At 62.5% G+C, this 54,302-nt stretch carries 56 protein-coding genes, 3 tRNA genes and 1 pseudogene (2 of these 60 only partly in view); 22 read left to right on the forward strand and 38 right to left on the reverse strand.

The features are described 5' to 3' along the window. Positions 1-931: the 5' portion of a Glu/Leu/Phe/Val dehydrogenase dimerization domain-containing protein gene (locus JKL48_RS02285; RefSeq protein WP_201977978.1), read on the reverse strand. The gene continues 299 nt to the left of window position 1, outside the view; 931 of the gene's 1,230 nt are visible here — the first part of the coding sequence; its start codon is at positions 929-931; its stop codon lies off the left edge, out of view. A 268-nt stretch (positions 932-1,199) separates the two neighbouring features. On the opposite strand from JKL48_RS02285, the gene JKL48_RS02290 reads away from it, so the two are divergent. Next, positions 1,200-1,520, forward strand: coding sequence for an ArsR/SmtB family transcription factor (locus JKL48_RS02290; protein ID WP_046244304.1), 321 nt, complete (start codon positions 1,200-1,202; stop codon positions 1,518-1,520). A 52-nt stretch (positions 1,521-1,572) separates the two neighbouring features. Here JKL48_RS02290 and coaE read toward each other — a convergent pair whose 3' ends face one another. The 8 genes from coaE to JKL48_RS02330 form a co-directional block, all read right to left on the reverse strand. Continuing rightward, positions 1,573-2,178 carry a dephospho-CoA kinase gene (coaE, locus tag JKL48_RS02295; RefSeq protein ID WP_201977981.1) on the reverse strand — a complete coding sequence of 202 codons (606 nt, stop codon included), beginning with the start codon at positions 2,176-2,178 and terminating at the stop codon, positions 1,573-1,575. 29 nt (positions 2,179-2,207) lie between these two features. Next, positions 2,208-2,894, reverse strand: a complete 687-nt coding sequence (locus JKL48_RS02300; RefSeq protein ID WP_201977982.1) for a YbbR-like domain-containing protein — start codon at positions 2,892-2,894, stop codon at positions 2,208-2,210. A 3-nt stretch (positions 2,895-2,897) separates the two neighbouring features. Further along, positions 2,898-3,227: a preprotein translocase subunit YajC gene (gene yajC, locus JKL48_RS02305; RefSeq protein ID WP_201977985.1), complete on the reverse strand. Its 330-nt coding sequence runs from the start codon at positions 3,225-3,227 to the stop codon at positions 2,898-2,900. 11 nt (positions 3,228-3,238) lie between these two features. Beyond that, a complete protein-coding gene (locus JKL48_RS02310; RefSeq protein ID WP_201977987.1) occupies positions 3,239-3,751 on the reverse strand; it encodes a DUF1573 domain-containing protein in 513 nt (170 codons plus the stop codon). A 64-nt stretch (positions 3,752-3,815) separates the two neighbouring features. Next, positions 3,816-4,814 (reverse strand): isocitrate/isopropylmalate dehydrogenase family protein, encoded by a 999-nt coding sequence (locus JKL48_RS02315; RefSeq protein ID WP_201977988.1) that lies wholly within the window; start codon positions 4,812-4,814, stop codon positions 3,816-3,818. A gap of 129 nt (positions 4,815-4,943) precedes the next feature. Next, positions 4,944-5,255 (reverse strand): YtxH domain-containing protein, encoded by a 312-nt coding sequence (locus tag JKL48_RS02320; protein WP_201977990.1) that lies wholly within the window; start codon positions 5,253-5,255, stop codon positions 4,944-4,946. A gap of 224 nt (positions 5,256-5,479) precedes the next feature. After that, complete coding sequence (gene nusB / locus JKL48_RS02325; RefSeq protein ID WP_201977992.1) at positions 5,480-6,676, reverse strand: transcription antitermination factor NusB; 1,197 nt, start codon at positions 6,674-6,676, stop codon at positions 5,480-5,482. A 90-nt stretch (positions 6,677-6,766) separates the two neighbouring features. Next, positions 6,767-7,858, reverse strand: coding sequence for a Glu/Leu/Phe/Val dehydrogenase (locus JKL48_RS02330; protein ID WP_201977995.1), 1,092 nt, complete (start codon positions 7,856-7,858; stop codon positions 6,767-6,769). Between the two features lie 269 nt (positions 7,859-8,127). On the opposite strand from JKL48_RS02330, the gene JKL48_RS02335 reads away from it, so the two are divergent. Together JKL48_RS02335 and JKL48_RS02340 are read left to right on the forward strand one after the other, a co-directional pair. After that, positions 8,128-9,912, forward strand: a complete 1,785-nt coding sequence (locus tag JKL48_RS02335) for an ABC transporter ATP-binding protein (protein WP_201977997.1) — start codon at positions 8,128-8,130, stop codon at positions 9,910-9,912. A gap of 93 nt (positions 9,913-10,005) precedes the next feature. Next, entirely contained in the window at positions 10,006-10,398 is a 393-nt protein-coding gene (locus tag JKL48_RS02340; RefSeq protein WP_201977999.1) for a VOC family protein, read from the forward strand. A gap of 85 nt (positions 10,399-10,483) precedes the next feature. Here JKL48_RS02340 and JKL48_RS02345 read toward each other — a convergent pair whose 3' ends face one another. Continuing rightward, the gene (locus JKL48_RS02345) at positions 10,484-10,837 is read right to left on the reverse strand and encodes a T9SS type A sorting domain-containing protein (protein ID WP_201978000.1); all 354 of its coding nucleotides are present in this window, start codon (positions 10,835-10,837) and stop codon (positions 10,484-10,486) included. Positions 10,838-11,087: 250 nt separating this feature from the next. On the opposite strand from JKL48_RS02345, the gene JKL48_RS02350 reads away from it, so the two are divergent. Together JKL48_RS02350 and JKL48_RS02355 are read left to right on the forward strand one after the other, a co-directional pair. Continuing rightward, positions 11,088-11,161, forward strand: a tRNA-Pro gene (locus JKL48_RS02350). Positions 11,162-11,266: 105 nt separating this feature from the next. Beyond that, positions 11,267-11,340, forward strand: a tRNA-Pro gene (locus JKL48_RS02355). Positions 11,341-11,416: 76 nt separating this feature from the next. Here the strand turns inward: JKL48_RS02355 and JKL48_RS02360 are convergent. Both JKL48_RS02360 and JKL48_RS02365 read right to left on the reverse strand, forming a co-directional pair. Then, complete coding sequence (locus tag JKL48_RS02360; RefSeq protein WP_201978001.1) at positions 11,417-11,950, reverse strand: hypothetical protein; 534 nt, start codon at positions 11,948-11,950, stop codon at positions 11,417-11,419. Positions 11,951-11,961: 11 nt separating this feature from the next. Continuing rightward, positions 11,962-13,011, reverse strand: a complete 1,050-nt coding sequence (locus tag JKL48_RS02365) for an alcohol dehydrogenase catalytic domain-containing protein (RefSeq protein WP_317191884.1) — start codon at positions 13,009-13,011, stop codon at positions 11,962-11,964. A 398-nt stretch (positions 13,012-13,409) separates the two neighbouring features. Here JKL48_RS02365 and JKL48_RS02370 point away from each other — a divergent pair, with 398 nt between their 5' ends. Continuing rightward, positions 13,410-14,114 carry a hypothetical protein gene (locus JKL48_RS02370; RefSeq protein ID WP_201978002.1) on the forward strand — a complete coding sequence of 235 codons (705 nt, stop codon included), beginning with the start codon at positions 13,410-13,412 and terminating at the stop codon, positions 14,112-14,114. A 111-nt stretch (positions 14,115-14,225) separates the two neighbouring features. On the opposite strand, the gene JKL48_RS02375 is transcribed toward JKL48_RS02370, so the two are convergent. Beyond that, positions 14,226-14,744, reverse strand: a complete 519-nt coding sequence (locus tag JKL48_RS02375; protein ID WP_201978003.1) for a hypothetical protein — start codon at positions 14,742-14,744, stop codon at positions 14,226-14,228. Between the two features lie 96 nt (positions 14,745-14,840). On the opposite strand from JKL48_RS02375, the gene JKL48_RS02380 reads away from it, so the two are divergent. Beyond that, the gene (locus tag JKL48_RS02380; RefSeq protein ID WP_201978004.1) at positions 14,841-15,548 is read left to right on the forward strand and encodes a hypothetical protein; all 708 of its coding nucleotides are present in this window, start codon (positions 14,841-14,843) and stop codon (positions 15,546-15,548) included. 17 nt (positions 15,549-15,565) lie between these two features. On the opposite strand, the gene JKL48_RS02385 is transcribed toward JKL48_RS02380, so the two are convergent. The 4 genes from JKL48_RS02385 to JKL48_RS02400 all read right to left on the reverse strand — a co-directional run bounded on the left by JKL48_RS02385 (position 15,566) and on the right by JKL48_RS02400 (position 24,437). Beyond that, positions 15,566-17,356 carry an ABC transporter ATP-binding protein gene (locus tag JKL48_RS02385; protein ID WP_201978005.1) on the reverse strand — a complete coding sequence of 597 codons (1,791 nt, stop codon included), beginning with the start codon at positions 17,354-17,356 and terminating at the stop codon, positions 15,566-15,568. 72 nt (positions 17,357-17,428) lie between these two features. Further along, positions 17,429-21,868 carry a DUF7948 domain-containing protein gene (locus tag JKL48_RS02390; RefSeq protein ID WP_201978006.1) on the reverse strand — a complete coding sequence of 1,480 codons (4,440 nt, stop codon included), beginning with the start codon at positions 21,866-21,868 and terminating at the stop codon, positions 17,429-17,431. A gap of 96 nt (positions 21,869-21,964) precedes the next feature. After that, positions 21,965-22,717, reverse strand: coding sequence for a tRNA pseudouridine(38-40) synthase TruA (gene truA / locus JKL48_RS02395; RefSeq protein ID WP_201978008.1), 753 nt, complete (start codon positions 22,715-22,717; stop codon positions 21,965-21,967). 40 nt (positions 22,718-22,757) lie between these two features. Continuing rightward, the gene (locus JKL48_RS02400; protein WP_201978010.1) at positions 22,758-24,437 is read right to left on the reverse strand and encodes an IPT/TIG domain-containing protein; all 1,680 of its coding nucleotides are present in this window, start codon (positions 24,435-24,437) and stop codon (positions 22,758-22,760) included. Between the two features lie 396 nt (positions 24,438-24,833). On the opposite strand from JKL48_RS02400, the gene JKL48_RS02405 reads away from it, so the two are divergent. Further along, positions 24,834-25,007 carry a hypothetical protein gene (locus JKL48_RS02405; RefSeq protein ID WP_201978012.1) on the forward strand — a complete coding sequence of 58 codons (174 nt, stop codon included), beginning with the start codon at positions 24,834-24,836 and terminating at the stop codon, positions 25,005-25,007. A gap of 236 nt (positions 25,008-25,243) precedes the next feature. Here JKL48_RS02405 and JKL48_RS02410 read toward each other — a convergent pair whose 3' ends face one another. After that, a complete protein-coding gene (locus tag JKL48_RS02410; protein ID WP_201978014.1) occupies positions 25,244-26,449 on the reverse strand; it encodes a thiolase family protein in 1,206 nt (401 codons plus the stop codon). 91 nt (positions 26,450-26,540) lie between these two features. Between JKL48_RS02410 and JKL48_RS02415 the strand changes: the two genes are divergently transcribed. After that, positions 26,541-27,011: a DUF4293 family protein gene (locus JKL48_RS02415; RefSeq protein WP_201978016.1), complete on the forward strand. Its 471-nt coding sequence runs from the start codon at positions 26,541-26,543 to the stop codon at positions 27,009-27,011. Between the two features lie 215 nt (positions 27,012-27,226). On the opposite strand, the gene JKL48_RS02420 is transcribed toward JKL48_RS02415, so the two are convergent. From JKL48_RS02420 to JKL48_RS02440, 5 genes are all read right to left on the reverse strand, one after another. After that, positions 27,227-28,243, reverse strand: coding sequence for a DUF4476 domain-containing protein (locus JKL48_RS02420; RefSeq protein ID WP_201978018.1), 1,017 nt, complete (start codon positions 28,241-28,243; stop codon positions 27,227-27,229). A 172-nt stretch (positions 28,244-28,415) separates the two neighbouring features. Beyond that, positions 28,416-30,338 carry an OmpA family protein gene (locus JKL48_RS02425; RefSeq protein ID WP_201978020.1) on the reverse strand — a complete coding sequence of 641 codons (1,923 nt, stop codon included), beginning with the start codon at positions 30,336-30,338 and terminating at the stop codon, positions 28,416-28,418. Positions 30,339-30,434: 96 nt separating this feature from the next. Continuing rightward, the gene (locus tag JKL48_RS02430) at positions 30,435-30,947 is read right to left on the reverse strand and encodes a hypothetical protein (protein ID WP_201978022.1); all 513 of its coding nucleotides are present in this window, start codon (positions 30,945-30,947) and stop codon (positions 30,435-30,437) included. 225 nt (positions 30,948-31,172) lie between these two features. Beyond that, complete coding sequence (locus JKL48_RS02435) at positions 31,173-32,024, reverse strand: (Fe-S)-binding protein (RefSeq protein ID WP_201978136.1); 852 nt, start codon at positions 32,022-32,024, stop codon at positions 31,173-31,175. 185 nt (positions 32,025-32,209) lie between these two features. Then, the gene (locus JKL48_RS02440; protein ID WP_201978024.1) at positions 32,210-33,610 is read right to left on the reverse strand and encodes a (Fe-S)-binding protein; all 1,401 of its coding nucleotides are present in this window, start codon (positions 33,608-33,610) and stop codon (positions 32,210-32,212) included. Positions 33,611-33,780: 170 nt separating this feature from the next. Here JKL48_RS02440 and JKL48_RS02445 point away from each other — a divergent pair. Further along, positions 33,781-33,853, forward strand: a tRNA-Phe gene (locus tag JKL48_RS02445). 307 nt (positions 33,854-34,160) lie between these two features. On the opposite strand, the gene JKL48_RS02450 is transcribed toward JKL48_RS02445, so the two are convergent. Next, positions 34,161-34,364 carry a hypothetical protein gene (locus JKL48_RS02450; RefSeq protein WP_201978026.1) on the reverse strand — a complete coding sequence of 68 codons (204 nt, stop codon included), beginning with the start codon at positions 34,362-34,364 and terminating at the stop codon, positions 34,161-34,163. Between the two features lie 70 nt (positions 34,365-34,434). On the opposite strand from JKL48_RS02450, the gene JKL48_RS02455 reads away from it, so the two are divergent. From JKL48_RS02455 to JKL48_RS02465, 3 genes are all read left to right on the forward strand, one after another. After that, complete coding sequence (locus tag JKL48_RS02455; RefSeq protein WP_236668562.1) at positions 34,435-35,040, forward strand: thermonuclease family protein; 606 nt, start codon at positions 34,435-34,437, stop codon at positions 35,038-35,040. 60 nt (positions 35,041-35,100) lie between these two features. After that, entirely contained in the window at positions 35,101-35,847 is a 747-nt protein-coding gene (locus JKL48_RS02460) for a hypothetical protein (RefSeq protein WP_201978029.1), read from the forward strand. An 82-nt stretch (positions 35,848-35,929) separates the two neighbouring features. Continuing rightward, positions 35,930-36,331: a hypothetical protein gene (locus tag JKL48_RS02465; RefSeq protein WP_201978030.1), complete on the forward strand. Its 402-nt coding sequence runs from the start codon at positions 35,930-35,932 to the stop codon at positions 36,329-36,331. 88 nt (positions 36,332-36,419) lie between these two features. Here JKL48_RS02465 and JKL48_RS02470 read toward each other — a convergent pair whose 3' ends face one another. From JKL48_RS02470 to JKL48_RS02505, 8 genes are all read right to left on the reverse strand, one after another. Next, positions 36,420-37,169: a DUF3223 domain-containing protein gene (locus JKL48_RS02470; protein WP_201978032.1), complete on the reverse strand. Its 750-nt coding sequence runs from the start codon at positions 37,167-37,169 to the stop codon at positions 36,420-36,422. A 158-nt stretch (positions 37,170-37,327) separates the two neighbouring features. Next, positions 37,328-37,996, reverse strand: a complete 669-nt coding sequence (locus tag JKL48_RS02475) for a PD-(D/E)XK nuclease-like domain-containing protein (RefSeq protein ID WP_201978033.1) — start codon at positions 37,994-37,996, stop codon at positions 37,328-37,330. Between the two features lie 15 nt (positions 37,997-38,011). Next, positions 38,012-38,260 (reverse strand): hypothetical protein, encoded by a 249-nt coding sequence (locus JKL48_RS02480; protein WP_201978035.1) that lies wholly within the window; start codon positions 38,258-38,260, stop codon positions 38,012-38,014. A 63-nt stretch (positions 38,261-38,323) separates the two neighbouring features. Beyond that, a complete protein-coding gene (locus tag JKL48_RS02485) occupies positions 38,324-39,034 on the reverse strand; it encodes a hypothetical protein (protein WP_201978038.1) in 711 nt (236 codons plus the stop codon). Between the two features lie 71 nt (positions 39,035-39,105). Then, complete coding sequence (locus JKL48_RS02490) at positions 39,106-39,423, reverse strand: DUF3846 domain-containing protein (RefSeq protein WP_201978040.1); 318 nt, start codon at positions 39,421-39,423, stop codon at positions 39,106-39,108. A 17-nt stretch (positions 39,424-39,440) separates the two neighbouring features. Beyond that, a complete protein-coding gene (locus tag JKL48_RS02495) occupies positions 39,441-39,686 on the reverse strand; it encodes a hypothetical protein (RefSeq protein ID WP_201978042.1) in 246 nt (81 codons plus the stop codon). A 16-nt stretch (positions 39,687-39,702) separates the two neighbouring features. Further along, positions 39,703-40,026, reverse strand: a complete 324-nt coding sequence (locus JKL48_RS02500) for a hypothetical protein (RefSeq protein ID WP_201978044.1) — start codon at positions 40,024-40,026, stop codon at positions 39,703-39,705. Continuing rightward, on the reverse strand, positions 40,016-40,474 hold the full coding sequence (locus tag JKL48_RS02505) for a hypothetical protein (RefSeq protein WP_201978045.1): 459 nt from the start codon (positions 40,472-40,474) through the stop codon (positions 40,016-40,018). The genes JKL48_RS02500 and JKL48_RS02505 overlap by 11 nt, the downstream gene beginning before the upstream one ends. A 152-nt stretch (positions 40,475-40,626) precedes the next feature. Here JKL48_RS02505 and JKL48_RS02510 point away from each other — a divergent pair, with 152 nt between their 5' ends. From JKL48_RS02510 to JKL48_RS02520, 3 genes are all read left to right on the forward strand, one after another. After that, positions 40,627-41,019 (forward strand): SLOG family protein, encoded by a 393-nt coding sequence (locus JKL48_RS02510; protein ID WP_201978048.1) that lies wholly within the window; start codon positions 40,627-40,629, stop codon positions 41,017-41,019. 1,063 nt (positions 41,020-42,082) lie between these two features. Next, entirely contained in the window at positions 42,083-42,256 is a 174-nt protein-coding gene (locus JKL48_RS02515; RefSeq protein ID WP_201978050.1) for a hypothetical protein, read from the forward strand. Further along, entirely contained in the window at positions 42,243-42,707 is a 465-nt protein-coding gene (locus JKL48_RS02520; RefSeq protein ID WP_201978052.1) for a M15 family metallopeptidase, read from the forward strand. The genes JKL48_RS02515 and JKL48_RS02520 overlap by 14 nt, the downstream gene beginning before the upstream one ends. A gap of 113 nt (positions 42,708-42,820) precedes the next feature. Here JKL48_RS02520 and JKL48_RS02525 read toward each other — a convergent pair whose 3' ends face one another. Beyond that, entirely contained in the window at positions 42,821-43,207 is a 387-nt protein-coding gene (locus JKL48_RS02525) for a DUF6799 domain-containing protein (protein ID WP_201978053.1), read from the reverse strand. A gap of 305 nt (positions 43,208-43,512) precedes the next feature. On the opposite strand from JKL48_RS02525, the gene JKL48_RS02530 reads away from it, so the two are divergent. From JKL48_RS02530 to JKL48_RS02550, 5 genes are all read left to right on the forward strand, one after another. Beyond that, on the forward strand, positions 43,513-44,070 hold the full coding sequence (locus JKL48_RS02530; RefSeq protein ID WP_201978055.1) for an RNA polymerase sigma factor: 558 nt from the start codon (positions 43,513-43,515) through the stop codon (positions 44,068-44,070). A gap of 128 nt (positions 44,071-44,198) precedes the next feature. Next, positions 44,199-44,585, forward strand: a complete 387-nt coding sequence (locus JKL48_RS02535; protein WP_201978057.1) for a hypothetical protein — start codon at positions 44,199-44,201, stop codon at positions 44,583-44,585. Between the two features lie 132 nt (positions 44,586-44,717). Next, a complete protein-coding gene (locus tag JKL48_RS02540; RefSeq protein WP_201978059.1) occupies positions 44,718-44,957 on the forward strand; it encodes a hypothetical protein in 240 nt (79 codons plus the stop codon). 129 nt (positions 44,958-45,086) lie between these two features. After that, positions 45,087-47,213 (forward strand): TonB-dependent receptor, encoded by a 2,127-nt coding sequence (locus JKL48_RS02545; protein ID WP_201978061.1) that lies wholly within the window; start codon positions 45,087-45,089, stop codon positions 47,211-47,213. A 104-nt stretch (positions 47,214-47,317) separates the two neighbouring features. Continuing rightward, the gene (locus JKL48_RS02550; RefSeq protein WP_201978062.1) at positions 47,318-48,028 is read left to right on the forward strand and encodes a DUF4198 domain-containing protein; all 711 of its coding nucleotides are present in this window, start codon (positions 47,318-47,320) and stop codon (positions 48,026-48,028) included. A gap of 56 nt (positions 48,029-48,084) precedes the next feature. Here JKL48_RS02550 and JKL48_RS22985 read toward each other — a convergent pair whose 3' ends face one another. The 5 genes and pseudogenes from JKL48_RS22985 to JKL48_RS02575 form a co-directional block, all read right to left on the reverse strand. Then, entirely contained in the window at positions 48,085-49,809 is a 1,725-nt protein-coding gene (locus JKL48_RS22985) for a class I SAM-dependent DNA methyltransferase (protein ID WP_394368842.1), read from the reverse strand. 284 nt (positions 49,810-50,093) lie between these two features. Beyond that, a pseudogene (locus tag JKL48_RS23690) lies at positions 50,094-50,855 on the reverse strand (type IIL restriction-modification enzyme MmeI); the annotation flags it as partial. Positions 50,856-51,002: 147 nt separating this feature from the next. Next, positions 51,003-51,311 carry a PKD domain-containing protein gene (locus tag JKL48_RS02565; protein ID WP_201978064.1) on the reverse strand — a complete coding sequence of 103 codons (309 nt, stop codon included), beginning with the start codon at positions 51,309-51,311 and terminating at the stop codon, positions 51,003-51,005. A gap of 230 nt (positions 51,312-51,541) precedes the next feature. Then, on the reverse strand, positions 51,542-51,766 hold the full coding sequence (locus JKL48_RS02570) for a hypothetical protein (RefSeq protein WP_201978066.1): 225 nt from the start codon (positions 51,764-51,766) through the stop codon (positions 51,542-51,544). Continuing rightward, complete coding sequence (locus tag JKL48_RS02575) at positions 51,763-52,113, reverse strand: hypothetical protein (RefSeq protein ID WP_201978068.1); 351 nt, start codon at positions 52,111-52,113, stop codon at positions 51,763-51,765. The genes JKL48_RS02570 and JKL48_RS02575 overlap by 4 nt, the downstream gene beginning before the upstream one ends. Before the next feature lie 834 nt (positions 52,114-52,947). Here JKL48_RS02575 and JKL48_RS02580 point away from each other — a divergent pair. Beyond that, positions 52,948-54,302, forward strand: the 5' portion of a protein-coding gene (locus tag JKL48_RS02580; RefSeq protein ID WP_201978070.1) for a TonB-dependent receptor family protein. Its footprint extends 856 nt past the window's final position; the window shows 1,355 of its 2,211 coding nt (coding positions 1-1,355); its start codon is at positions 52,948-52,950; the stop codon falls past the right edge of the window.

A 54,302-nucleotide genomic window follows, 5' to 3' on the forward strand; every position in this document is an offset into this window, starting at 1 on the left:
GGCCGCCGGCCAACAACTGTTCCACCTGCCCCCGCGCCACCAGACGCGACGAGGCGGCCGGAATAAAAATATCGGCCCCGATGGACCAGATTTTTTCGTTCACTTCCTCAAACGATAGCAGTTTATCGGCTGTCAGGGCGTTGCCCTTGCGGGCCAGCAGCAGCGCCCGAATTTCCTCCAAACCAAAGCCCTCGGTGCTCAGCAAGCCTCCGGCCCGGTCGATGATGCCCACGATGCGCACCCCCTGGCCGGCCAGGTAGTAGGCGGCCGCCGCGCCCACGTTGCCCCAGCCCTGCACAACGGCGCGCTGTCCGCGCAGGTCGGTGCCGGGCCACAGGCGGTAGTAGTGGCGCACGGCCTCGGCCACGCCGTAGCCGGTGATGAGGTCGGCCACGGTGTATTTGCGGGCCAGGTTGGGCGAGAATGCCGCGTCTTCCACCACCTTGATGACGCCCTGCCGGAGCTGCCCCAGTTTCTGGATTTTTTGGGGTTCGGTGGCCCGGTAGTGGCCGTTTACCACGCCTTCCTGCGGGTGCCAAAGTCCGTATTCTTCAGTAATAGGGATAACCTCATGTATCTCGTCTACGTTAAGGTCCCCACCGGTGCCGTAGTAATTTTTCAGAAGCGGGATAACGGCCCGGTACCAGCGTTCCAATACCCCGCGCTTGCGCGGGTCCTGCGGGTCGAAGTTGATGCCCGACTTTGCTCCACCAATGGCCGGCCCCGACACCGTAAACTTGACCTCCATCGTTTTTGCCAAGCTCTCGACCTCCCGCTTATCCAGCCCCTTGCGCATGCGGGTGCCGCCCCCGGCTGCTCCGCCCCGCAACGAATTGATGACTACCCACCCTTCGGCTTCGGTTTCGGAGTCTTTCCACTCGAAAACTATTTCGGGGCGTTTGTTTTCAAATTTCGTCAGTAGCTCAAGCATCGGGCGGGTTTACGGTAAGGATTGCTGCCAAAACAGGCTGCTCCGCAAAGGTAGGCCCCAACCCGAAGCAGTACAGAAAATTCGGCTCGTGTTGATTTGAAAAGTAAAATGATTGAATATTATTGTATTTTAAATAATGATTACCTTTGCTATCTATTTTGCATTCTTGCATAGGAACTAACGGGAGTAGTAACAACGTATTGCATTTATTCTACTCTTTCACACACCAATTCATATTCCATTTCCCCCCTCACTTTTTATTCACTTCATGAAACCATTGCATTCGCGTGTAGAAGCGCAACAGTTGGACCGTGCTGCGGCTATGCTCAAGGTTCTCTCTCATCCCAAGCGTCTGGCCATTGTTGATTTACTTGGTAAAACCAAAGGCAAAGACAGCCAAATGTCCGTAACCGACATCTACCAGGCCCTCGACCTGCCCCAGGCCATCGCCTCGCAGCACCTCATCACCCTGAAAGACCGGGGCGTATTGAAGTCCAGCAAAATCGGCACGAAGATTTATTACTCCCTGGCGGTGCCCCAATTGCTGAAAGTGATTGATACCCTGGAAGATTACTCCGGCAAGCTGTAAGTAGCCGGTTTTGCCCATCAGAAGGAGGCTGTTTCGGAAGAGGCAGCCTTTTTTATGTGCCCTGCGGTGCGCTAAATGCCGTGTGCAAGGCCAGCACCTGGGGCAGCAATGGCTGCACGTCGTCGTTGGTGAGCACGTAGGTGGCCCGCTGCATTTTTTCCTCTTCGCTGAGCTGTTTGCCCATAATGGCCAGCACATCGGCCGGGGAGCGGTGTGGGTCGCGCCGCAGCACGCGGGCCTGGCGCACCGGCAGCGGCGCAAACACCGTGATGATGCGGTCGAGCTGCTTGTACGAGCCGGCTTCGAAAAGCAGCGCGGCCTCTTTGAGCACGTAGGGATGGCCGGCCTGCTGCTGCGCGCTGGCCCAATGCTCAAAATCGAGCCCCACCCGCGGATGCACCAAGGCGTTGAGCTGCGCCAGCAAGGCCGGGTTGTTGAATACGGTGCCGGCCAGGAGCGGGCGGTTCAGCTTCCCCGCCGCGTCGTACGTGTCGGGACCAAATGCATCAACAAGCTGCTGGCGTAGCACCAGGTCGTTTTCCATCACCCAGCGGGCGCGGGTGTCGGCATCGTAAATCGGCACGCCCAGCGCGTGAAACAAGCGGCTGGCAATGCTTTTGCCCGAGCCAATGCCGCCGGTGATGCCAATGCGTAGCATGAGAAGAGGGGAAAATGAAAACAGTTGTTTCAGCGGCGCGTTTGGAGCAGGTGCACCGTAGATACCGACGCGTGAATGCGCGACGCCGTGCTGACCGGCACATCGGCTTCTTCGGTTTTGCTGTGGGCCGAAGTGGTCAACGGCGTCACGGGGTAGGGGTTGGGCAGGGCATTGACCAAGCTGGCCGGACCGCGAAACGTAACCTGAGCGGGCGTGAAGCGGGCAGTATAGTGCCGGGCCGAATCAGGGGGCAAAGCCAGCGGCAGCCGGCGGCTGGCATAGCGGTCAAACGTGAGGCGGAGCGTGTCGCCGGCCCATTCGGTTACCTGCACGCCTTCCAGGGCGTTTTGCAGGCCGCGCCGCCAGGCATCGGCGGGCAGGTAGCGGGTGCCGGGCAGGGGCACGGGGCGCAGGTCGGCTGGCCGGGTGCCCCAGCCTAGGTTGGCCCGCAACAGGCGCCAGCCCTGGCCCGTGACCGTAACCGGCAGGGCCGTGGGCAGCGGGCGCAGCGGCACGTAATGCACCGAGTCGTAGTGCCAGGCCAGCGGGAAGTTGATTCGGGTGGTGTACGTTTTGTTCAGAGCATTCATTTGCCAGAACAAGCCTGCTGCCAGCAGGCAGGCCGTGATGGCCCGGTAGAAGCTGGTTTCCTGCCCGGCAAAGGGCCGCACGAACCAGCGCACCAGCCGGCCCGCCCGAGTCAGCGGCCCCGTCATGGCTTAGGCCGAAGCCACCGTATCGGTGCCGGTGCTGGCCTTGGCGCCCACCTCGCGGGCAATGGCGGAGCGGTCGAAGCGCAACTTGGTGCCCCGGTCTACTTCCACCACCACAGTGTCCTCGGTGAGGTCCACCACCAGCCCGTGCAGCCCGCCGATGGTCACCACCCGCGTGCCTTTCGCCAATGATTGCCGGAAGGCTTTCGCATCGGCCGTGCGCTTCTGCTGGGGCCGAATGAAAAAGAAATACACGACCAGGCCCATGCCAATGGGCAGGATAAGTTGTGTATAATCGGTGCCGCCGGTGGCTTGCAGGAGTAAAATCGAAAGCATGGGCCTGAAAATTAAAGCGGCTTTTTGGCGCCGTCGTTTGTCAACACGTTGCCTTTGATGAGAACGGTGGTAATGCTGGGCTGCGTGTTGGACCGCACGGCCACCTGCTTGCTGATAATGCCCTGCTTGCCGTGGCTGTCGAACTGCACTTCCATTTTTCCTTCCGCACCGGGCGCAACCGGCTCCTTGGTCCAGCTAGGCGTGGTGCAGCCGCAGGAGGCCGTTGCGTCTTCAATCAGCAAGGGCGTTTTGCCAGTGTTGGTGAAGGTGAAGGTATGGTGGACTTTGCTATCGGGTTGAATATCACCAAAATCAAACTCCGCTTCGGCAAATTTCATCACCGGCGCGTTGGGGTTTGAGGTTTCGTTTTCACTCACCACGTTGGGGTTGTCCACCGTAGGGTTGGCGGCATCAGACGCTTCGGTGGCCGCGGCGTTCATGCCTTCGGTGCCCACTTCTGCCTTTTTATCGTTGTTGCAGGCAGCCAGCAGGAGCGTGGCCGCCAGAAGAATCTGGTATTTCATAAGATAAAGAGGAATTTAGCTGTCATCCTGAGCGCAGCGAAGGATGATAGCTAAATTCTAAAAATTACAATTTAGCAATAATGCTTTGAGCGAACTGGCTGGTGCTGGCTTTGCCACCGAGGTCGCCGGTGCATTCTTCTTGGCTCATCAGCGTAGCTTCCAGGGCCTTGTCGATTTGCTCTGCCTTGGCGTGCTCGCCGAGGTGGTGCAGCATCATGATGGCCGAGCGGAGCAGCGCGGTGGGGTTGGCTTTGCCCTGGCCAGCAATGTCCGGGGCCGAACCGTGCACGGCTTCAAAAATGGCCATGTTGTCGCCGATGTTGGCCCCAGCCACCACGCCCAGACCGCCCACAAGGCCGGCGCAGAGGTCAGACAGCAGGTCGCCAAACAGGTTGGTGGTCACAATCACGTCGAACTGCTCGGGCTTGCCCACCAGCTGCATGCACATGTTATCGATGATTTTATCCTCGAACACAATCTGCGGATACTCCAGGCTGGCCTCTTTGCAGGCGTTGAGCATCAGCGTGCCGGCCATTTTAATGATGTTGGCTTTGTGGGCCAGCGTCACCTTTTTGCGGCCGTGCTTGGCGGCGTAGGCGAAAGCGGCGCGGCAGATTTTGCGCGAGCCCTCCACCGTGACGCGGGCAATGGCATCGGCAATGCCGAGGCGCTCGTCCCACATTTCGAGGCCAGAGTACAGCCCCTCGGTGTTTTCGCGAAACAGCACCAAATCAATGCCTTCGTAGCGGGTGTGGATGCCCGGCGTGGTCTTGCTAGGGCGCACATTCTGGTAGAGGTCGTACTTCTGACGCAGCGTCACGTTGATGCTGCGGAAGCCTTTGCCAACCGGCGTCGTAATCGGACCTTTGAGGGCCACCTTATTCTTCTCCAGCGACTTGAGCAGAGCATTCGGAATCAACTCGCCCGATTGGTCGAACGTGGTTTGCCCCGCATTCTGCTCTTCCCACTGCACCGGAACCTGCGCGGCGGCAAAAATATCAGTTACCGCTTTCGTGATTTCGGGGCCTATGCCATCGCCGGGAATAAGGGTTACTACGTGCATCGTACTGGGTAATGAATGACTGAATGAGAAAGCAAAGAACGGAATGAGTGAATGAGCGAGGACTGAATTTTCATCGGTCACTCACCCATTCTCCCATTCCGTCAACTACTTAGGCACCCGTAAAAAAAATTAAGCGCCCTTGCGGGAATTGATTTGATTGATAAGCTGGTCGACATCGCCGAGCAGCTGTTCGGCTTTGGACTTGGCATCGGAAATCACGCGCTGGCCTTCGCTTTTGGCCGAGGACTGCCCCACGCCTTCGCGGCTGGTTACGAGGCTGTCGGTGAGGTCGGCCAGTACGGAGCGGTATTTTTCCAGCTGGTAGCTGAGCCAGGAGCGGGTTTCGGTGCCGGGTTCGGGGGCATAGAGCAAGCCAAGGGCCGCGCCGGTGAGGGCGCCGCCCGCGAAGCACAGGATGCCGGTGGTGGTTTTGCTGGCCATGGTCGTCGAATGAATTGAGGGAAGAGAAGGTGAGAATGTTTTCAGGGCTGCCTACGCAGAAACGCGGCGGTAGATGCAAAGGTGGCTGATGGAACGTCAGGTTAGCACGTCATGCAGCGCAGCGTCTGGCGTGCAATAGTAATAATTACTTCTGGCAACGAAGCGAGCAAGATGCTGCGCGGCGCGCTGCATGACGTTCCACTCAGCCTTAACCGGCAAGCCGATTACTGGTTATCCAGCAGGCCGCGGCCCGATTTGCGAATGTCGCCGCTGGCGGCCAAATCCGTCGCCAGCTTGTCCAGAATACCGTTTACAAACTGCTTGCTCTTGGGCGTGCTGTAGAGCTTGCTGATTTCAATGTACTCGTTGATGGTGACTTTCACCGGGATACCGCGGAACAGCTGCATCTCGGTGAGGGCCATTTTCAGGATGATTTTATCGAGCAGCGCCACGCGCTCCACGTCCCAGTTCTGCACCGAGCCGGCGATGAGCTTCTCCATCTTGTCGTCCTCAATAAGCGTTTGCTTGTAGAGCGTCTCGGCAAATTCGCGGTCGTCGGTCCAGTTGGCCGAGAGGTTCATGAGCTCTTGCTTCTCGTCGGCGCCGAAGGGCAGCATTTTCAGCGTCTTCAGCACCAGGTTGCGCACGATGGGCCGGTTTTCCTCCCAGTTCAAATCCGCCGATTCGAGCTGGCGCGGCAGCGCATCCCCTTTGAACACGAAGTCCTTGTAGATGTGGCGCAGGATTTCCAGGTCGGTGTCGTAGTCCATCTCGGCCACGTCGGTCGGCTTGCCGGCCAGGTAGGCGAGGATGGTTTCGTCGGCCTTCATTTCCTGCCAGGCGGCGGTGAGGGCTTCGGTTTCGTCGGTGCCTTCCCAGGCCAGCTTGCGGCGGATGGTGGCGCTTTGCAGCTGCTCGTTGGCCATCAGCTTGGCAATGGCTTTGTTCTGGTGCAGGCGGCTGGCGTCCAGCGCGTTTTCGCTCGGGCCCAGGCGGCGGCGCTCCTCGCGGCTTTGCTCTTCCTCCAGCACCCCCAGCAGGGCCGCGGGCAGGTTGAGCAAATGCAGGTACTGGTCGTGAATGCTTTCGGCGCCCACCAGCAGCTGCCCGGCGTAGAGGTCAGCGTCCTTCTTCACCTGGTTCTGAAAGGAGTTGATGGCGTCGGCCACGGCCTTGTCCACGGCTTTGTCGTCCGTTTTTTCGGGGGGCGTGCCGGTGCGGTACCAGTCGCGCAGCTGGGCTTCGCCCAGCTTGCGCTGGCCTTCCAGCTTGCGGCGGTCGGGGGCCTCTTTGGCCGTCAGGTCGGGCTCGAAAGCAGCCGCGATGCGGTCCTGCGCCAGCAGAAAATCGGCTCCCACCGCCTGGTGGTAGGAGTAGAGCGACTGCATGACTTTGATACGGAGGAGGCGGCGGTTTAGCATGGGTTAGTTGTTGGTTGCTGGTTGTCAATTGTTGGTTGCTGGTTGTCAATTGATAGGCTGGGCTAACAACTGACAACCAGCAACCAACAACTAGTAGGTCGACTTCACCTTGCCCACGCTGGCGATGCGCTCCTTTGCTTGCTTGAGCGCGGCGGCCTGCGGGTGTGTGCCCTCTTCTTCGGCCTTGGCCAATACCTGAAGGGTGAAGTCGTAAATCTTTTCGGTTTGGGTGAGGGCGCCCTGGCGGCTGGAGCCCACAATTTCAGAATACACGTTGATGAGGCCGCCGGCGTTGATGAGGAAGTCGGGGGCGTAAACGATGCCGCGCCGCACCAGCTCGGGGCCGTGCACGGTTTCATTTTTGAGCTGATTGTTGGCCGAGCCCGCCACCACCTGGCACTTCAGGCGCGCAATGGTGTCGTCGTTGAGGGTAGCACCCAGGGCACAAGGCGAGTAAATGTCCATTTCCTGGTCATAGATTTCGTCCAGACCCACGGCAGTTGCGCCGAAGCGTGCGGCGGCTTCCAGCGCCCGGTCCTGGTAGTAGTCGGTGACGATGAGCTTGGCGCCTTCCTTTTGCAACAGCTCCAGCAGGTAAGTGCCCACGTGGCCCACGCCCTGCACGCCAATGCGCTTGCCGGCCAGGTTCTCCGAGCCGTAGGCTTTTTTAGCGGCGGCTTTCATGCCCATATACACGCCATAGGCCGTCACGGGCGACGGGTCGCCGGAGCCGCCCATGCTCTCGGGCAGGCCGGCTACATGCTTGGTTTCCATGCGGATGTACTCCATGTCCTTGGTGGTCATGTTTACATCCTCGGCCGTGATGTACTTGCCGTTCAGGTTGTTCACGAAGCGGCCAAACTTGCGGAGCAAGGCCTCGGTCTTCATCGTTTTAAAATCGCCGATGATGACGGCCTTGCCGCCGCCCAGGTTCAGGCCCGAGATGGCCGCCTTGTAGGTCATTCCGCGCGAGAGGCGCAGCACATCGTTCAGCGCTTCCTGCTCGCTGGCGTAGTGCCACATGCGGGTGCCGCCCAAAGCCGGCCCCAGCACAGTGTTGTGAATGCCGATAATGGCCTTGAGGCCCGTCTCGTGGTCGTGGCAAAACACGACTTGCTCGTGCTGGTGTTCGGCAATCTGACCAAAAATGGTTTCAGGCGCCAGGATTTGGGTTTCAATCATTGTGAAATGGATTGAGGTTGGTGGGAATTGTTGGAATGGATGGTTGGGAACAGTGCGGCGTAACTTTGTTGGGTCTTTGGGCTTGTACGAAAATCCAGAACGTCATGCTGAGCCTGCCGAAGCATCTCTACTGCTTAAGTAAATAATTACTACTGCGATAGAGATGCTTCGGCAGGCTCAGCATGACGTTCCGATTAACCATTGGCTCAGCGTTTCAAGCCGCAAAAGTACCGCTATTTTCCCGAACCGGCCCTTCTTCCCCCTTGCCCGTGCGCGCCCTCTCCGCCGTTAACCCCTTCATCTTCCGCTACAAGTGGCATTTCCTCGCCGGGGTGCTGTTCGTGGCGCTGAGCACGTTGCTGGCCATTTTTCCGGCCCAGCTGGTGCGCTACGCCTTCGATTTGGTGAACGAGGGCATCGACCTCTACCACCTCTACGCCGGCACGCAGGCCCAGAGCGGGGTGTACCAGCTGTTTGGGCGCAACGTGCTGTTCTACGGCGTGCTCATCATTGGGCTGGCGCTGCTGCGCGGCATCTTCCTGTTTTTCATGCGCCAGACGCTCATCGTGATGTCGCGCGACATCGAAAACGACCAGAAAAACCAGATTTACCAGCACTACCAGTCGCTGCCGCTCAGCTTCTACCGCCGCCACAGCACCGGCGACCTCATGTCGCGCATTTCGGAAGACGTGAGCCGGGTCCGGATGTACCTCGGGCCGGCCATTATGTACTTCCTGCAGTTGGTGCTGCTGTTCCTGCTCATCGTGCCGCTCATGCTCCTGGTGAACGTGAAACTGACCATTTATACGCTGCTGCCGCTGCCCATTCTGTCGGTCAGTATCTTCTACGTCAACAACTTGATTGAGCGGAAGTCCGATGAAATCCAGCGGGCGCTGTCGGGTATGACCACCTTTGTACAGGAGGCTTTTTCGGGTATCCGGGTGCTGAAATCCTTCGTGCGCGAAGCCGACTCGCACGCCCAGTTCTCGGCCGCCAGCAACGAGTACAAAGAGAAGTCGCTGAGTCTGAACTTCGTGAATTCCCTGTTCTTTCCGCTCATTCTATTCCTCATTGGCCTCAGTACGCTCATTACGGTGTGGGTTGGCGGCCAGGAAGTTATCCGCGGCACCATCACCACGGGCACCATTGCCGAGTTTTTGATTTACGTGAACCTGCTCACCTGGCCCGTTACGGCGCTGGGCTGGACGTCCTCGCTGGTGCAGCGGGCCGAGGCTTCGCAGGCCCGCATCAACGAGTTTCTGGACCAGAAAACCGATATCGTCTCCCGCCAGAATGTGCAGCGCGAGCTGGTCGGCGACATTGTGTTCGAGAACGTCTCCTTCACCTACCCCGACACCGGCATTCAGGCCCTGAAAAACGTGAGCTTCCGCGTGCGGCCGGGGCAGACGCTGGCCGTCATCGGCAACACCGGCTCGGGAAAAAGCACGGTGGCTGCCCTGCTCTGCCGCCTCTACGACGTGACGGCCGGCGACATCAAAGTAGATGACGTGGACGTGCGCGACTACTCCCTGCGGGCCCTGCGCGGCCAGATTGGCTACGTGCCGCAGGACGTGTTCCTGTTCTCCGATACCATCCGCAACAACATCAACTTCGGACTCGATGAACCCGACGAGGCCCGGATGCTGCAGGCTGCCAAAGATGCTGACGTGTACGAAAACATTCTGGCCTTCCCCGATGGCTTTGATACCAAAGTAGGCGAGCGCGGCATCACCCTCTCCGGCGGCCAGAAGCAGCGCGTGAGCATGGCCCGCGCCTTGGTGAAAGAGCCCAAAATTCTGATTCTGGACGACTCGCTTTCCGCCGTCGATACCAAGACGGAAAATGCCATCCTCGGCAGCCTTCAGCGCATCATGGCCGCCCGCACCAGCCTCATTATCTCGCACCGGGTAAGCTCGGTGAAACTGGCCGATGAAATCCTGGTGCTGGACGATGGGGTGATTGTGCAGCACGGCACCCACGACGCGCTGATGGCGGAAACGAATGGGTTGTACCGGGCACTGTATGAGCGGCAACTGCAAACCGAAGAGGCGTGATGTAGCGCGGACTCTGCGAGTCCGCGTCCGCCCGCGCCGGATGAAATCCACTCATTCATACCCGGACTCACAGAGTCCAGGCTACAGTTTCCTATGACCCAACGCCTCGCCCACGTCACGCTGCTCGTTCGCAATTACGACGCCGCCGTTGCCTTCTACACCAACGTGCTGGGCTTCCGTCTGGATTCTGACCTGGACATGGGCGACGGCAAGCGGTGGGTAGTTGTTACGCCGCCCGGCCCGGCCGGCTGTGGCCTGCTGCTGGCCGAGGCCAAAACCGAACAGGAAAAGCGCGGCATTGGCCAGCAGGGAGCCGGCCGGGTCTGGCTGTTCCTGCACACCGACGATTTCTGGCGCGACTATCCGGTGCTAAAAGAACGAGGACTGCGCTTTCTGGAGGAGCCGCGCAGCGAAGTGTACGGCCACGTGGCCGTATTTGAGGACTTGTATGGCAACAAATGGGACTTGCTGCAGCCGGTTGAGTAGGTGTAGAATTCTCGAGGAGAGAAAAAAGCAACGGCCGCTATGCTCAGCATAGCGGCCGTCGCCTGTAAAAAAACTGCCGGTTGAGCTATTGCCCAATCATGACGCGGCGCATGCCCGTTTTCTCGTAGGCCGTGCAGCGCACGATGTAAGCCCCGGCCGGAAACTGGCTCACGTTGAGCGTGGCCGGTATCTGGCCGTTCAGCATGGTGTAGGTGAGCACCGGACGGCCGCCTACGTCGGAGACTTCAACGCGGGTGGGGCCCGGGTTATCCGTCTTCACCGTGAGGCGCCCTGCTACCGATTCGGCCTTCACCTTGATGGCGTTGGGGTTGGCTGCCGGGGTTTCCGGAGCCGGGGCAATGAGGGGAGCGTTTTCCGGTGTGCCGGTGGTGGCGGGAGCAACGGCCGTGGTAGGCGGCGCGGTGGTCCCGGTTGGCAAAATGGTACTTTGAGCGAAAGAAAATGCCGGCGAAAGGCCGCAGGTCAACAATAGTAATAGCTTTTTCATAGTTGGCATCCGAATTAGATTCAAGTTAAATCGCACAGATTAAAGTTACGCAAATTCGGGGCCGTTATTGTTGTGGGGTTGGGCCAGAGACAAAAAATCAGGCCGCGCGGCAAAACTTTATTCGACGCCGGCTTGCACTAGCCGCAGAAAAAGCCTTACCTTTGTCGCTCCAATTACCAATCGGGGTGTAGCGTAGCCTGGTATCGCGCCAGCATGGGGTGCTGGAGGTCGTAGGTTCGAATCCTGCCACTCCGACGGAAGAGCAGCCGCGCTCAGAAAGCCTCCGAACTTCCGGGTTCGGAGGCTTTTTTCGGCCGCTCAATTGGAATTAGAAAACGGGTCGCCCCATCGGCCTGATTTCGGGGTGTAGCGCAGCCCGGTAGCGCGCGTCGTTCGGGACGACGAGGCCGTAGGTTCGAATCCTGCCACCCCGACTCGAAAACAAACTGAAAAGGCCCGCTGAACGAGAGTTCGGCGGGCCTTTTTCGTTATAGGCAGAGCTTACCGATGCTACCGGCTAGCCGAAGCGTAGCGCTTGCCCAACTCGCGCCGTTGCGGCTTATCGCCTTTGCGGGTGAGCAGGAAGATGCCCCCGCCTACCACGGCGGCGAAGGTGGCCATTTTGACCAGCATGCCACTACGGTCGTGCTTCCACTGGGCATTGTAACCCTTTTCGGCCCAGATGTTGGGCACCGTGCCGTGGGCAATGTCGTCGATGATGCCTTCCACCACGTTCACCTTGTCGGCCATGAGCAGGGGCAGCCAGTGCAGGTACTCGTTTTCGCTGTGCTTGAAGGCAAAGCGCCGAATCATGCCGCTCAGGCCGGAGGGCGGCACCGAGTTGCCGACCACGGCCGTGTAGTCGGGCCGCTCAATGGAGTGCAGCACCTCCCGGTCGAGCACCTGCTGGGTGGGGCGCACCCAGGAGCGGCCATCGTGCTCCTCGCCGGTGCGGTGGCGGTTGGGGTAGGTGGGTTCGTTTTCGGGGTCGGCGTCGATGCCCCAGCCGGGGATGTGGGCGAAGTCTTCTGCGGTCTTTTTCATGATGGGCGGCATTAGGCGTTAGCAGTGGGGGGGATGAGGACCGGCTTGATGCAGTTGTCGAGCTTGGCCGAGGAAATGCGGTAGCCGTCGGCCACGTCTTCCAGCAGAATGCGGTGCGTAATCAGCTCGCTGGGCTTGAGGATGCCGTTCATGACGTGGTCAATCAGGCGGGGCAGGTGGCGCTTCACCGAGGCCTGGTTGGCCCGGATGGTGAGGCCTTTGTTCAGCACGTTGCCGATGGGCACCATGTTGTCGGTGGGACTGTACACGCCCACGATGGACACCACGCCGCCTTTGCGCACCGAGTTGATGGCCCAGTGCAGCGCCGTGGCCGAGCCGGCCTGTAGCAGCAATTTGCGCCCCGTGATGGTTTGCATGGCGTTGCCGGCGGCTTCGGCCCCTACGGCGTCGATGCAGGCGTCGGCCCCAATCCAGTCGGTTTGCTTTTTGATGAACATCACCGGGTCGTCCATGTCGCTTTCGAAGTTGTAGGCTTCGCACTTGGCGAAATTCTGGGCGAATTCCAGCCGGTAATCTTCTTTGTCGATGATGATGACGCGGCCCGCGCCAAACAGCCAGCAGCAACGCGCCGCCATGATGCCCACCGGGCCCGCGCCAAACACCACCACCGTGTCGCCGGGCTGAATGCCGGCCATTTCGGCGGCCTGATAGCCGGTTGGGGTGATGTCGGTAAGTAGCACAGCGTCGTCGAGGCTCATGCCTGCCGGAATGACCGTGGGGCCGAAGTTGGCGTAGGGCACCCGCGCGTACTCGGCCTGGCCGCCGTTGTGGCCGCCCCCGGTGTGTGCATAGCCCAGGAAGCCGCCCACGGCGGTTGCTTCGGAGTTGGATTCGTGGCAGTTGCCGAACATGCCCTGCTTGCAGAAAATGCAGCGCCCGCAGGCAATGTTGAAGGGCACCAGCACCCGGTCGCCCACTTGCACATTGGTTACTTCAGAACCAATGTCCACAATTTCTCCCACGAATTCGTGCCCAAACGTCATGCCGACGCGGGTATCGGGGACGTTCCCGTTGTAGAGGTGCAGGTCGGACCCGCAGATTCACGTGCGCAGCACCTTCACAATGGCATCCTCGGGATGCAAGATGGTGGGCATGGGCTTTTGGACGGCGCGGACCCTCTTGGGGCCCCTGAAATCCATTGCTAACATAGCAGGAAAGATTAAGTGTGGAAAGGATGTGGATGGCTGGCTTTGCCTGAAGACCAATCCCTCATTCAAAGCGTGGCAGAACCGGTTGGCTGTACTGCCTGGGGCAGGCAGGGTTTCTGTTTGGTGGCACAAGGCCATGGATTTGAGTACTGGTTCGGGCGATACGTACGGACGCCTCCGTCTTAATACCGACGGTGTAAAACGGTCTGGCTACTGAGAAAAAGCGCTGCTGCCTTTGCGGCTTCACCCGTTTTCTGCCTTTTTCACATGAAAAAATTGAACTTCTGGCGTTGGGGCTCGCCAGCGTGCAAGCAGCACAGGGACAAACCATTGCGGCCGATACCGTGTCATTGGGCGGCAACATTGGCTACAGCCGCACCGCCAACAAGCCGAGCAGCACCTATAACCGGCCGGGCAGTGGCGGCAGCTACAGCTACTCCAGCGAAAGCACGACCAGCCGGTTCAATCTGGCGCTTTCGGGCGGCTACTTCGTGGCCGATAACCTGGCTCTGGGGCTGAGCGTGGCCTACACCGCGGGCAGCCCCGTCTACAAAAACACGTCGTCGTCATCGCCGCCGCCCATCAACTTGCCCGACTTGTGGCCGAAAGCCCCCACGCGCGTGGGGCCTTTCGGGCAATACTACAAGATGTTTGGTGAGCAGTTTGGCTTGGTGGGCACACTGGGGGCTGGCTACCAGCATACCAAAAACAACAGCTACGACAATGGTGTCGGCGGCACTCCGGTGGCCGTCAGCTACACGGGCAACGGCTATTATGCCGACCTGACCCCCGGCGTGGTATTCTTTCCTATTCCGAAGCTGGGCATCAGCGCATCCGTTGGTTCGCTGGGCTTCTCGCACCTCAGCTTCGACCCGCCTGAATACGCCAACAACCCCACGCGGCCGTCGAGCTACGAAAACACCGTCAGCACGTTCGGCGCCAACTTCGGCTTCAGCCAACTGCAGTTTGGCGGCACATACTACTTTGGCCGCTAAGGCCGGTGTAGCAGTAACACGGCTCCTGCACACAAAAGCCCCTGGCCAGGTCGGCCAGGGGCTTTTGTGTGCGCCTGAAAATTTGGCGGTGCGGGCCGCTGGCTGGTGCGGTTACTTTACACCCACCCACACTTCAGAGGCATCATCGGCCCCAAAGCGTTCCAGATAAAAATTGCCGCGCTGCGTGAGTCTTTGGGTTTTCACGGCCTCAAGGGCGGCGGGGTATAGCTTGTTGGGGGCCAGCAGGTAGCTCACATGGTTGAGGCGAGCCACTACGATGCGCTGCCCGGCCGGTACGGCGCGGTAGCGGAAGCCGGCCGGGAGCGGCCGGGTGGTGTCGGCCACAGCCAGGCCGATGAAGGCCCGCACGGTGTCGTGGGCCGTTTCGGGGTCGTTGAGAAAAAGGTTGGCTAGGTCGCCGTGCAGGCGGGCCTGGGCGTCTTTGGCCTGGCGAAAAAGCTGCCCGAATGCATCGCTGCGCACCGAGCCGTGGAAATACTGCCCGGCCAGATACAGCGGTGTGGCCGTGGTTTCGAGGGCCACTTTGGGCTCGCGGGTGCCGCCCAGGTACACGTAGGTGCCCGCGGCAACGAGCGTAAGCAGGATAATGGCAAGAAAGAAGTAGCGCACAGTACGAGGAAACGGTTTATATTGCAGCAGAGCAGCGCGAAAACCGAAACCGGTCGGCCCGTCTATCTACCAAGCTACAAATTTACTCGCGTGCTCATGAAGCACTACCCCATACTGCTGGTACTCTTGGTGCTGTTGGGGCACCAGGGAGCGGCCCAAACAACTGGCGTGGCGGCCCAATGGCCGGCACGCCGCTGGACGGTGGGCACTCAGTTGGCCTTCTACCCGCGCTTTGCCTTTACCGAGGCGGCCAACGAGTACAGCACCGAATCGGTGCGGCCCTGGCCCGTCATGCCTACCGTCGCCTACCGCATCAAGCAGCGGGGCAGCTTTGAAGTGGGACTTTTGTTGCGGACAATGCCGCGGCGCACTACCACCTTCGCCGATAGTTATGGCACCAGCGTCAGGCAGCGCAGCGCGACTTCCTGGGCCCTGCCGATACTCACGCGCGCCCATCTGGCGGTGCCTGACCTGGGGCGCTGGCAGGCCGATTTTGAAATAGGACTCATGCCTCTGACGGCGACCTACCGCGAGGAAAGCACTTATACCAACGCCCGGACGGGCCAGCAATCGAATTCCAGCTCGGCCAACTCCTACAGCGACTGCCTGTTCCTCGGCGGGCTGGGCGGCGCGTATGCCCTCACGCCCCACCTGAAACTGACCGCCGACGCCCGCGTGACGTTCTCGGTGCTGCTGGCCTTGGTCGGCTCGTATCTTTCAAACAACGGCATCAAAAACGACATCTCGCCCTTTGCCCCGGCCCTGAGCACAGGCGTAAGCTACCAGTTTGGAAAGGCGCTATGACGCGATGAACCAACCGGCTATTCCCCATTCGGCGAAGCATCGGCCACAATGTACTGCATGCGGTAGAGCTGGGCGTAGTAGCCGCCCTCGATGCGCAGCAGCTCCTCGTGGGTGCCGGTTTCCTTGATTTCGCCCTTATCGAGGACGATGATTTTATCGGCTTTCTGGATGGTGCTCAGGCGGTGGGCGATGACGAGCGAGGTGCGGCCCTGCATCAGCTTTTCGATGGCTTGCTGAATCAATTCTTCGGTTTCGGAATCGACCGACGACGTGGCTTCGTCGAGCACGATGACGCGGGGCTGGTACACCATGGCGCGCACGAAGCTGATGAGTTGCCGCTGGCCCACCGAAAGGGTGGCGCCGCGCTCCATCACGGGGTAGTCGAGGCCCTGAGGCAGGCGCTCGATGAAGCGGCGGGCGCCCACCAGGTCGGCCGCTTCCCAGATTTGCTGGTCGGTGATGGCGGGGTTGCCCAGCGTGATGTTGTCGCGGATGCTGCCGGCGAAGAGGAAAACGTCTTGCAGCACCACGCCAATCTGGCGGCGGAGCAGGCTGAGGTCGTACTCGCGCAGGTCGCGCCCGTCGATGCAGATGCTGCCTTCCTGGATGTCGTAGAAGCGGCTCAGCAGGTTGATGATGCTGGTTTTGCCGGCGCCGGTGGCGCCTACGAAGGCGATGGTTTGGCCCGGCTTCACGTGGAAGCTGATGTCCTTGAGCACCCAATCGGGCTCGTTGTAGGCAAACTTGACGTGTTTGAACTCCACATCGCCCCGGATTTCGGCCGGCGCGAAGGTGCCGGTGGTGGCTACCAAGTCCTGATTATCCAGCAGCTTAAGCAGGCGCTCGGTACTCACCAGGCCCAGCTGCAGGGTGTTGAACCGGTCGGCAATCTGGCGGATGGGGCGGAAGAAGAGGGCGTTGTACATGATGAAGGCAATGAGCGCGCCTTTAGAAATAGAGCCCTCAATCTGGCCCTGCGCCGCGTACCACACCAGCAGGCCCACGCCGATGGCGCCCAGCACCTCGGCCACCGGGAAGTAGATGCTATAGTAGAGCACCGAGCGAATGTTGGCCTCGGTGTGCTCCTGGTTTATCTTCTCAAACTTGCGGAATTCGCGCTCCTCGTTGTTGAAAATCTGAACCACGTTCATGCCCGTGAGGTGCTCCTGCACGAAGCTGTTGAGCTTGGCCACGGCCGTGCGCACGTCCTGAAACGAACCCTTGATTTTTTCCTTGAACACGTAGGTGCTGAACAGCAGCGGCGGAATCACGGACAAGCTCACCAGCGTCAGCCGCCAGTCAATCCAGAACATAAAGGCCATGATGAAGAGCAGCTGCAGAATGTCGCCCACCATGGCCGCCAGGCCCTCGCTGAACACGTCGGACAAGGTTTCCACATCGGAAATATTGCGCGTCACGAGCACGCCGATGGGCGTCTGGTCGAAGAACTTGAGCTTGAGGCTGAGCAGGTGGCGGTAGAGGTCGGTGCGGATGTCGCGCACGATGTACTGGCCCAGCCAGCCGCCGTAGTAGGTCTGCAAATAGCTCACGCCGGCGTGGGCCACCAGCAGCACCAGCAGCAGCAGAAACATAAAGTTCAGCCCCTTCATGTCGCCCTGCTCGATGCTGACATCGACCATGCGCTGGATGAGAAAGGGCCGCAGCGTGCCCAGCACGGCCGTGGCCACGGTGAGCACAATCAGGCCGATGAAGACGCGTTGGTAGGGGCGCACGTAACTCAGCAGGCGGCGCAGCACGGCCCAGTCGAATACCTGGCCGGTTTTGGTGGCGGAAGTGGTGGGGTCCATAAGTAAGGCAAAGGTCGGGAGGAAACAGCGGCCGGGCGCAAGTAGTTGGCCAGTGCTAGTTCTTTGCCAGCCTTATCGCACAATTTCCACCCAGCCCTTCACCCGCGTGTCTCCCTCGGCCCGGCCCAGCAGGAAGTAGTAGAGGCCGGCCGGCAGGCCCGCGCCGTTCCAGTCGTTGTGGTATTCGGGCGTGTCGAACACCTTTTGGCCCCAGCGCGAAAACACTTGCAGCCGGCCCGGACAGCCGCCCAGCTCCGGCGCAAACGTGTCGTTTTGCCCGTCGCCGTTGGGCGTGAAAATGTTGGGCAGGCGGGTGGCCTGCACCTGCACGGGCAGCAGCGTGAACTGATTCGAGCAGCTGCCATTCGGGGCGTTGAGCACCGCCGCCAATGGCTGGTAACGCCCGGCCGCCAGGTAGGCATGCTCCACCACGGCGCCGGTGGCCGGGGCGCTGCCATCGCCAAAGTCCCACTGCACGTGGGCCGCTGCGCTCCCCGTCGCTTCGAAACGCAGGCGGCGGGGCGCGTAAGTGTTGTCGGGGCAGCCGGGCACCGTCCAGTGCGCCGTGATGCTGCCCTGCGCCGGCACCGTGACGTGATAAGTGAGGGTAGCGCAGGCGCCCGGCAGCTCGTAGTGCAGCTCGGTGGTGCCCGGCGCGGCTGGAGGCGTAAAGGTGCCGGCGGCCGTCACGTTGGGCCCGCTCCAGGTGCCACCGGTGGGCGTGGCGCGGAGCATAAAAGGCGCCTGGCTGCCGCAGAGCACGGTATCGGCGGGCAGGTGGCCGGTGGGCACCAGGCTCACCACTACCGTCTGGGACGATACCACCGGGCAGTTGATGTTGGGGAAATTCCAGGTATAGCTCACCGTGTAGCGGCCCGGCCCCACGTCGGCGGGGTTAAAGCGGTTGCCCACCACCCCCGGCCCGCTGAAGACGCCCCCCGCCGGCACCGCCAACAGCACCACCCCGTGCGGCGGCGACGCCAGGCAGAAGTTGATGGGCGTGATGGGTTGCAGCAGCACGTTGGGCATGGGCAACACCCGCAGCCGCAGGGTGCCCGCCGTGGGGCATTGCGTAGCATTGGTGGGGGTAGGGCCGGTGTAGGATAGCACCTGCACGCCGGCCAGTGCGGCCGAGGGTGTGAACACGAAGCCCGCCGCCACCGAGCCCGTCACGCCGGGCCCGGTCCAGATGCCGCCCGAAGGCGCGGCTTCCAGGCGCTGGGGCCCGGCCACGGCGCACATCACCGTGTCGGCCACCGTGAGTTGGGCGTAGCCGCCGGTGTTCACGTCCACCCGGCGGCTGGCGCGGCCGGGGCACTGCGGCGAGTTGAGGGACGGGGCGGTATAAGTCAGGTTTTGCGTGCCCGTCAGCAAGGGCGTCGACGTGAAGATGAAGCCCGTGGCCATCGTGCCCGTCACGCCCGGCCCGCTCCAGGTGCCGCCCGCCGGCTGGCCCCCGCGCAGCCGAAACACTTGGTTGGAAAGGCAGAAAGCGGTGTCGGGCGGCACGGTGGCCGTGCCGCCGGCCGGCAGGACGGTCACGCGCAGGGTGTCGCTCACGGGCGGGCAGTCGGCATCGCCCTGAAAACTGTATATCAGCAAATGCGGCCCGCCAATCAGGGCCACGCTGGGCGTAAACACAAACGTGCCAATGCCCCCCGACACGCCCGGCCCGGTCCAGATGCCGCCCGCCGGCGTGCCGCCCAGCGCCATATCCGGGTCGTTGGCGCACACCTGCCGGGGCGGGCCAGCTTCGGGCTTGGGTATGTTTTTCACCGTCATCAGCAGCGAGGCCACCGCCGGGCAGCGGCCGCCCGCCACCTCGTACAGCACGTAGTGGCTGCCGGGGCCGGCCAGCACGGGGTCGAACACGGAAGTGCCCGGCGCCACGCCCTGCCCGCTAAACCGGCCCCCGGCGGGCAAGCCCGTGAGCGGTATTTTGGCCTGCGGCACGCCCACCTGAATGCAGAAAATGCGCTGCGTGGCCGTGAGGCGCGCCGTGCCCTGCGGCAGCACCGTGATGCGCCGCGTGCTGGTGCCCGCGCAGCCATTGGCCGCCGGGGGGCTCACGTACGTGAGAATGTGGAGGCCTAGCTGGGCCGTGTCGGGGACAAACGAAAACCCCGTGGCCACGGAGCCCGTCACGCCCAGCCCGGTCCAGGTGCCGCCGGCCGGCGAGCCCCCCAGGCGTATGGGCTGCGCCCGCGCGCACACCGAGAGCGTATCGGTGACTGCCGTGGGCGAGCTGCTGACTTGAAAGGAGAATTTGAAGGCCGCGTTGTTGCAGCCCGGCACCGTGTTGATGGGCGGCGCCGCGTTGTGGGCGGCGTAGGTGTAGGCCCCGGCCGGAATGGGAATGCTCCGGCCGCCGCTCTGGTCGCAGGCGCACACGGCCTGGTAGAGCACCAGCTGCGAATCGAAGCGCGACATGCCGCCGTCGACGTGGTCGTCGGCCGAGGAGCCGAAAAAGGTGGCGTAGTCCAGCACGCGGGCGCCGTCCGATAGCTGCATCAGGTAGAAATCCTGCCCGTCGGTGCCGGGTTGCAGGGCGTTGGCCGTGGTGGGTAGGTTGAGGGTAGAACCCTGGTTGGGGTCCTGGCCGCCGCCCCAGCCGGCCAGCGCAATGCGCCCGTAGCAGTCCACGCCAAAGGCCGTGGGCGAAATATCGGCCGTGGCCCGCCCGCTCCCGAACACGGCGGCGTAGCCCGCCGTGCGCAGGTCGGGCGCCAGTTGCTGAATAAACTGCTGCCCGCGCCGGTGATAGAATCGCGTGGTGTCGACGCCGGGCCAGGCTGCGCCCAGGGTTTGGCCCAGCACCAGCAACCCGCCGGGCGCCGACCGCACAAAAAATGCCTGGTCGTAGGCGCCGGTGCCCAGGTAAGTAGCCTGCGTAAGCGCCCCGGCCGCCGTCACGCGGGCCACGAAGCCGTCCACGTCGCCGGCCAGGGTGGCGCGATAGCCGCCGGTGGCGCCGGCCAGGTTGGGGCTGGTAGTGCCACCCGCCACCAGCAGCCCGCCGGTGTCTTCGCGCTGCAAGGAGTAAGCAGCATCGGCACTGCTCCCGCCGAGCAGGGTTGCCCAGCGCACCTGGCTGAAGCTGGAGTCCAGGCTCATCACCAGCCCATCGGTGAGGCCGCCGTGGTAGGCCCCGGCCGCCACGCCCGGAAAATCGGTCGAGCCCGTGGTACTGGTCACGTACACATTGCCCTGCGGGTCGAGGGCCAGGTCGCCCCGGAAAGCGTCGCCGTAGTTGTGGCGTAAGCGCGGGGCCGGGGCGTTGGCGTCGAGCAGGCCATCGTTGCCGGTGCCGCCGAGGTAGGTACTGGCCCGCAGGCCGCCGCCGCTGGTGCTCAGCCGGGTCAGCACCAGGTCGGAACCGTTGGTGAGGGGGTAGTTGACGCCGAGCGGGGCCACGGCCGGCCCGCCCCGAAAGGTGTGGCTGAGCGCCGTGGTCGTGGTAGGGTAGTCGGTCGAAGAAGTAGTGCCGAGCAGCAGCAGCTCGCCGCGCCCGTTCACCAGCAGGCTGTGCGGAAATTCCAGGTTGTTGCCGCCCAGGTAAGTGGCCCAGGCCCGTGCCCCCGCGCCGGTGTTCGCGGTCAGAAACTTCATAATGGCAATGTCGATGCTGCCGTTGAAGCTCGTCTGGTAGGCGCCGGTGGTGGTCGGGTAGCCCTGGTTAAACACCACGCCGGCCGTGTAGAGGTTGCCGGCCGCGTCGTGGGTGGCAGCGAAGCCCCAGTTTTCTACCGTCGAGCCAGTGTAGGTGGCGAATTGCACGGCCGGGTCAATCACCAGCGGCCGGCGGTGGTCGTAGGTGCCCAGCCGGAAGCTCACCACGTCGTTGCGCAGCTCGAAGGCACAGGCCACCGGCCGGGTTTGCCCATTGGCCGGGTTGGTTTGCCAGGCGCGGGGCTGGTATTCGGTGAAGGTGCCAATGGAGGTTTTGACCAGCAGGTTGCCCGTGGCCGGGTCGAGGGTCAGGCCATCGGCGCCTTGGTAGCGCAGGCGGGCCTGGGCAGGGTTGGCACCGGCCGCCAGCAGTAAATCGTATTCAAATTGCTGCGCCGGGCTCTCCTTCAGCACCAAATCGATGCCCGCCCACAGCTGCTGGTAGTGCAGCTGGCGCCAGGCCCGCACCCCGGCGGCCCAGGTAGCAGGGGCGCCGCGCAGGTAATGGCGTTGGCCGACTACTTCGGTTTCGGCCCCGAGCCGGACTAAGGCGTTGGGCTGCTCAAAGGTGATGCGCAGCCCGTGAGCTTTTACCTGCCCATTGGGCATGGCAGAGGCTGGGGCCGCCCCGTGCGCCGGCAGGCCGGTGGAGAGGGCGTAAGTCAGGCCGGTTTTCTCCACGAATAGCCGCGCCCCTGGCGCCACCTGGGCGGCGTAGCGGGCGTGGGCATCCCACTGCCCGTGGTTTTCAATAAATTCGATGGCGCGGGCCGATTCTTGGGCCCATCCGGGCCGGGAAAACAACCCCAACAGCAGGCACAACAAGGTAGACGTTGAACGCATAAGCCGGATAGTAGAAAAGGAAATATGGTTTCGCCGAAGCGCACAAAAACAGTGCCTTGCTTCAACCACACTCCCGCAAGCTACTGCCGAAATCGGCTATTCCGGTACTATGCCCGGTCCATACGTCACTTTACTGAGAAACAGGCCCCGCGCCGGGGCCGCGCCGCCGGCATCGACGCGCCGCTGGGCCCACAGCAGCGCCTGAAACTCACGTGCCGTCATCTTGCCCCGGCCCACGTCGAGCAGGGTGCCCACCACCAGCCGCACCATGCCCCGCACAAAGCGGTTGGCCCGGATGCGGAACACCCAGCCGCCCGGCGCGGCGTGCCAGCCGGCTTCGTAGCAGTAGCACACGTAGTGATTCTCGCCACCCTTCACCTTCGAAAAAGAAGTGAAGTCGAACTGCCCCACCAGGTAGCCGGCGGCCTCGTTCATAGCCGCCACGTCCAGCGGCCGGTCCACGTACAGGGCATGGTCGCGCCGAAACGGGTCGGGCTGGGTCACCACGAAATATTCGTAGGTGCGCTCCTCGGCCGAGAAGCGGGCGTGGTCGGCGTCGGCCACCGGGTGCAGGCGCAGGGCGCCAATGTCGGTAGGTAGGGCACGGCGCAGGCGGTAGAGGAGCTGCTCCAGCGTAAGGGCTTCGGGCAGCTCGGCCTCAAAATGGGCTACCTGGTGGCTGGCGTGCACGCCCGTATCGGTGCGCCCGCTGCCCAGCGAGTGGATGGGCTGACGCAGCACCTGCGAGAGGCAGCGGTCCACTTCGGCCTGCACGGTGAGGGTGTGGGGCTGCACCTGCCATCCGTGGTAGCGCGTGCCGTCGTAGGCAAGGTGAAAGAAGTAGCGCATGAAGCGCAAAAGTACCGCAGCGCGGACTTTGTGACCCGTGCTACTCCACCACCACGCGCTTGGCCAGCGTGGCCGCCCCGGCCACTTGCAGGCGCAGGGTGTACACGCCCGGCGCTAGCCCACTGGTTTCAACCTGAAAACTAGCGCCACTCACGGCTGGGCGGCGCACTACCTGGCCCAAGGCATTCAGCAACTCGGCCTGGGTGGGCAGAGTGCCAGCGGGCAGCGTCACGGTGAAGGCCTCGTGGGCCGGGTTGGGGAACAAGGAAAAGTCGGCCGCGGTGGAGCGGGCGGTGGCGCTGGGTGTGGTCACGGTGAAGGTGATGCCGCCCGTGGTGCCCCCGGCCGTGGTGATGGTGGCCGGGCCGGTGGTGGCGCCAACGGGCACGAAGGCCGTCACGGTGGTTGCATTCACCACGGCGAAGACGGTGGCCGCCGTGCCGTTGAAGCGCACGCTGGTGGCGCTGCTCAGGTTGGTGCCCGTCAGCGTCACGCTGGTGCCCACTGGCCCGCTGGTCGGGTTCAGGCTGGTGAGGGTGGGGGCAGGGATGGCAACGGCCGCCGTGACCTCGCGAATCTTATTGTTGCGGAAATCGCCCACGTACACGTTGCCGGCCACGTCCACGGCCACACCGCTCGGAAAGTTAAACAAGGCGGCAGTGCCCGTCCCGTCCATAAAGCCGGACGTGGTGCCAGTGGCGCCCCCGCCGGCCAGCGTGGTTACTACCCCACCCGCCGTCACCTTCCGAGTCTTATTGTTGTTGCCGTCGGCCACGTACACGTTGCCGGCCGCGTCCACAGCCACGCTGCTCGGAAAGTTAAATAAGGCGGCAGTGCCCGTCCCGTCCGTGGCGCCCGGCGTGAGGCCCGAAGTGCCCCCGCCGGCCAGCGTGGTTACTACCCCGCCCGCCGTCACCTTGCGAATCTTGTTGTTGCCGCGGTCGGCCACGTAGACGTTACCGGCCGCGTCCACGGCCACGCCGCTTGGGCCGCTGAACAAGGCAGCAGTGCCCGTCCCGTCCGTGGCGCCGGGCGTGGTGCCAGTGGCGCCCCCGCCGACCAGCGTGGTCACCACCCCGGCCGCCGTCACCTTACGAATTTTGTTGTTGGCTAAATCGGCCACGTAGACGTTGCCGACTGCGTCCAAGGCCACGCCATCTGGACCGTTGAACAAGGCAGCAGTGCCTGTCCCGTCAGCAGAGCCGGACGTGGTGCCAGTGGCGCCCCCGCCGGCCAGCGTCGTCGTCACCCCGGCCGCCGTCACCTTCCGAATTTTGTTGCCGCCGTATTCGGCCACGTACACGGTGCCGGTCGCGTCCACGGCCACACCATATGGCCTGTTGAACAAGGCGGCGGTGCCCGTCCCATCGGCAGAGCCGGACGTGGCGCCAGTGGCGCCCCCGCCGGCCAGCGTGGTCACCACCCCGGCCGCCGTCACCTTCCGAATTTTGTTGTTGGCGTAGTCGGCCACGTACACGTTGCCGGCCGCGTCTAAGGCCACGCCGGCCGGGCTACTGAACAAGGCGGCAGTGCCCGTCCCGTCGGTGGTTCCGACCGTGGTACCGTTAGCACTCCCTCCCCCAGCCAGGGTAAAGACGATGTACTGGGCGCTGGCCCCCAACGGGCGCAGCAAGGCCAAGGCCGAGAGTAGCAACAGGGCCAGGCGTCGGCCGTAGCCGGAAAGCTTCCGGCTGGCCGGAAAAGAGAAGAGTTTTCTCATGCAGAAGGAAAAGATGAAATGGAGATAGAATCGACGCGCCCGATAAGAGAGTCGTAAATGAGGCTAAAGGTATGCCGTGGCAATACAGTAACCTATAACAACATTAGTATTATTCTGAGCTGTTTTTGTGAAAAAATAGGCGGGCGGTAGCAGGGGCTTGGCTGCCCATCGCGGCCCTCGAACCGGCCTCCGACGACCGCAGCCGCTCCCTCCATAACGACGAAGCACTGCCTGTAACATTCGGGCATTCGGCAGTGACGAAGGGCTGCCTGCTGCCGTCGGGTACTCGCACCGGCAAAACGTTTTCCGAAACCTTCCGGTATTCCTGCCGGACCAGCAAAAGGCCGCCCCAAACAGTCACGCCCTCAACGCCCACCTCATCGACGATACGAACCGGTGGCCGCTTATTTCCCGCACGACGAGGCGCGCTGCGCCGTCTATTTCCGAGTAGGCCTGCTGCAAGCTCCCGCGGCGGCGAAGGAGAAGGCCGAAGTCAAGGAACGGTATCAAAAAGGAACAAAAAAGAACGTCCTGCTGAGCGCAGTCGAAGCATCTCTACCGCAGCAGTAATCCCAACCATCAGGATTACAGCCGTTTCGAAGTCAGTGTCCGTGCGGTCAGTAGCGCGAACTTTGCCGTTCGCGTGCCAGAACGAGCTCGCGGCGCGGGGACGCGAACGACAACGTTCGCGCTACGGTACACCAACCCCGACACCGCGCTAGTTGCGCGGTAGAGATGCTTCGACAAGCTCAGCAGGACGTTCTACTCTAAACTTAACCGGGCCAGTATTGCCCGTCAGAACAAGCCTACAGCTTCTCGTAAATCACCGCCGCGCCCTGGCCCACGCCCACGCACATCACGGCTAGGCCGTAGCGCATGCCTTCGCCCCGGCGGTGCATCTCGTGCAGCAGTGTGGCCGTGATGCGGGCACCGGAGCTGCCCAGCGGGTGGCCCATGGCAATGCTGCCGCCGTTCACGTTCACCTTGGCCATGTCCAGGCCCAGCTCGCGCACGCAGGCAATGCTCTGGGCCGCGAAGGCCTCGTTGAGCTCAATCAAATCGATTTCGTCGAGGGTGAGGCCGGCGCGCTCCAGCACCTTGCGGGTGGCCGGAATCGGACCCAGTCCCATCACCGAGGGGTCGACGCCCACCACGGCCGAGGCCACGACCCGCGCCAGCGGCTTGAGGTTGTAGCGCTGCAGGGCGTCGTCGTTCACCATCAGCACGGCCGCCGCGCCGTCGTTGATGCCGGCCGAGTTGCCGGCCGTCACGGTGCCGCCTTCGGGCTGGAAGGCGGGCTTCAGGGTCGCTAGCTTTTCAAGGGAAGAGAAGCGGGGCTGCTCGTCGGCGTCAAATAGGGCCGTGTCGCCCTTGGGCTGCGGAATAAATACCGGCACAATTTCCTTGCGGAACCGGCCTTTCTCCAGCGCCCGCGCGTACTTGCGCTGGCTTTCGAAGGCGAAAAAGTCCTGCTCCTCGCGGGTCACGCCAAATTGCTTGGCCACGTTCTCGGCCGTCTGGCCCATGGCGTAGGGGTAGTGCAGCTTGCTCAGGCGCGGGTTGATGAAGCGCCAGCCCAGCGTGGTATCGTGGGCCGTGAGCTCGCGCCCGAAGGCCGACTCCGACTTGGCCATCACGAAGGGCGCGCGGGTCATGCTTTCGGCCCCGCCGGCCAGAAACACATCACCCTCGCCGCACTTAATGGCGCGGGCCGCGTCCATGATGCTTTGCAGGCCCGAGGCACAGAGGCGGTTCACGGTGTTGCCTGGCACCGTGATGGGCAGGCCGGCCAGCAGCGCCGCCATGCGCGCCACGTTGCGGTTGTCTTCGCCGGCCTGGTTGGCGGCGCCGATGATGACGTCCTCAATGGCATTTTTATCAACGGATGGATTGCGGCGCATCAGCTCGCGGAGCACGTGGGCGGCCAAATCATCGGGACGGACGCTGCTCAGAGCGCCTGCAAATTTTCCAATCGGGGTACGCACCGCGTCCACGATATAAGCAGTTGGCATCAGGTAAGAAATCAATGGCGGCGCAAGCGCCGGATGAGACTAAATTTGTGGCCCCGGCACCGGCCCGGACCTGTTCTTCACTACAACAAAGATGATACAAAGAATTCAAAGCGTGTTTTTACTGTTGCTGGCCCTGGCCATGCTCAGCGTGTTGGCCCTGCCGCTGTGGCACAAAGTCGACGGCCTCACCCACCAGGAACTGACCCTGACGGCCTTCGGTTTCGAAGCCAAAGGCCTGCAATTGCCGGCACCGGGCCCGGTGTGGCTTATCGGCGTGCTGGCAGCGGCCTCGGCTGCCGTGGCCGCGTTCGAAATCTTCCAGTTCCGCAGCCGCGCCAAGCAACTGCTGCTGGGCTCCCTCAACCTGCTGCTCATCGTGGCCACGCTGGGCGCCATGTTCTACTTTTCCAGCAAAGGCGAGCAGCTGCTCAACATCAAGCTCGAAGGCGAACACCTGCCCGGCTTTTACCTGCCCACCCTGGCCCTGCTCCTCAACCTGCTGGCCAACCGCTTCATCCGCCGCGACGAGCAGCTGGTGCGCAGCATGGACCGCCTCCGCTAGCAGCGTTTTCTGACAACAAAAAAGGCCGCTGTAGTTGCTACAGCGGCCTTTTTTGTTGAATAGGTTTGAAAATCAACCAGTCATGCTGAGCGCAGCGAAGCATCTCGCGTGCCACCACTAATTATTGATTACTCCCCCACGCGAGATGCTTCGCTGCGCTCTGCATGACGAGCTATAGCATGACGTATTAAGCGCCGTCAGTGGTCAAAAAGATGTTAGCGCAGGCTGCCGTCGTTCACGGCTTGCTCCACGGCACGGGCGCCATCTTCGGTTTCGAACGCGTCGTACACCCGATTAAAGTTCTCCGGGTCGCTGACGTGGGTGTAGGCAAACTTGGCCAGCTCAATGCGGCAGGATTCCGAGCTCAGGGTCCGCAACAGGCGGCTCAGGTCATCGGCGCGCAGGCTGCGCTGGTTTAGGCCATCCTTGGCCGCGTTCAACTTGCTGACTTCGGAAATGCGCTGCTGCACGGTTTGCACCAGGGCATTCAGGTCTTGCGGGGCGAGGGCGCGGTAATTGCTGGCGGCCGGGTTCGGGTAGTAGCCGCCGCCATTAGGAGTGTTGGCCGTATTCGGGTTAGGCGGGTAGTTGCCGCTGGGGCCGTTCGGATTCGTACCGTAGGTACCATTGGGGCTATTGGGGGGCGTGCCGTAAGTGCCATTGGGGCCGGCGGGATTATTGCCATAGCCACCATTATTATAGCCGCCGTTGCCGTTGTAGCCACCATTGGGAGCCGGAGGACTGGGGGCGGCATTATAGTTGGGGTCGTAGCCGCCACCGTAGGGGGCATTGGCATCGTAGCCGCCCTGGCCGTAGGGCACGGGGCTGTTGTAGCGCGGGCCGCCGTTGTAGTAGCCCTGGCCATAGCCCCGGCCGGGGCCATACAGAGACACGGCGCCGGCTTGTTGCAGGCTAATGGGCCAGCCGGGCCGGCTCACCAGCACAAACGTGGTTTCCAGACCGGGCTCCAGCCACACGCGGCTGCGGAAGCGCACGGCCCGGCCATAAGCGGCCGGCAGCGTGAAATCGGCCCAGTGCTGGCCGGGCATGAGCTGTTCCATGTGCACCTGCCGGGTCAGGCCGCGCGTCATCGGTTGCCCATCGAGCACGAGCCCGAAGGGCACGCCGCGCTCCGAGGTGAAGTTCACGTTGGCCGGCACCGGCGGATACGCCAAGGCGGGCGCTACGGCCGAAAACAAACCGGCCAGGGCAAGAAGTAAGGCCTTTTTCATGGCGCTGAGGGAGAAACAGCCACCGGTAAATCCGGCAGCTATTCAGCTAATTTCAAAAGGTATGCCACGTTTTCGCCAGCTTGGCATCCAAGTCAATCCGGCTGCCAGAACCCACAAAAAAGCCTCCGCAACCAAGGCTGCGGAGGCTTTTCAGAGAAGCTAAAAAGGCAAGTTACTTCGCCACCTTCGTCACCTTGAATTCGGTGCGACGGTTGCGCTGGTATTCCGCCTCGGTCTTGGCATTGGGCACCACCGGACGGGTTTCGCCGTAGCCTTTTGCCGTGATGCGGCTCTTGGCAACGCCCTTGCTCACGATGTAAGCCACGGCCGCCTCAGCCCGCTGCTGCGACAGCTTCAGGTTGTATGCGTCCTTGCCGCGCGAGTCGGTGTGCGAGCTTAGCTCGATGGAGATTTTGGGGTTATCCACCAAGGTCTGCACCAGCGTGTCGAGGCGGATGGCAGCATCCGGCCGGATGTTATACTTGTTGTAGTCGTAGAAAATGTCTTTGACTTCGATGGCCTTAGCCAGAATAATTTTCTCCAGCGTCAGGCTTACCGGAATCTGGATGTCATTCGTCAGGTTGGGCAACTGGTCCTGGCTGGGCTTGCGGCCCACGGTGCTCACCGAGCCACGGGCGGTAAAGTCGCCAGGGCGCTCCGCGCGCAACGTGTAGGTGCTCACCGAGTCCAGCTTCAGGCTGAATTTGCCCGAGGCGTCGCTGGTGGCGGTTTGGGGCTGGCCGTTCGGGCCGGTGAAGGTGACCAGTGCGCCGGCTACCGGCGTGGTGGTACCGGCTTTGCTGTCGCGTTCCAGTACGGTACCGTCGGCGTAGAAGGTAACCAGCTTGAAGGGCTTCTTCTTGAACATGTACTCGTCGTCCGAACCTTTGCCACCGGCGCGGTTCGAGCTGAACATGCCCGTGTTGTCGGCCATCGGAATGGGCGCGAAGTCGTCAGCGGTGCTGTTTACGTCGGCTCCCAGGTTCACCGGCTTGCCGGCTTTCACCATAAACAAGTCGAGCTTGCCCAGGCCGGGGCGTCCGTCCGAAGAGAAGTACAGCGTGCCATCGGGGGCCACGCCGGGGAAGTTGTCGTTGCCGGCCGTGTTGATGCTTTCGCCCAGATTCTCAGCGGGCGAGAAGCGGCCGTTCGGGCCGAGCGTCGCTTTGTACAGGTCGTTGCCGCCCTGGCCGCCTTTGCGGCTCGACGCGAAGTACAGCGTAGTGCCATCGGGCGCAAATACCGGAGCAAAGTCATCGGCCGTGCGGTCGTTGATGTTGGCCAGCACCGGCTCGCTCCACACGCCGCCCTTGTTGTAGGAAATCCAGAGGTCGACGCTCAAGAAGCCTTTTTTGCTGCCGTCGTTCGAGCGCGCAAACACCATCGTCTTGCCGTCGGGGGTGTAGGTGGCGCTGGCTTCGTGCTTGTTTTCGGTGTTGAAGGGGCCTTCGAGCTTGCGCACCGTGCCACCGGTCATGGTCGCGGCGTTGTCGAACTTGATGGCGTAGAGGTCGTTGAAGTTCTCGCCGTTGCCGAGGTATTTCTTGCCTTCGCGGTTGGAGGTAAAGACAAAGTCACCGCCGGTGCCCATGGTGGTGCCGCCAAAGTCGGACCCAGCCGAGTTGAGGGCGTCGACGGGCATCACGTCGTACTTGTTTTTCATGCCGGACACCTCTTTGCTGGCCGCGGCATTTTTGCTTTCGGTATCGGCACGGGCGGCCAGGGTGCGGTTGCCACCGTTGGTAGCGTAGCTCGCAAACTGCGTAGCGGCTTCGTCGTATTTGCCGTTGGCTTTCAGGGCTTCGGCGTAGCGGAAGCCGGCGTCGGCGTTTTTCACCCCACCGTCCAAAGCAGCTTTGTAGAAGGGTTCGGCCAGTTCCACGCGGTTGGAAAGGCGGTAGGCCTCGCCGATGCGGAAGTTGGAGATGGCGGCATTTCTACCCTTGGCCACATCGGCTTGATACAAGGGAATTGCCAGCTCGTACTGGCCGCGGGCGAACTGCTTGTCGCCCTTGCTTACGCTGCCCGAGGTGGCGCAGCCGCTTAATAGCGCGACAGAGCCAGCCGCAGTGCAGACGAATAATAGTTTCCTCATAGGTGAAATTGGGGGTGGTGTAGGAAAGAGAGGAATCGGGTAAGGGTCCCGATTAGGCGTTTTTGGGTTAGCAATAATACTACGTTTAAGTAGCATTCACGCAAGCGGCTGGTTTTTTTCTTCCTGCGCGAAGTAGCGGGCCAGCCAGGTTTGGCCGGCCGGCCGGGGCCATTGGCTATCCAATTCGCCCTTAGTGGCTACCGTATTGTCGAAATAAAAAGTGTCCGGTCCTACGGTTCCGGCTATAATGGCGGCTTTCACTTCGCTGCGTTTCAGCAGCTGCACCTGCCCGTTCTCCAAAAACGCCAGCCGCGATTTATCCAGCAGCTCCACGCCCAGCCGTTGTTCGAGCTGCGCCACAAAGCGCACCGAGGCGTCGATGGAGCAACCGCTGGCGCCGGCCACGCCCTCGTCGAGCCCAATAACCAAAAAATGCTGGTGCAGAAATTCGGCGGAGGCGTGCAGGCTGCGGCCATGGCTGGTCCATTCTTCGGCGAAGTGCGCCAGGCTGGGCAGCACCGTTACTACTTCGGGTCCCGTGAGCAGGCGGCTGGCTTGGTAAACCCAAACCCGGGCCTCGGGGGGCAATTGGTCAAAAGCAACGTACATGGTCTGAACCGCGGATTGGTCGGATGAAGCGGATGGGTCGGATTTTGTGGGCGCCCGCGTGGGCCTTTCGGCAAAGCGGCGCTTTTTGGCAAATGCTTAACAAAAATGCTGCATAAAAATTGCGCCGCCGCTCTACCAGGGGCAAAACGGCGGCGCAAGGTCGGCCACAAAAACCGACCCATCCGAGTAATCTGTGGTTGGCTACGCCTTCCTCCGGGTCAGATATTAAGCGTTGATTCCTTCGGCCGACGCCACCAGCTCGGCTAGGTCGAACACCTGCACGTTGGCTTCCTGCTCCTTGTTTTTCACGCCGTCGCTCATCATGGTCATGCAAAAGGGGCAGCCTACGGCAATGATGCTGCCCTGCAAATCGTGGGCGCCGGGCGCAGCGGTTTCGGTTTCCACGCCGCCGAGGTTGGCCAGCGCATCGGCTTTACCGCTGAGGGTGGCCAGGGCTTCCTCGGTGCGCTCGATGTTGATGTCCTTTTTGCCGGGCTCGGGCTCTTTCCACATCTGGGCGCCGCCCGCGCCGCAGCACAGGCCGTTGGCGCGGCTGCGCTTCATCTCAACCAAGTCGGCGTCGAGGGCGGCCAGCACCTCGCGCGGGGCTTCGTAGATGTTGTTGGCACGGCCCAGGTAGCAGCTGTCGTGGAAGGTGATGCGGCGGCCCTTGAAGCTTTCGCCCCCGGTCACGCCCACCTTGCCCTCGTTGATGAGCTGCTGCAGGTAGGTGCTGTGGTGAATGACTTCGTAATCACCGCCCAGCGCCGGATACTCATTCTTAATGGTGTTGAAGCAGTGCGGGCAGGCCGTCACGATTTTTTTGATGCCGTAGCCGTTCAGCGTCGTGATGTTCGTCATGGCCTGCATCTGGAACAGGAACTCGTTGCCGGCGCGCTTGGCGGGGTCGCCGGTGCAGCTTTCTTCCAGGCCCAGCACGGCGTACTTGGTGCCCACATGGTCGAGAATGCGTACGAAGGCGCGGGTCACGCGCTTGTACCGGTCGTCGAATGCACCGGCGCAGCCCACCCAAAACAGGATTTCGGGCGACTCGTTGCGGGCCGCCAAATCGGCCATAACGGGAACGGTAATTTGCTTTTTAGCGGGAGCTTCAGGAGTCATAATCGGGAATACTGGGAAAGAAGAACGTCATGCTGAGCGAAGCCGAAGCATCTCTACCGCGTAACTATCTTTTTGCATTGAATTACTGGCGCGGTAGAGATGCTTCGGCTTCGCTCAGCATGACCGCCTTTTCTTGAACATTACGCGACCGTCGTCGCTGGCTTCTCCGCCGCAAACAAGTCATCGGCCCAGTTGAACCGGTCCGATGGCGAGAAAGCCCACGGTGCGCCGTTGTTTTCGATGTTGGAGAACATCACATTCAGCGAGTTGGGCGCGGCCGATTCTTCCAGCACCAGGAAGCGGCGCATCTCGATAATGCTTTCGAGCGGGTTGATGTTCACGGGGCAGCTCTCCACGCAGGCGTTGCAGGTGGTGCAGGCCCAGAGTTCCTCAGGCGTCACTTTGCCGCGCAGCAGCGTGGCCTCCATGAGGTCGGTCACGGGCTCGTGCTTGGCTTCGGCACCGTACACGTTGGGGCGGAAAATGAGGGGCGAGTTATACTTTTCCTCCATTCGGTCGCGCGTGTCCATGATGATTTTGCGCGGCGAGAGCAGCTTGCCCGTCAGGTTGGCGGGGCACACCGAGGTGCAGCGGCCGCACTCGGTGCAGGAGTAGGCGTTCAGCAGGTTCGTCCAGGGCAGGTCGTCCACGTCCTTGGCGCCGAAGGGCGTGGGGGCCAGGGCGGAGCCGTCGGGTGCCGTTGGGGCGGGCGGCACCACAAAGCTGGGGTCCATCATGGCCTTCACTTCGTTGGTGATGCTTTCCACGTTCGAAAACTGGCCCTGCGGCACCAGGCGCGAGTACCACACGTTCGGGAACGCCATGATGATGTGGAAGTGCTTGGAGCTGGGCAGGTAGTTGAGGAACAGCAGAATGCCGGTGATGTGAATCCACCAGCCCAGGCGCTCCAGCACATGCAGCGTGCCTTCGCTGCTGGGCAGCAGGCCCACCAGCAGGTTGCTCACAGGGAAGGTGCCGGGCAGGTCTTCGCCGCGCATTGCGTGCAGCTTCAGGTCGGCGGTGTTCATGAAGAACAAAGCCAGCATCAGGGCCACTTCGATGTAGAGAATGATGTTGGCGTCGAGCTTGGGCCACATGCGCAGCTCGGGGCCGGTGAAGCGCTTGAGCGGCGGGTTGCTGTTGCGGCGCCACCAGAAGGCGGCCACGGCCACAATCACCAGCGCGGCCAGGACTTCGTTGGTCGCCATTAGCACGTCGTACACTGGCCCGAGGAACTTGAGCGAGCGGTGGAAGCCGAAAATGTTGCCGAACAAGCCGTCAATCACAATCTCAATCACCTCAATGTTGATGACCAGAAAGCCCACGTACACCACCAGGTGGAGCAGGGCCGGCGTCATCCGCTTGAACATTTTCTGTTGCCCAAAGGCCACCAGCAGGGTTTTGCGAAACCGTTCGGCGGCACGTCCGCTCATGTCGCGCTCGCGACCGACAAGAATGTTGGCCCGGATTTTCCGAACCTGCCAAATGAAGAGGCCAAAGGCTGCGACCAGCAGCAGCGCAAAGAGAAGGGATTGCAACATGCGGTAAAGGTAAGGCGGGAACGTTTGGGGTCGCAAGATAGTCGGCATGCCGAATACTTTTTAGAAAAAGACGCTCCATCCTGCACTTTTTTTACTCCATTTCTTGCGCCATTGTTTTGGATTCGTACCTTTGCGGTCCCCAAAGCAACCTAAAGGCGCTCCGGGGTAACGGCAACATAGCTCAGTTGGTAGAGCACAGCACTGAAAATGCTGGTGTCGTTGGTTCGATTCCAACTGTTGCCACAAAAAACCCCATTTCTATAACGGAAATGGGGTTTTTGCTTTTAGGTCGGACAGGATATCGGACAGTTCAGGATGATTGAATACTTACTGGCTGCTGTTGCAGCTCATTTTCGTTGTGTTGCCTTTACTTTTGTGAGGTCGGAGGGAATTAGTTGCCAAACACCTCTTTTCGACATTTAGGGTCGTCTCCGTTTCTGGGGCGGCCCTTTTTTATGTGTTGGCCGGCTGACAATTAACCGCTCGCCGGAATGGGTGAGATTGGGGTGAGGGTGACTTTAGCTATGCTCGAGCTACGCTCCAAGGCTGGCTAGCTGCGCTGGCCTTGATTGAGGGCGCGGGAAACTTCTTCCTCGGGGAGATGGGTGTACTGGCAGAACTCGGCGACCGAGACGTAGGCCCGGGCGGGCTTGTTGAGCTCGGCGCGGATGCGCTGCAGCAGGACCTTGGCCGTGCCGTACTTGGTGCCGGTGAGCTGGGCCACTTCCTTGGGGTGGATGCAAACCTGGGGCATAATGGGGTACAGTGGGGTAAAAGTGGCAAGCGAAGATACAACGGCTGAAACCGGGTGCTAGGTTCGGGAAATGAAGGTCAACTGGTTTGTTTCGAGGGTAGCAGGACTGGGGCTGGCGGGGGCGCTGGCCGTGGGCTGCCTGTCGAGTCAGCGGGAGACGGGTGCGCCGCTTTCGCTGACGGCCCGCGCTGCGCTGGCTGCCGAGGCGGCCCGGGTGGTGCGCGTCATCGACGCCGACACCTATATCATGCTGTCGGGCTCTACGACTTATCGGCTGCGGCTGCTGGGAGTGGACGCGCCGGAGCAAGACCAGGCCTTCGGACTGCAGGCGACGGACTCGGTAGCGGGGCTGCTGACGCCGGGGCGGGTGGTACTGGTGGCGCGGGCCGGGCTAGACCTGTATGGGCGGACGCTGGGCGCGGTGTTGATTCCGACGGCTACGGTGGCCGCTGCAGGCCGCGCGGTGCCGCTGGATTCACTCATGGTGGTGCGGGGCTGGGCCTGGGCCTTTGACCCTAACCGCGTGGTGGCTGGGCGGGCCGCACAGCAGGTAGTGGCGCAGCGGGCCGGGCGCGGGCTGTGGAAATGCGGCGTGAGACAGGCGGTACCTCCGAAGCTGTGGCGGTCCTTCAATTCAGAAATCAAGCGGCGCTACCGGGTTGGCTGCACCTGGTAACAAGGCCGCGCAAGTGAAAGCAGCCGGGTTTTTTATCTCACTTTTTTATCCTCTTTTCTCATGGCCTCTCAAACTGGCATCCTGGGACTGCAAGGCACCGTGGGTGGCCTTGTGTTCGCCAAAGACGGCTCGGTCCGTCAAAAACCTGCTTCCAATAAAGCGGCCTTCGCTAGCTCGGCTAGCTTGGCCCGTACCCGTGAAAACGCGGCAGAATTTGGCTTGTCGGCCAAGTACAGCAAGCTGTTGCGCGACTCGCTGCGCGTGGCCATTGCCTCGGCCAGCGACAGCCGTTTGGCTTCGCGCCTGACTAAGGCCATGCGCGCCATCATCGGCCTCGACGACACGAATGACCGGGGCCAGCGCGTGTTTGATTCTTCGAACTCGGCGCCGCTGCTCGGCTTCAACTTCAACATTGGCGCCGGCATCGGCCAGACCATGTACTTCCCCTACGAGGTGACGGGCAACGGTGCGGACGTGACGATGCACATTCCGGCGCTCAACCCGGCCAGCGACATTGCGGCTCCGCAGGGTGCCACCCACTTCGAGGTGGTGTTTGCGGTGTCGGACCTGGACATGGAGGCGCTGACCTACACCAACGGTGTGGTGGCGGCTCCGCTGGGCATTCTGCCGCTGAATGGTGCGCCGCTGGTGAATCAGTCGGTGGTGGCCACCTTCCCGGCTGCTCCGGCCGACGCCAACCTGGTGGTGGGCGTGGTGGGCATCAACTTCTACCAGCAGATTAATGGCAAGTTTTATCCGCTGAACAACAACAGCACGAACCCCTTGGCCATTGAGTACGTGGCCTAAGCCGCGGTAGCAATGCACGAAGCGGCCGGCCCCAACGGCTGGCCGTTTCCTTTTTCCTCTAATCTTCTAAATCTTACTAATCATGGCACTTACCGCTTATCAAACCCAATTCAAGCGGCGCATGAAGCGCGCTATTAAGCTCCGCGCCAAAGCCGACGCTAAGGCTCGGCGCTACACTCAACTGCTGGCGGATGCCATTGGCGCGGCCGAGGACGCGGCCACGCAGATGAATGCGCTGAACCAGATTTACAATGTGGACGTGAGCACCTATACGCTGCTCACGCAAGCGCTACACGCCAATAGCGGGCAGGAAGTGCTGGTGGACCACCTAGCGCAGAGCACGCCCGGCGAGGAACTGGTTATCTTCAACCAGGTGCCGGATGGCAACGGTGGACAGGAGCTGCCGGCCAACCCGCTGTTTGGTGAGCTGGGGGCTGGCACACCGATTCTGTCGCCTCCTCAGGTTGACGTGCTGCAGGCGTAGCGGTGACTACTCTAAAGCGAAAGCCCCGTTTGCAATGAGCAAGCGGGGCTTTTTCATGTCGAATTGTTTCGCTGGTATCGTGTGTAAACTATTCGATGGTCAAGTCTTTCGGTGTCCGCGTTATTCTCGCCATGCCTGTCCGGCCGGTGTTGCATTCTTTCCTGACAATCCTCAAGTTTGCCTTACCCTTGTGGTAATCGCGAAAATCATGCGTTAGTACTTCACTTTTAAAGAGGAGCATATTACGCTCATTTACCTCGTATTCAACGGCGTTCAATTCAATCTTATAGACTTCCTTGAACCTATCGACGATAATAGAGAATGTATGTGGCTGCCGGTGGTCAACGTGCAGTTCTTCCCACTTTGATAACTGACTTGTCTCCTGGCATTTTACCAAACCCTTCTCAGCGTAGGCATCGAAGTATTTCTGCTTAACCGCTCTCAGGTCGTCATGAATTGCGTTCCTACAGGCGGTGTTGAAAGAAGCGCCTGAGTTCGTATTGTGCCGGTTGATTATCATGAGGTACGAGATATAGTCGCTCGATGAATCGTCCCATATAACCTCAAAACACTTTGTATTGAATTGGACCTTAGCGATTACAATATCTTTAACGGCTAGCGGGGCCTGGACGTCCTCTGGAATTACGTCTTGGGTGACTTCAACTTCTTCTTCTGCATAAAACGAATAATCGTAATCCAGTAAGTCCAATAAATCATTAAAGTCATCGTCATTCAGTGACTGTCCGAATTTATAAGAATTAAGGATTTGCTTGTAGTGCGCTAGGGCGTCCTTCTTGTACTTATAAGCTTTGTCACCAATTGTTAAAGGGCTTTTCATCTTTCGATTTATAAGGTATCAGCGCATGGCGAAGGCCGACAAAACGGGCCGTGGACCATGCTGCATAGCGCTGGTGAAGATATGGAAGCCACCCACTATATCCGTCCTAAACTGTGCGGGCAGGCCTTGATGCCGGGCGTGAATAAAGAGGCAAGCGCTTAAGGCTCGGACTTAGCTGCTAAGGGTATTCCGGCATTCTGCTCAGCAAAAGCTCGCAGTAGGCGGGTGTACTTCTTGCGGCCCTGCTCGAAGAGGCCGGGAATGTCGAACAGCTCGACCTGCCAGACGGCGAAGGGGGCTTTTTTCTGGACGCCGATGATGGTGAAGCGGGTGGCTCCGAGGACGTCGGCGTAGAAGGCGGCCTGGCGGTCGTAGTCGTACTGCTCGATGGTGGCGCAGAAGCCGGCGTAGTCGCGGGCGCTGGTGGTTTTGAAGTCGACCAGGCCCACCTTGCCAAGGCGGGGGCTGACGTGGAGCAGGTCGGGGCGGATTTTGACGGGCACGCCGGTGGCCGCGTGGGTGGCGGTGTGCGTGAGCTCGGGCCGGCCCCGAAAAAGCAAGTCGCGGCAGTAGCGCTGGCGGCGCACGGCGGCGGCCAGGGTTTCGACCAGGGGCCAGTCGCAGCGCTCGGCGGTGCGGGCGTAGTGCTGGGGCTCGAGGGTGGCGGTGTGGAAGTGACTGCCGAAGGTGAGGGCCACGGGGTTGGGGGTGTTGGGCTTGCCTAGCAGCTCGGCTTTGAGGTTGGAGAGGTCGGTGTTGGAGGCGTGGGGCAGGGCGCGGTGCTGGGCCTGCGTGAGCTCGGGGTGGGGATGGACGTTGGTAAACATAGGATTGGGAAGGGTTTACTGGTGGCGGTCGAGGATACAGGCCAAGCGCTGCTCTTCGTCGGCGCGGTGCAGCCAGATGTGGGAGCCGCCGCAGCCGACTTCGTAGGCCGGCTCGGGGAAGAGCTGGCGCACGGCGGGCGCGAGGTCGCGTAGGTCGGCCAGCGGGCCGGTGGTGGCGAGGAGTTGGGCCAGCTCGGTGAAGCGGGCGGTTTCTACGGGCGTGCTGGTGGGCAGTTCCTGGCGGAGTTCGGGGAGTTGGAGCATGAGTAGGGAAGTTTGGCTGGCCTGCCCACCACAGTGCGCGGTGGGTAGGCTGCCGGTGAATGATTAGGCGGCCTGGCTTAGGCCATCCTTCGGGTCGGACTCCTGTTCCAGACGGGGCTGCTCCTCGGCCTGGGGCACGGTGTAGCCGTGCTGCTGGCGGATGTCGGCCAGGCCGGTGTAGGTTTCGGCGCGCCAGATGTGGAAGTCGCGGGCGAAGTCGCGGCGGGCGGCTACCTCGGCGGGGTCGGCGGCTTCGTAGCTGAACTGGGCGATGTAGTAGGTGGCCTTCTTGCCGTCTTTGGTCGTCTCCTTCTTCTCGGCCTGCACCTTCACTACCACGTCGGCCAGGGTGAGGTCGTCGTAGAACAGCGGCTCGATGAGGCGGTAGAGGTTTTCGACCGAGTAGCCGTGGAAGAGCACGGCGCAGACGGCGCCTTTCTCGTCGGTGAAGTAGAGCTCGGCCCACGTCTTGCGGCCCATGTTCAGGATGTCGTCGCTGAAAATGCGCCAGGCCAGCGGGATGAAGCGCAGGGACTGGCCGAGGGGCGTGGTGCCGTTGATGTTGAACTGGCCGGCCTTGGCGTCGAAACGCACCTGACGCGGGTGGCCGGGCAGGTAGCGGAACGGGTTGCTCCAGGTTTCTTCGCCGGTGCTTTCATCGACGCCGGCCACGAGGTAGGCCGGGCGGGTGCTGGGGGTAAGGGTCAGGTCAGTAACCTGAGCGGCGGGTGCGGCCTTGGCGGCGGCGGTCTTGGGGGTTGTGGCGGTTGCCATAATGGGGAAGGGGTTGGGAAGTGAAAAAAGCGGGGCCAGTTGGCGGCCGGCCCCTGCGCCGTTTTGATTGGTTAGCGGAATTGCTTGTCGTGGCAGACGATGGCGCGGCCCACGATGGAGTCCTGGCCCCGCGCTTCGGGCTGGTGGTGATACCAGAGGTAGGTGGCCAGCAGGTTGAGGTAGGCCGGGTGGCGGAACTTGCCCTCGTCGTCAATTATTAGAATCAGCTCGGGCGAGAGGCGCACCACGTCGACGGTGTGGCAGTCAAGCATGGCGTATAGCTCGGCCAGCTTGAAGCTCTTGCCATTGGCCGGGCTGACCGGCTGCGGCGTGGCGCTGTGTGGGTCGAGCAAGTGGGGCTGATAGGCGGGAGTAGCGGTTTTGGGCATGGTGTGGGGCTTGGAGGTTAGAAGATTGGGAAGGCGTGGGCGCTGTCGTGAAAGAGCTGGACGGCGGCAGCTATGGCCTCGAATGGCGTGGCGCCGGTGCCGCGGAAGTGGGCCACCACGGCCCCGGTGTGGGGGTTGGGCACGTCGAACTGGCAATTGAAGCGGCGGCCCTGGGCGAAGGCGTAGCCGGTGAAGTGGGCACCGGGCACGGGAAAGCAGGCGGCGGCTACCTGGGCAAGGCTGGGGGCGATGGTGGCGGGCATGGCGGGGGGCCGGTGGCTACTGGATGGGGGTGCCGTACTTGGCGGCGTATGCGGCGCGGACGGCTCTTTCGGCGGCGGCCCGGGGCGTAGCGTGGTAGGCAGCGGCGGCGGCGGCATAAGCGGCGCGGGCGGCCTGACGGTGGCGGGCGGCGGCTAATAGCTTGCGGAAGCGGCCGGGGCTAAAGTCATTGTCCCGCACCTCCCACAAAGCCCGGTCGGCGTAGTATTTCACTGACTGTGCGCGGGCCAGCACCTCGTAGGGTGTGAGCGGTGCCGGGGCCAGTGGTGCCGCCCCCACGGCGGGGGCGGCGAGGGCGGGAGCGCAGGGACTAAGCAGCATGAGCCACCAGCTGGGAAGCGGGAACGTAGCAGCAGCGGCACTGACCTAGCGCGTCGCGCCCCTCCTGACAAACCACACATACTATCTCGGGCGCTTGCAGCTGCAGCTGGGCCGGGGCGCCGCTAAGGGCCTGCTCTGCTGCTGACAGCACGCGGGCGGCGTGGCCCTGCGCCCCCTCGGCCAGCAGCGCCAGCCCGGCGGCCTGCTCCTGGGCGGCTTGCGCGTAGTGGGCCACGGCGGCGGTGATGGCCGCGAACGGACAGGAAAGGCCGTAGGAAAAATAAGTAACCCACCCGTGCTCGGTGCCGGCCTGTGCGACGAAATAGTGAACCCCGTACTGCGTGTGGGTGCTGCTGCCCGTGATGCTGACGTGGACGCCGGCGGAATGGAGGGCGGGGCCGCACCAAGCGGCGGCAGCTAACTCTGCAAACTGAAAGTGGGTGAACATGGCCTGTAGATGTGAGGCGTGAGACAGCAGGCAGGGCCTTTCCCTTGTGCTTGTACAAATATACGCACAATAGAGTAAAAATATACACAAAACGGGAAGAAAAAAGAGAGAAATATGTAGAAAAATACACGGATAGTGCGTACCTTTACAACATGGAAAAAGACAAAAAGACAGTGGCGGTGGTGGGCAGCCGGGGCGTGGCCAGCTGCCCCGCGCTGCTGGCCCGACTGGTGGAACTGGCCCCGGCACAACTGGTGAGCGGCGGCGCTACCGGTGTGGACAGCCTGGCGGCCAACTGGGCGCGGGCCAAAGGGGTGCCAGTACGCGAGCTGCGGCCGGACTATGCCACCCACGGGGCCGGTGCGCCCCACGTGCGCAATGCCGAGGTGGTGGCGGCTGCCGACCTGGTGCTGGTGGTGTGGGACGGGGCCAGCCGGGGCACGCTGAGCGCAGCCCGGGCGGCGGCCCGACTGGGGCGGCCCTGCGAGTGGCTGCTGGCCCCGGCACCCGGCGCGGAGCCAGTGCCCGGCGGCCTGGGCCTGTAGCCGGCGCAACGGCCTGCCCACCCCGACCCTACCGAACAGCTAGATGCTTTTCTCGGCGGCGCGGAGCCCGCCAATGTGCGCGCAGCTGGCCTTATGAGGGTGGAACCCGAGGCCATGCAGAGCGGAGCGGAGCATATCGCAGGGGTTTGGGGGCCGCCCCAACCGTTAGGAAGGCGTAGCCAATGAAACGCGCCCGGAGGGCACCGCATTTAGGCAGTTGTTGCTGTTGAGACTGTAGCCGCTGGTGCCGCTTTTAGCCGCGGGCTGCCGTTTTTCTGTGGGTGGGAAGAGGCTGGCTGCCTTTTGGGAAGCGGGCCGGGGCGGAGGTTTTGGGTGGCGACGACGGGCCGACTGCAGGGAGGCTGGGCGGCGCGTGGGATGGCGTGGCGCTAGGCTCGGGAGTAGCTGTAGGAGGTGGGGAGGAAGAGGCCGGCACTGCGTGGCGACGAGTGGAAGCCGGCGGAATGGAGCGCAGGCGCAACAACGTGGAGCCGGAGCGTAAGGCAGCCGGTCTGGAGGGAGGAGCGACGACGGGCGGGCCGGGGCGTGGGGTTGCGGTAGCGACGGCTGGCCGACCGGAGTGAGTGGAGCCCTGCAAAGCATAGTGAGCGAGGAGCGCAGGCACTAAGCGACGAGGGAACGTAGCGGCGCGTGGGCGGAAGGAATGGAGGGCGGTGAGGCGGCGCGTGGGCCGGTGTTTCGGCAGGTTCGGGGAGTCGCGGGAGGGTTGCGTGAGGGATGGGAGCCAAGCGAGCGAAGGGAGCTGACCGCAGGGCCGCAGCGAAGCGGAGTGGCGGACAGCCCGACCCCGGAACGACCAGCGGGAGTGCAGGGGGCACGCCCTGAATAGTGCAATATGATAAGTGACGATTGCGCTGTATCGGAAGGAGTTGCTTGTGCGTATATTTGTACAAACAGCATTCAAATTCTACAAAGCCCTTGCCTTATGTTATTCAGCAGCTCAAAACTTGGTCATATTGGCCAGATACTCAGTACCGGTGCGGTCTGGGAGATTGGAACGTCGGCCTTTACGCCACCCACGGCGAATGAAATTGAGACGTTTGTGCACGTCGTTATTCAAGTGGTGGTGGGCATTGTGACGGTGGTGGCCACGGTGCGCAAGATGCTGCAGAAGCCGGAATCGGTGGTGAAGCTGCCGGCGGTGGGCGTTGTTGCCTCCCCTGTTCCTGTCGAGCAGCCTGCGCCTGCTACTCCTTCGACCGATGCAGCCGAGTAAGCTGAAAGCTGCGCCCGTGGCTCGGGTGGCGCCGGTGCTGGGCTCGGTGCGGGCCAAGGTGCAGGCGGCGCGGCTGGCGCAGGCGATACCGAGTTTGCGGGCGGCGTATGAGCAAGCGTTGGCTCGGTGGATGGGTGACCCGGTGCTGCGGCTGGTGGGGCTGCCTATTGTGACGGAATGCTACCGGAGTCCGGAGCGGCAGAATGAGCTGTACGCGCAGGGGCGAAGCAAGCCGGGGCCGATTGTGACGTACAAGCGGGGCGGGGAGTCAAACCATAACAAGCTGCCCGCGCCGGCGCTGGACGTGGCGTTTCTGCTGGCGGATGGGGAGGTGTCGTGGTCGGGGTTGCTGCTGAGCAAGTTTGCGCAGCTCATGAAGGCGGCCGATGCGCGGGTGCATTGGGGTGGGGACTGGCCGGGGTTTAAGGACCGGCCGCATTTTGAGGTGTGAGAGAAAGCCGGGTCGGTCTGGGCTGCATATAAAAATACGGGGCCAGCTGGCCGGGGTGATGTCCGGTTGGCTGGCCCCGTTGGGGTTGGGGGCTGGTGCGGGGTCGGGCTAGCCTACATTTTGCCGCTGTGTTTCTTGGCGGCGTGCAGCTTGGCGTGGTCGGCGTCGTCGGCGTGCAGCTTGCCGTCGGTGCCGATTTCCTGGCCTTCTTTCACCATCATCTTGGTGGCATCCTTCATCATGACGGTGCCGTCGGCCATGACCTGGGTGCCGTTGGGCAGGGTCATGGTTTCGGTCATGGCCGTCATCTTGCCGCCTTTCACCACCATCATTTTGCCGTCGTGCATCATCATGTGGTCGTGGTGCATCTTGCCGTGGCCGGCATGAGCCATGGTGCCGGACTTAGCCATTTTTGACTTGGCGGGGGCAGTTTGGGCCTGGGCGACGCTGGCGCAACAAACGAGGGCGAGGGCGGGCAGCAGCTTGGAAACGTTTATCATGGGAAGTCGCTATGGGTTGGGAATGAGTTTGGGCTGCCAATGTACTGAACTGACATTGAATTAACTGGCCTGGATGGACGGGCATAAATGCTGGCCGGGCCGCGGGTGGTGGTGGCGGACTGCAAACCGGGGGTGGACACGGGCCGTAAGGGGTGTTCGCCGGGTGCGGGCAGCGTGGCGGGCAAGCGCTCAACACTGCCCACGCCCGACTTAGCCGCTATTGCCAACGGCTATCATTCGGGCTGCGTTATTGCACGTGGCCCGCCACGCGCCGCCTTTACCCGGCGGGCATCACTTCTTCCCTTTTGCAGCCTTCACTACCCAATGTGCCCGCCGCGGATGACGATGCCGCCCTCGTGCAGCGCCTGCTGGCGCGCGACGAACGGGCCCTGCGGCTTCTGTACGAACAGTACGCCAGCCGTCTGTTGGCCGTGGTTCTCCGCTTGGTGCGAGACGAAGCCTTGGCGCAGGACTTGGTGCAGGAAGGCCTGCTGAAGGTGTGGCTGGGCGTGGGCAGCTACGACCCCGAACGTGGGCGGCTTTTCACGTGGATGGCGCGCTTATGCACCAATCACGCCATCGACGCGCTGCGAAGTCCGCGCCAGCAATTCCATCGGCGCAACACGACCTTGGAGAACAGCTCGGCGTACGGGCGGGCGGCGCCGGCCACGTTCAACCCCGAGCACATCGGGGTGCGCGAATTGGCGCTGCGGCTCAAGCCCAAACAGCGGGAAGTGGTGGAGCTGCTGTATTTCGGCGGCTGCACGCAAGCGGAAGCGGCCGAGCAGCTGGGCATTCCGCTGGCAACGGTGAAGACGCGGGCGCGGGCGGCACTGGTGGCGTTGACGGGCCTGACGCGGTAGGCTGGGCACGAGCCGGGCTGTTTTTTTGCCGGGCCAACACCCGAATCCGGTGGTTTTGCCGTACTTGCCTGCGAACACCGGCGCAAGCTGCGTCCGGTGCGTTCGGAAACGCCAGTTTATTTGCGCCTGTGGCCCGCTCCTACCTCGTTCTGCTGTTGCTGCTCAACTACCTGCTGGTGGTGGGGGCCGGGCTGGTGGAGCGACCGGCGCGGGTGATTGACCGGCCGTTTAACTACGTGCACAGTCCGGACTGCCAGGTGAAGCACACGTTGCGGCTGGCTTGTTTTGACGACTGCAACGGCGTGCAGTACACGGTGAAAAAGTACGGGGAGCGCCTGCCGCTCACGCAGCTGCTCACCACCTTTAAGGGGCTGGATTCGCACTGCCTCCCGGAATGGCAGGTGGCGTTGGCGGCCCCGGTGTTTGGCCGGATGGTGGCCCGGATGGCCCCTTATGAAGCAACGGTGCCCGTGGGGTATCGCGGCGAAATTGAGCTACCACCCCGTCGGGGATAAGTCGTGCGCGGGCCTTGCGGGGCCTGCAGGCGCCTGACGCTGCGCGTCCGGGCCGTTTCGTCTTATTCATTTCGGATGCCGCCCGTTGCGCTGATAGCGCGTGCGGGCCCGCGTCCCTTTTCCGACACTTCCATGAATTTCCTGGCATACCCCCTTCAACCCGCGGCGGGCGCTGCGGGCGTTTCCTCCCGTGTGCAGCTGCCGGCCGTGGGCCGCTCTGCTTTCTCGGCCATTGACTTAACCAACGTAAAGGGGCGGGCGTTTGGAGCCGCTTCGGTAGGCCGCGACCCGTTGCGTGGCGGCGTGATGCATCAACGGTCGCAGCACCGCGCCCAATGCCGGGCGGCGTGCATGAGCAAGGCCAATTTCTAATTCCGGGCCGGGACCGATACCGCGCCGCTACGGGCGGTGGACGGGCCGTCGTGTCTCCACACCAACCCGCATTTTTCTCATTCGGGGGCTTCGCGCTGCAACGCGGGGCTTCCACCTTTTTCTTTTTGGATGAAACAACCCCTTACTTTTTGGTCGGCCGGGCAGGTAGTGCCCGTGGGCCTCTTATTATTACTTTCCACGGGTTCCGTGCTGGGCCAAACCAGCGACGCGCGGCCCCGGGCCGACACGCTGAAAACGCAGCGCCTAGGCGACGTGGAAGTGACCGGCGGGGCGGTGCCGGTGAGCAAAACGGAGCTCTCGACGGAAGCCACGGCCAGCCCGGCGTCGGTGACGCTGGTGGGGCGCGACTACGTGGCCCGGCAGGCGGTGAACTCCTACGGCGACCTGCTGCGGCCCCTGGCGGGCGTCACGGTGGCCAACTTCCAGCTCGGCGGCGTGGGCTACGGCGTGTCGATGCGCGGCTACGTGGTGACCGAGCACGCCCGCGATATTCTGTTTTTGATTGACGGCGTGCCGCAGAACCAGGGCTCCAACATTCAGACCAACGGCTACGTGGATTTGAACCCGCTGATACCGGAAACGCTGCGGCGCATCGAGGTGACGAAGGGGCCGTTCAGCCCGTTTTACGGCGACCACGCCCTAGGCGGCACCATCCGCTTCGACACCGAGGACCGGCTGGCCAGCAGCGTCTCGCTCACGGGCGGCACCTACGGCTTCGTGCGGGCGGTGGCCATTGCGGCGCTGGGCAGCCAAGACCGTACCAAGGGCGGCGGCTACGTGGCGCTGGAAGAAAACCGCGCGGACGGCTACCGCGACAACGGCCTCGACCAGCGCCTGAACGGGCTGGCCAAATATTCTTTCCCGATGGCGGGCGGCATGGGCGCGGTGCGGGTGCAGGCGTTTAGCAGCCAGTTCGGCTCGGCCAACTACCTGATTCAAGCCGACGTGGAAAGCGGGCGCACGGCCCGCCGGGCGGCGCTGGACCCCACCGACGGGGGTAGCACGCAGCAGCAAAACGCGGTGTTTACCTACCGGGGCGACAACGCCGCGCACTACTGGTCGGCCACGGCCTACGTGCAGCACCACGACTTTGTGCGCTTTCGGGTGGGCCAGAACGCCATGACGCGGGCCCTGACGCCGCAGCGCAAGGAGCGCGGCGACCAGGCATGGGCGGGCTTCGACCTGCGGCGCACGGTGGCCAGCACGCTGGCCGGCGCGCCGGTGGAGGTTGCGGTTGGGGTGAGCTTCCGGGGCGACCATGCCGACAACACGCGCTTCCGGACGGTGGGGCGCGTGGAACAGGCGCAGGTGCAAGCCCGGCGGGTGCGGACCTACACGCCGGCGGTGTACGGGCTGTTCCAAATCAAACCCACCGAGCGATTGAAGCTGACGCTGGGCGCCCGCTACGACCAGCTGTACTACAACATCACGAGCGAGGCGCTGGATTCGGACTACCCCAATAAGGACTTGAAGCCGCACCCCGGCGTATTCAGCCCCAAAATAGGGCTGGCCTACTCGGTGTCGGCGGCGGTGAGCGTGTTTGCCAACGCGGCCCGGGGCTTCAAAGCCCCGAGCGGCTACGAGGAGAACATCGATAACCCCGAGCTGGGCGTGTCGCGGCTGAACACCTACGAGGTGGGCGTGGCCGGTGATGATGCTTCGGGCCGGCTGCACGGGCTGCTGGCGGCCTACCGCACGGAGCAGACCGGCGAAATTGCGAACGACCCGGTGAGCGGCGCGTTGATTAATTACGGCAAAACGCTGCGGCAGGGCATCGAGGGCGAGGGCCGCTACCGCTTCGGGGCGAACCCGGGCAGTTTGAGCGTGTTCGCCAACTACTCGGTGCTGCAGGCCGAGCTGCGCAACGGCGAGGCGGGCACGCACTACGTGCTGAACGCGCCGAAGCACACCGGCGCGCTGGGCCTGGACTTCACGGCGGGGGCGGCCAGCAACGCGGCCAACCAGCTCACGCTCTCGGTGTACGACCAGCTGGTGGGCCCCAAGCGCCTGAACGACGACGGCTCGATGGAAAGCCGGGCGTTTCAGCGGGCGTCGGGCAAGCTGATTTTCACGCGGCCGGCGGCGTACCCGGGCTTCCGGGCGTTCGTGGAAACTACGTTTTACCCCGACGGCAGCCACGGGCTGGACGAAATGAGCTTCGTGACGGCCGGGGCGCTGCGCACGGCACCGCAGGCGCCGTTCACTTTTTCAGCGGGCGTGAAGCTGCCGTTTTAGGGGCGGATGATGCGGGAGCAACGAAGCGGTAGAGATGCTTCGTCAAGCTCAGCATGACGTTCCTCTTGGTCACAATCAATCATCAATATCACTCAACCATTTCCATGAAAAAGACCACAACCCTGTTGGCCTCGGCCGCTACTGCTCTGTTTGCCCTGACTACCCTAGCGCACGATGCCTGGGTGGACCCAATGGGCGGGCCGGTGTACAAAATCCTGTACGGGCACAAGATTCCCGAGAAGTACCCCGTGGTGAAGGTGACGTCGCTGAAAGTACTGGACGCGATGCAGAAGCCGCTGAAGTTTTCGCGCACGCCGCTGAAGGACGGCTTGAGCATTACCCCGGCGGGAAAGCCGGCGCTGTTTGCCACCGAGTTCGACAACGGGTACTGGGTGAAGGTGGGCGACGAGAAGGAATCGCGCAACGTGCGCAAGTCGGCCCTGCCGGCGGGCACGGTGGGCGGGCAGTCGTCGCACCCGCTGAAGTGGTCGAAAACGATGCTGAGCTGGGCGCCGTGGATGGCCAAGCCGATAGGCCAGCGCATTGAGTTTGTGCCGGTGGGGCTGACGGCGCTGCCCAAGGCCGGCAGTCAGCTGAAGCTGCACCTGCTGCTGGACGGCAAGCCGCTGGCGGGCCAGATGGTGGAAAATAACAGCAATGAAACGGGCCCAAAGACGGACGCCAACGGCGACGTGACGGTGACCGTGCTCAAGGGCATCAACCGCTACGCCACGGACCACGACATCATGCAGGCCAATATGCCGGACGCGCAGCGGCTGAGCCTGACGGCGGCCCTGGTGTTTGTGGCGAAATAGAAAAAAGCCCGGGCTCGCGCAAGCGGCTCGGCACTACTGGAAAAGCCCCGGCTGCGTTATTGCGGCTGGGGCTTTTTGCGGGCGGTAGCCGCCGGCTTGCCGGCGCCGAGCACGGGGGCGCTGAGCTGCTGGTAGAGGCCGAAGAGGAATTCGAGGCGGGCCAGTTCGGTGGCGAAGGGCTGGGGGCGGTAGCAGCGGTCGACGGCGCGGTCGAGGGCGGCGTGGGCGCGGGCCAGGGCCGGGGGCATGGTGGTGGGGTCGTAGAGGGCGGCGAGGCTTTCACCGGGGAAGGCGGCGCGGGCGGCCAGCACGGCCTCGGCGGCGTCGGTGACGGCCTGGCGCTGGGCCTCGGTGGGCGCGGGCGGGAAGGGGTAGGTGTTGTACACCATACTAGGCGAGTATTGGTAGTCGCTTTTCAACTTACCGCCTACTGCCCGCACCCATGCAACGTGCATTTTGGAAGAAAGAACGCCAAACAGGTATGGCGTGGAGTTGGGCACCACGAAGTTCTTGTTGCTGGAAATCACATCGGGCGGCAGGTACCCAATGGGGATGTACTCCCGCCGTTCCGAAGTCACTTCCGGCACGAGCAGATACTCCGCTTCGGCCTGAGAAATGAAGAAAAACAGGCTGGGAGAGGCTGCGGCTTTGCGGGTTGGGGCTGCCGTGCTGCCAAGTCGGAACTGCCGGACGGCTTCCACGCGGGCCAGCACTTGCGGTAGGCTACGCAGTTGGGACGGGGCAGCATCTTTCAGCCAAAGGCAGTACCGCACTTTGTTATTTAAAAACTCCACAGCCCCGACAAATCGCCGAATAAAAGGCGCAGCTCCTGGCTCGGTCAGCAGCAGTTCGTCGCGCTCAGCTTCGGACAGAATCAAGTTGCCCCCATCGTTTGGCATACTGCCGATGCTCATAGCTGGCACTGGCACTAGCGGTGTGCGACTTTTGGCAATAATAACGTCGGGCGCAGGTAGTAGGTAGGGGTTAATGTTGGTAACTATTTGGTGCACCGGGTTGCCTTTTTGCTTGACATAGTCAGCCAGCAACTTGGTTGGCGGGTTGTCTTTTCCCAACCCAACAATGATGCAGTGTACAGCAGCCCCTCCACGCGCTTCATTATTCCATTTGAACGTGCGGTGAGCAAACAGAATATGAAGGTCGTGCTTTTGCAGCAGCGTGGGCCAAAGCAAGGCAATCTGTTCGCCCTGGGTAATTGAATTCGTAGAAACGAAGCCAACGTGGGTAGCGGGATGACCGGCGCTTATGTATTCGGCGGCTTTAATAAACCAGCCCGTAACGAAGTCTAAATCAGCATTGGCCCGCATCCCGGCCGTCACGGCCAAAAGGTCGGCCTTTTGCTCAGCTGATTGAAACTGTTTCCCCACAAACGGCGGGTTGCCCACGATGTAGTCCAGCTGCGGAAATTCGCTTTCCCAATTCACCCGCAGGGCGTTGTCGTTGAGGATGCGGGCGCCGCCGGTGAGGGGCAGGCGCACGTAGCGCTGGTCGAAGCGGGCGGAGAGGGCCAGGTTGAGCTGGTGGTCCATGAGCCAGAGGGCCACTTCGGCGATTCGGGCGGCGAACTCCTCGACCTCGATGCCCGCCACCTGCTCGACGCGCACCTGCTGGTAGAGGGCCAGGTTGAGGCTCACGCCGCCGGCCGAGCCGCGCTCGAAGAGGCGGTCGAGCACGGCGTGCTCCACGAGGCGCAGCTCGCGGTAGGCCACCACCAGGAAGTTGCCGCAGCCGCAGGCCGGGTCGAGCAGGCGCAGGCCGGCCACGCGCTGCTGCAGGCGGGTGAGGGCGGCGCGGTTGGTGCCGGCGGCGGCCAGCTCCTGGCGCAGGCCGTCGAGCAGCAGCGGGTCGAGGACTTGAGGATGTTGGGCTCGGAGGTGTAGTGGGCGCCGAGGGTGCGCCGCTGCTTGGGGTCGGCAATGCTTTGGAACAGCGAGCCGAACACGGCGGGCGAAATGCGGCTCCAGTCGAAGTAGGTGCAGTCGATGAGGCGCTGGCGGGTGGCCTCGGTGAAGGCGGGCGGGCGGAAGTTTTCCCGGAACAAGGCGCCGTTGACGTAGGGGAAGTTGGCCAGGTGCGGGGCCAGGGCGCGGGCGCGCTCGGCCGGGGGCGTGTCGAGCACGGCGAACAGCTCGCCGAGCTTGGCGCCGAGGTCGTGGCCGTCGGGGGCGGTGTGCTCCTCGAGCAGCGCCCGAAACTCGGCCGTGTCGAAGATGGCCGTGTCCTCGGCGAAGAGGCAGAAGAGCAGGCGCACGAGCAGCACTTCCAGCGGGTGGCCGGCGTAGCCGTCGGCCAGCAGCGCGTCGTGGAGCTGGGCCATGAGCTCGGCGGCCTGGGCGTTGGCAGGGTCTTCGGGGCGCTGGGTGCCGGCGGGGCGGTAGCCGGTGAGGAAGCCGAACAGGTGCAGGTGCTCGGGCAGCTCGGCCAGGGCAAAGTCGTGGCGCAGGTTTTGGTCGAGGTCGTAGAGGCGCAGGCGGGCAAAGTCGGAGACGAGCACGAAGCCGGGCAGGTGGGCCTGGGGCAGGCGGGGCAGGTAGTCGAGGGCCTGCTGGTGGGCGGCGTCGAGGTCGCGGCCCCGGCTTTTCATCTCCACGAGCAGGGTGCCGGGCCACAGGGCGTCGATGTAGCCCTGGGAGCCATCGGGCTTTTTGACGCGGGTTTCGAAGCGGGCGCGGCGGTGGCCCTGGGGGGTGAACACGTCGAAGAAGTCGCGCAGGAAGGTCTGGGCCTGGGATTTTTCGTCGTGGTCGTCGGCGTGCTGGCGCACGAAGTCGGCGGCGCGGTGGCGCAGCTCGGCGAGGGAGAAGGGCATGGGGGCGAAGGTAGAGGCCGCATGCGGATAAAAGAAAAAGCCCTATCCATCTGGAAAGGGCTTTTTCGGGAATCAATGAATGGCGGCCATTAGACCAAGTCTAGTGCAAAGACAAAGCTTTTCTGCCGGCTAAGTCAGCCCGTGCGATTAGGGCACGACGGTCACTTGCTTGCTGGTGGTGGCATCCCGGTCGCTGTTTTTGGCGGTGAGCTTGATGGTGTACTGGCCCGTCGTGACGTACTTGTGCTTGGCCTTGATGCCGGTGGTGCTGAAGCCGTCGCCGAAGTCCCACACGAAGTCGCCGGCGTCGGTGCTGCAGGCCGCGTTCACTTCTACCTCGTCGTTGACCTTGGAGCTGGGCTGGCCTTTCTCAATGGTGAAGCAGGCGTCTGGTTTCTTGCCGCACCCGGCCAGCAGCAGGGTAGCCAGTAGAATGAAAGTTGTTTTGTGCAGCATAATCGATTGGCGTTGAGAATAAGTGTTTCCGAAAGATACAAATTCATTTGTCTTATTGGAATCACTGCCCACTTTCACCTTTAAAAAATATAATTTATTCTTGTCGCATGCCTGCTTGTGGCGCATGCCCGTCCAAAGCGCGTTTTTGCGGACTCAAACAGCTGCTAAAGGCAAGGCCCCGTGCACAGATGTGCACGGGGCCTTGCTGGGATAGTGGAGCGAAATGGGGGCTACTCGGCGCCTTGGTCGTCGGCCGGGATGGGGGTGGTGCCGTGGGCCTGTTTGCGGCGCTTGGCCAGGTAGCTCAAGCCCAAGGTGGCCAGGGCGAGGACGCCCACGGCTTTTTTGGTGGTGCTGAGCTTGGCGATGCGCTTGCCGGCTTTGCGCAGGGACTGGCCGGCGCCGGTGGGCTGGTTTTTGGGCTTGGCGGCTTTGGTCTTCTTCTTGTTTTTCATGAGTGCTCTTGGCTAAAGGGTACGTATTTGACGTGGCTGGCGGGCTTGGCTCGCTTGGGTTTGGGCGTTCGGGCGGGGGCGACGGGGGTGGTTGGCGGCGCTTCGGCCAGCGACGCGGGCTCATCCAGGGCCGGGACTTCGGTGGAGGTCTCGGCCGGGGAGGTGTTGGTGATGAGGGCGTAGCCGGCGGCCAGCGCAGCCAAGCCGCCGACTAGCTTTTGGGTGGTGCTGAGCTTGTTGACCTGCTTGGCGAAGCGGCGAAACTTCTGGAGGCCGACGGTGGCCGCGTCGAGTAGGTCGTTGGAAGCTCTGCTCTTCTTGGAGCCCTTGGGTTTGTTTTTGCTCATGGCTTAGCGGTTGAAAATGAGGAAAAAGCCGAGGCGGCCCCGCGGCTGCGCTCGCCTTCCGGCATTCGGGGGTGCGGGCTACAAGATTGTGGGGGGCCGCAGGGCCATATGAAGGACGGGTTACGGTTCGGTTACGGTTGTTCCAAACGCTTTCGGGCAGCACCAGGCGCGGGTACTTTTGTGCTGAAAAGGAAGCATAAGCCCTGCCGGGTCGGAGTGGGCCCGGCGGGCACTACCGCGTTGTTGCTAGCGCTATCGAGGTGAATTATACGAACAAATAATTACATTATAAAACAACAAGCGCGCCCCAATCTGCAAGTTGGGGCGCGCTTGTTGGTAGGCAGTGGCGGCGAGCCAAGCGGCCTTGGGGCCGGCCATGGCGCTCTTTTTCGCGGCTTCATCAAATCATAGCCGGGGCGGCATCTGCCGGTAATGGGCGCGGGCGTGCTTTGTGGAACATATCAACTCTGCCTTATGAAATTGCTCAAGTCTATTGCACTCGCCCACTGGCTATCCCGATTCGCGGCCCTGGTTCGGCCCACCACGACCCGGCCGGCCGGGGAAGAGTCCCCCTGCCTGTTTATTTAAGAATCGCTCGGGCACGGATGGGGCAGCCGCCGGCTTGCTGCTGCGGCCGGTTGGTACGTGGGTGTACTGGTTGGTGAAATGCGTGCAACGGAAAAAGGGCACCGGGTTGGGCGAGAGCGGGGAAGGCGGCCAAGCAGCCCGAACAGGCGGCAGGTAATTGGTATTTGGAAACTTTCTAAATAAGCGCGGTAAATAAAGGTGGACTATACTACCTTTGCCGCTATCTAGAATGAATCTAAATAAATAATGGCCTGTCGCAAAACTGCTACCTCTTTATTTATCAGCGTTGTAACTGGCGTAGGACTCCAAGCGACGCCTGGACTAGCACAGGAGGCCCCCACCCGCAACCAAAAGCTGGAAGAGGTGCAGGTGATTGGCCTGAAATCGAAAAACGGCCTGGGTAATTTGGGCGAAGTAGGCGGCGCGGTGATTTACGCCGGCAAGAAAACCGAGGTATTGGTGCTCGACTCGCTGGACGCCAATACGGCGCAGAACAACCCGCGCCAAATTCTGGGGCGCATTCCGGGCATGAACTTCTCGGAAACCGAGGGCTCGGGCTTTCCGGCCAACGGCATCGGGCTGCGCGGGCTGAACCCGGTGCAGAGCGTGGAGATGAACGTGCGCCAGAACGGCTACAACATCACGGCCGACCTCTACGGCTACCCCGAAACCTACTACCTGCCGGCCATGGAAGGCGTGGAGCGGGTGGAGGTAGTGCGTGGGGCGGCCTCGCTGCAGTTCGGGCCGCAGTTTGGCGGCACGGTGAACTACGTGATGCGCCAGGGCGCGAAGGACAAGCCCTTTGAGCTGGCCCTGCGGCAGACGGGCGGCTCGTTCGGACTGTTCAACTCGTTCACGAGCGTGGGCGGGCAAGTGGGCAAGCTCAACTACTACGCCTACGGGCAGTACCGGCGGCAGGAAGGCTGGCGGCCTAACTCGGGCGTGAGCCAGGCCACGGCCTACGCCGGCCTGAGCTACCAGGCCACCGAGAAGCTGAAGCTGGGCCTGGAATACTCGCTGCTGCGCAACCAGATTCAGATGCCGGGCGGGCTGACCGATTCGCTGTTCCAGGCCAACCCGCGCCAGAGCACCCGCGCCCGCAACTGGCTGCAAAGCCCCTGGAACGTGCTGACGCTAACGGCCGACTACCGCCTGAGCGAGCGCACCCTGCTGACGCTGAAAACGGCCGGCAACCTGAGCCAGCGCGCCCTGGTGTGGCGCAACGAGGACGGCGGAGCCGCCGCGCCTGACACCGTGGACCGCGCCACGGGCCAGTATGTGCCCCGCGAGGTAGAAAACGAGCGGTTCCGCAGCCTGACCAACGAGCTGCGCCTGCGCCACGACTACCGCCTGCTGGGCCTCGACAACACGCTGGCCGTGGGCGTGCGCTACTTCGCCGGCTACATGCACCGGCAGGGCGGCGGGCCGGGCTCGACGGCTTCGGACTTCGATTTGAACCTATACGGCGGCGGCTACGAGTACGACTTTGAATTTCGTACGCAGAACGTGGCCCCGTTTGCCGAAACCGTTATCCGGCTCGGCAGCCGTTTTTCGCTCACGCCGGGGGTGCGCTTCGAGTTCATCAACTCCAAGGCCAAGGG

Origin of the sequence: Hymenobacter rubidus, assembly GCF_016734815.1 — a bacterium.
GTDB classification, from domain to species: Bacteria; Bacteroidota; Bacteroidia; order Cytophagales; family Hymenobacteraceae; genus Hymenobacter; species Hymenobacter rubidus.

What these genes read in the sequence shown, in the direction of transcription:
- JKL48_RS02290 (WP_046244304.1), top strand. Translation starts at nt 1,200, where the DNA reads ATGAAACCATTGCATTCGCGTGTAGAAGCGCAACAGTTGGACCGTGCT.
- coaE (WP_201977981.1), bottom strand. Translation starts at nt 2,178, where the DNA reads ATGCTACGCATTGGCATCACCGGCGGCATTGGCTCGGGCAAAAGCATT.
- JKL48_RS02300 (WP_201977982.1), bottom strand. Translation starts at nt 2,894, where the DNA reads ATGACGGGGCCGCTGACTCGGGCGGGCCGGCTGGTGCGCTGGTTCGTG.
- yajC (WP_201977985.1), bottom strand. Translation starts at nt 3,227, where the DNA reads ATGCTTTCGATTTTACTCCTGCAAGCCACCGGCGGCACCGATTATACA.
- JKL48_RS02310 (WP_201977987.1), bottom strand. Translation starts at nt 3,751, where the DNA reads ATGAAATACCAGATTCTTCTGGCGGCCACGCTCCTGCTGGCTGCCTGC.
- JKL48_RS02315 (WP_201977988.1), bottom strand. Translation starts at nt 4,814, where the DNA reads ATGCACGTAGTAACCCTTATTCCCGGCGATGGCATAGGCCCCGAAATC.
- JKL48_RS02320 (WP_201977990.1), bottom strand. Translation starts at nt 5,255, where the DNA reads ATGGCCAGCAAAACCACCACCGGCATCCTGTGCTTCGCGGGCGGCGCC.
- nusB (WP_201977992.1), bottom strand. Translation starts at nt 6,676, where the DNA reads ATGCTAAACCGCCGCCTCCTCCGTATCAAAGTCATGCAGTCGCTCTAC.
- JKL48_RS02330 (WP_201977995.1), bottom strand. Translation starts at nt 7,858, where the DNA reads ATGATTGAAACCCAAATCCTGGCGCCTGAAACCATTTTTGGTCAGATT.
- JKL48_RS02340 (WP_201977999.1), top strand. Translation starts at nt 10,006, where the DNA reads ATGACCCAACGCCTCGCCCACGTCACGCTGCTCGTTCGCAATTACGAC.
- JKL48_RS02360 (WP_201978001.1), bottom strand. Translation starts at nt 11,950, where the DNA reads ATGAAAAAGACCGCAGAAGACTTCGCCCACATCCCCGGCTGGGGCATC.
- JKL48_RS02380 (WP_201978004.1), top strand. Translation starts at nt 14,841, where the DNA reads ATGAAGCACTACCCCATACTGCTGGTACTCTTGGTGCTGTTGGGGCAC.
- JKL48_RS02385 (WP_201978005.1), bottom strand. Translation starts at nt 17,356, where the DNA reads ATGGACCCCACCACTTCCGCCACCAAAACCGGCCAGGTATTCGACTGG.
- JKL48_RS02390 (WP_201978006.1), bottom strand. Translation starts at nt 21,868, where the DNA reads ATGCGTTCAACGTCTACCTTGTTGTGCCTGCTGTTGGGGTTGTTTTCC.
- truA (WP_201978008.1), bottom strand. Translation starts at nt 22,717, where the DNA reads ATGCGCTACTTCTTTCACCTTGCCTACGACGGCACGCGCTACCACGGA.
- JKL48_RS02400 (WP_201978010.1), bottom strand. Translation starts at nt 24,437, where the DNA reads ATGAGAAAACTCTTCTCTTTTCCGGCCAGCCGGAAGCTTTCCGGCTAC.
- JKL48_RS02410 (WP_201978014.1), bottom strand. Translation starts at nt 26,449, where the DNA reads ATGCCAACTGCTTATATCGTGGACGCGGTGCGTACCCCGATTGGAAAA.
- JKL48_RS02415 (WP_201978016.1), top strand. Translation starts at nt 26,541, where the DNA reads ATGATACAAAGAATTCAAAGCGTGTTTTTACTGTTGCTGGCCCTGGCC.
- JKL48_RS02420 (WP_201978018.1), bottom strand. Translation starts at nt 28,243, where the DNA reads ATGAAAAAGGCCTTACTTCTTGCCCTGGCCGGTTTGTTTTCGGCCGTA.
- JKL48_RS02425 (WP_201978020.1), bottom strand. Translation starts at nt 30,338, where the DNA reads ATGAGGAAACTATTATTCGTCTGCACTGCGGCTGGCTCTGTCGCGCTA.
- JKL48_RS02430 (WP_201978022.1), bottom strand. Translation starts at nt 30,947, where the DNA reads ATGTACGTTGCTTTTGACCAATTGCCCCCCGAGGCCCGGGTTTGGGTT.
- JKL48_RS02435 (WP_201978136.1), bottom strand. Translation starts at nt 32,024, where the DNA reads ATGGCCGATTTGGCGGCCCGCAACGAGTCGCCCGAAATCCTGTTTTGG.
- JKL48_RS02440 (WP_201978024.1), bottom strand. Translation starts at nt 33,610, where the DNA reads ATGTTGCAATCCCTTCTCTTTGCGCTGCTGCTGGTCGCAGCCTTTGGC.
- JKL48_RS02450 (WP_201978026.1), bottom strand. Translation starts at nt 34,364, where the DNA reads ATGCCCCAGGTTTGCATCCACCCCAAGGAAGTGGCCCAGCTCACCGGC.
- JKL48_RS02455 (WP_236668562.1), top strand. Translation starts at nt 34,435, where the DNA reads ATGAAGGTCAACTGGTTTGTTTCGAGGGTAGCAGGACTGGGGCTGGCG.
- JKL48_RS02460 (WP_201978029.1), top strand. Translation starts at nt 35,101, where the DNA reads ATGGCCTCTCAAACTGGCATCCTGGGACTGCAAGGCACCGTGGGTGGC.
- JKL48_RS02465 (WP_201978030.1), top strand. Translation starts at nt 35,930, where the DNA reads ATGGCACTTACCGCTTATCAAACCCAATTCAAGCGGCGCATGAAGCGC.
- JKL48_RS02470 (WP_201978032.1), bottom strand. Translation starts at nt 37,169, where the DNA reads ATGAAAAGCCCTTTAACAATTGGTGACAAAGCTTATAAGTACAAGAAG.
- JKL48_RS02475 (WP_201978033.1), bottom strand. Translation starts at nt 37,996, where the DNA reads ATGTTTACCAACGTCCATCCCCACCCCGAGCTCACGCAGGCCCAGCAC.
- JKL48_RS02480 (WP_201978035.1), bottom strand. Translation starts at nt 38,260, where the DNA reads ATGCTCCAACTCCCCGAACTCCGCCAGGAACTGCCCACCAGCACGCCC.
- JKL48_RS02485 (WP_201978038.1), bottom strand. Translation starts at nt 39,034, where the DNA reads ATGGCAACCGCCACAACCCCCAAGACCGCCGCCGCCAAGGCCGCACCC.
- JKL48_RS02490 (WP_201978040.1), bottom strand. Translation starts at nt 39,423, where the DNA reads ATGCCCAAAACCGCTACTCCCGCCTATCAGCCCCACTTGCTCGACCCA.
- JKL48_RS02495 (WP_201978042.1), bottom strand. Translation starts at nt 39,686, where the DNA reads ATGCCCGCCACCATCGCCCCCAGCCTTGCCCAGGTAGCCGCCGCCTGC.
- JKL48_RS02500 (WP_201978044.1), bottom strand. Translation starts at nt 40,026, where the DNA reads ATGCTGCTTAGTCCCTGCGCTCCCGCCCTCGCCGCCCCCGCCGTGGGG.
- JKL48_RS02505 (WP_201978045.1), bottom strand. Translation starts at nt 40,474, where the DNA reads ATGTTCACCCACTTTCAGTTTGCAGAGTTAGCTGCCGCCGCTTGGTGC.
- JKL48_RS02510 (WP_201978048.1), top strand. Translation starts at nt 40,627, where the DNA reads ATGGAAAAAGACAAAAAGACAGTGGCGGTGGTGGGCAGCCGGGGCGTG.
- JKL48_RS02520 (WP_201978052.1), top strand. Translation starts at nt 42,243, where the DNA reads ATGCAGCCGAGTAAGCTGAAAGCTGCGCCCGTGGCTCGGGTGGCGCCG.
- JKL48_RS02525 (WP_201978053.1), bottom strand. Translation starts at nt 43,207, where the DNA reads ATGATAAACGTTTCCAAGCTGCTGCCCGCCCTCGCCCTCGTTTGTTGC.
- JKL48_RS02540 (WP_201978059.1), top strand. Translation starts at nt 44,718, where the DNA reads ATGAATTTCCTGGCATACCCCCTTCAACCCGCGGCGGGCGCTGCGGGC.
- JKL48_RS02545 (WP_201978061.1), top strand. Translation starts at nt 45,087, where the DNA reads ATGAAACAACCCCTTACTTTTTGGTCGGCCGGGCAGGTAGTGCCCGTG.
- JKL48_RS02550 (WP_201978062.1), top strand. Translation starts at nt 47,318, where the DNA reads ATGAAAAAGACCACAACCCTGTTGGCCTCGGCCGCTACTGCTCTGTTT.
- JKL48_RS02565 (WP_201978064.1), bottom strand. Translation starts at nt 51,311, where the DNA reads ATGCTGCACAAAACAACTTTCATTCTACTGGCTACCCTGCTGCTGGCC.
- JKL48_RS02570 (WP_201978066.1), bottom strand. Translation starts at nt 51,766, where the DNA reads ATGAAAAACAAGAAGAAGACCAAAGCCGCCAAGCCCAAAAACCAGCCC.
- JKL48_RS02575 (WP_201978068.1), bottom strand. Translation starts at nt 52,113, where the DNA reads ATGAGCAAAAACAAACCCAAGGGCTCCAAGAAGAGCAGAGCTTCCAAC.